The 57,671-nt window shown below is 29.4% G+C and carries 59 protein-coding genes (1 of these 59 running past the window's edge); 34 read left to right on the top strand and 25 right to left on the bottom strand.

The window, feature by feature from the left end:
- The 6 genes from Q0T35_RS06750 to Q0T35_RS06725 form a co-directional block, all read left to right on the top strand.
- On the top strand, positions 1 to 726 hold the 3' portion of the coding sequence (locus Q0T35_RS06750) for a diacylglycerol kinase family protein (RefSeq protein ID WP_293919333.1). 153 nt of this gene lie to the left of the window's left edge; the window shows 726 of its 879 coding nt (coding positions 154–879); its start codon lies off the left edge, out of view; its stop codon occupies positions 724 to 726.
- A 398-nt stretch (positions 727 to 1,124) separates the two neighbouring features.
- Entirely contained in the window at positions 1,125 to 3,887 is a 2,763-nt protein-coding gene (locus tag Q0T35_RS06745) for a 2-oxoglutarate dehydrogenase E1 component (protein WP_295841462.1), read from the top strand.
- Between the two features lie 29 nt (positions 3,888 to 3,916).
- Positions 3,917 to 5,134 carry a 2-oxoglutarate dehydrogenase complex dihydrolipoyllysine-residue succinyltransferase gene (gene odhB / locus Q0T35_RS06740; protein WP_295841461.1) on the top strand — a complete coding sequence of 406 codons (1,218 nt, stop codon included), beginning with the start codon at positions 3,917 to 3,919 and terminating at the stop codon, positions 5,132 to 5,134.
- 106 nt (positions 5,135 to 5,240) lie between these two features.
- The gene (locus Q0T35_RS06735; RefSeq protein ID WP_295841459.1) at positions 5,241 to 6,554 is read left to right on the top strand and encodes a S28 family serine protease; all 1,314 of its coding nucleotides are present in this window, start codon (positions 5,241 to 5,243) and stop codon (positions 6,552 to 6,554) included.
- A 393-nt stretch (positions 6,555 to 6,947) separates the two neighbouring features.
- Positions 6,948 to 7,775, top strand: a complete 828-nt coding sequence (locus Q0T35_RS06730) for a 1-acyl-sn-glycerol-3-phosphate acyltransferase (protein ID WP_293917627.1) — start codon at positions 6,948 to 6,950, stop codon at positions 7,773 to 7,775.
- Between the two features lie 82 nt (positions 7,776 to 7,857).
- On the top strand, positions 7,858 to 9,210 hold the full coding sequence (locus Q0T35_RS06725; RefSeq protein ID WP_293917629.1) for a Mur ligase family protein: 1,353 nt from the start codon (positions 7,858 to 7,860) through the stop codon (positions 9,208 to 9,210).
- Positions 9,211 to 9,292: 82 nt separating this feature from the next.
- Here Q0T35_RS06725 and Q0T35_RS06720 read toward each other — a convergent pair whose 3' ends face one another.
- Entirely contained in the window at positions 9,293 to 9,811 is a 519-nt protein-coding gene (locus Q0T35_RS06720) for an NAD(P)H-dependent oxidoreductase (protein WP_293917631.1), read from the bottom strand.
- Between the two features lie 285 nt (positions 9,812 to 10,096).
- Here Q0T35_RS06720 and Q0T35_RS06715 point away from each other — a divergent pair, with 285 nt between their 5' ends.
- Positions 10,097 to 10,468, top strand: a complete 372-nt coding sequence (locus tag Q0T35_RS06715; protein ID WP_293917633.1) for a helix-turn-helix domain-containing protein — start codon at positions 10,097 to 10,099, stop codon at positions 10,466 to 10,468.
- A gap of 175 nt (positions 10,469 to 10,643) precedes the next feature.
- Here the strand turns inward: Q0T35_RS06715 and rarD are convergent, their stop codons facing one another.
- Positions 10,644 to 11,567, bottom strand: a complete 924-nt coding sequence (rarD, locus tag Q0T35_RS06710; protein WP_293917635.1) for an EamA family transporter RarD — start codon at positions 11,565 to 11,567, stop codon at positions 10,644 to 10,646.
- Positions 11,568 to 11,657: 90 nt separating this feature from the next.
- Here rarD and Q0T35_RS06705 point away from each other — a divergent pair, with 90 nt between their 5' ends.
- On the top strand, positions 11,658 to 12,737 hold the full coding sequence (locus Q0T35_RS06705; RefSeq protein WP_293917637.1) for a WG repeat-containing protein: 1,080 nt from the start codon (positions 11,658 to 11,660) through the stop codon (positions 12,735 to 12,737).
- 186 nt (positions 12,738 to 12,923) lie between these two features.
- Here the strand turns inward: Q0T35_RS06705 and recN are convergent, their stop codons facing one another.
- The 7 genes from recN to Q0T35_RS06670 all read right to left on the bottom strand — a co-directional run bounded on the left by recN (position 12,924) and on the right by Q0T35_RS06670 (position 20,094).
- Positions 12,924 to 14,576 carry a DNA repair protein RecN gene (gene recN / locus Q0T35_RS06700; RefSeq protein WP_295841456.1) on the bottom strand — a complete coding sequence of 551 codons (1,653 nt, stop codon included), beginning with the start codon at positions 14,574 to 14,576 and terminating at the stop codon, positions 12,924 to 12,926.
- Positions 14,577 to 14,583: 7 nt separating this feature from the next.
- The gene (locus tag Q0T35_RS06695; RefSeq protein WP_293917642.1) at positions 14,584 to 15,492 is read right to left on the bottom strand and encodes a DUF4835 family protein; all 909 of its coding nucleotides are present in this window, start codon (positions 15,490 to 15,492) and stop codon (positions 14,584 to 14,586) included.
- Between the two features lie 3 nt (positions 15,493 to 15,495).
- Positions 15,496 to 16,704, bottom strand: coding sequence for a bifunctional phosphopantothenoylcysteine decarboxylase/phosphopantothenate--cysteine ligase CoaBC (coaBC, locus tag Q0T35_RS06690; protein WP_295841454.1), 1,209 nt, complete (start codon positions 16,702 to 16,704; stop codon positions 15,496 to 15,498).
- A gap of 10 nt (positions 16,705 to 16,714) precedes the next feature.
- Positions 16,715 to 17,035, bottom strand: a complete 321-nt coding sequence (locus Q0T35_RS06685) for a DNA-directed RNA polymerase subunit omega (protein WP_293917646.1) — start codon at positions 17,033 to 17,035, stop codon at positions 16,715 to 16,717.
- Positions 17,036 to 17,059: 24 nt separating this feature from the next.
- A complete protein-coding gene (gene bamD / locus Q0T35_RS06680) occupies positions 17,060 to 17,938 on the bottom strand; it encodes an outer membrane protein assembly factor BamD (RefSeq protein ID WP_293917648.1) in 879 nt (292 codons plus the stop codon).
- Positions 17,939 to 18,058: 120 nt separating this feature from the next.
- Positions 18,059 to 18,946 (bottom strand): 4-hydroxy-tetrahydrodipicolinate synthase, encoded by an 888-nt coding sequence (gene dapA / locus Q0T35_RS06675; RefSeq protein WP_295841451.1) that lies wholly within the window; start codon positions 18,944 to 18,946, stop codon positions 18,059 to 18,061.
- Between the two features lie 113 nt (positions 18,947 to 19,059).
- Positions 19,060 to 20,094, bottom strand: a complete 1,035-nt coding sequence (locus Q0T35_RS06670; RefSeq protein ID WP_295841450.1) for an acyl-CoA reductase — start codon at positions 20,092 to 20,094, stop codon at positions 19,060 to 19,062.
- 64 nt (positions 20,095 to 20,158) lie between these two features.
- Between Q0T35_RS06670 and Q0T35_RS06665 the strand changes: the two genes are divergently transcribed.
- From Q0T35_RS06665 to Q0T35_RS06650, 4 genes are read left to right on the top strand one after another with little or no spacing between them, the layout of a single operon-like run.
- Complete coding sequence (locus Q0T35_RS06665) at positions 20,159 to 20,509, top strand: 4Fe-4S dicluster domain-containing protein (protein WP_293917652.1); 351 nt, start codon at positions 20,159 to 20,161, stop codon at positions 20,507 to 20,509.
- Between the two features lie 60 nt (positions 20,510 to 20,569).
- Positions 20,570 to 21,634 carry a 3-phosphoserine/phosphohydroxythreonine transaminase gene (gene serC, locus Q0T35_RS06660; protein WP_295841449.1) on the top strand — a complete coding sequence of 355 codons (1,065 nt, stop codon included), beginning with the start codon at positions 20,570 to 20,572 and terminating at the stop codon, positions 21,632 to 21,634.
- 27 nt (positions 21,635 to 21,661) lie between these two features.
- On the top strand, positions 21,662 to 22,615 hold the full coding sequence (locus tag Q0T35_RS06655) for a D-2-hydroxyacid dehydrogenase (RefSeq protein WP_295841448.1): 954 nt from the start codon (positions 21,662 to 21,664) through the stop codon (positions 22,613 to 22,615).
- 60 nt (positions 22,616 to 22,675) lie between these two features.
- Complete coding sequence (locus Q0T35_RS06650) at positions 22,676 to 23,926, top strand: DUF1015 domain-containing protein (protein WP_295841447.1); 1,251 nt, start codon at positions 22,676 to 22,678, stop codon at positions 23,924 to 23,926.
- Between the two features lie 168 nt (positions 23,927 to 24,094).
- Here the strand turns inward: Q0T35_RS06650 and Q0T35_RS06645 are convergent, their stop codons facing one another.
- The 3 genes from Q0T35_RS06645 to Q0T35_RS06635 all read right to left on the bottom strand — a co-directional run bounded on the left by Q0T35_RS06645 (position 24,095) and on the right by Q0T35_RS06635 (position 27,163).
- On the bottom strand, positions 24,095 to 24,715 hold the full coding sequence (locus Q0T35_RS06645) for a DUF4230 domain-containing protein (RefSeq protein WP_293917660.1): 621 nt from the start codon (positions 24,713 to 24,715) through the stop codon (positions 24,095 to 24,097).
- Between the two features lie 78 nt (positions 24,716 to 24,793).
- Positions 24,794 to 25,348, bottom strand: coding sequence for a hypothetical protein (locus Q0T35_RS06640; RefSeq protein ID WP_293917662.1), 555 nt, complete (start codon positions 25,346 to 25,348; stop codon positions 24,794 to 24,796).
- Positions 25,349 to 25,618: 270 nt separating this feature from the next.
- A complete protein-coding gene (locus Q0T35_RS06635) occupies positions 25,619 to 27,163 on the bottom strand; it encodes a bifunctional response regulator/alkaline phosphatase family protein (RefSeq protein WP_293917664.1) in 1,545 nt (514 codons plus the stop codon).
- 58 nt (positions 27,164 to 27,221) lie between these two features.
- Here Q0T35_RS06635 and Q0T35_RS06630 point away from each other — a divergent pair, with 58 nt between their 5' ends.
- The 11 genes from Q0T35_RS06630 to prmC all read left to right on the top strand — a co-directional run bounded on the left by Q0T35_RS06630 (position 27,222) and on the right by prmC (position 39,953).
- The gene (locus Q0T35_RS06630) at positions 27,222 to 28,451 is read left to right on the top strand and encodes an HD domain-containing protein (protein WP_295841445.1); all 1,230 of its coding nucleotides are present in this window, start codon (positions 27,222 to 27,224) and stop codon (positions 28,449 to 28,451) included.
- A 41-nt stretch (positions 28,452 to 28,492) separates the two neighbouring features.
- Complete coding sequence (gene lpxD / locus Q0T35_RS06625) at positions 28,493 to 29,512, top strand: UDP-3-O-(3-hydroxymyristoyl)glucosamine N-acyltransferase (protein WP_295841444.1); 1,020 nt, start codon at positions 28,493 to 28,495, stop codon at positions 29,510 to 29,512.
- 26 nt (positions 29,513 to 29,538) lie between these two features.
- A complete protein-coding gene (locus Q0T35_RS06620) occupies positions 29,539 to 30,933 on the top strand; it encodes a bifunctional UDP-3-O-[3-hydroxymyristoyl] N-acetylglucosamine deacetylase/3-hydroxyacyl-ACP dehydratase (protein WP_293917668.1) in 1,395 nt (464 codons plus the stop codon).
- 3 nt (positions 30,934 to 30,936) lie between these two features.
- A complete protein-coding gene (lpxA, locus tag Q0T35_RS06615) occupies positions 30,937 to 31,725 on the top strand; it encodes an acyl-ACP--UDP-N-acetylglucosamine O-acyltransferase (RefSeq protein ID WP_295841443.1) in 789 nt (262 codons plus the stop codon).
- Positions 31,726 to 31,761: 36 nt separating this feature from the next.
- The gene (gene efp / locus Q0T35_RS06610; RefSeq protein ID WP_293919197.1) at positions 31,762 to 32,328 is read left to right on the top strand and encodes an elongation factor P; all 567 of its coding nucleotides are present in this window, start codon (positions 31,762 to 31,764) and stop codon (positions 32,326 to 32,328) included.
- 23 nt (positions 32,329 to 32,351) lie between these two features.
- Positions 32,352 to 33,263 carry a UDP-3-O-(3-hydroxymyristoyl)glucosamine N-acyltransferase gene (locus Q0T35_RS06605; protein WP_293919198.1) on the top strand — a complete coding sequence of 304 codons (912 nt, stop codon included), beginning with the start codon at positions 32,352 to 32,354 and terminating at the stop codon, positions 33,261 to 33,263.
- A gap of 41 nt (positions 33,264 to 33,304) precedes the next feature.
- Positions 33,305 to 34,177 (top strand): succinate--CoA ligase subunit alpha, encoded by an 873-nt coding sequence (sucD, locus tag Q0T35_RS06600; RefSeq protein WP_293919199.1) that lies wholly within the window; start codon positions 33,305 to 33,307, stop codon positions 34,175 to 34,177.
- Positions 34,178 to 34,204: 27 nt separating this feature from the next.
- Positions 34,205 to 34,789, top strand: a complete 585-nt coding sequence (locus tag Q0T35_RS06595; RefSeq protein ID WP_295841442.1) for a porin family protein — start codon at positions 34,205 to 34,207, stop codon at positions 34,787 to 34,789.
- Positions 34,790 to 35,326: 537 nt separating this feature from the next.
- Complete coding sequence (locus Q0T35_RS06590; RefSeq protein WP_055424695.1) at positions 35,327 to 35,548, top strand: DUF2795 domain-containing protein; 222 nt, start codon at positions 35,327 to 35,329, stop codon at positions 35,546 to 35,548.
- 94 nt (positions 35,549 to 35,642) lie between these two features.
- On the top strand, positions 35,643 to 38,978 hold the full coding sequence (secA, locus tag Q0T35_RS06585) for a preprotein translocase subunit SecA (protein WP_295841441.1): 3,336 nt from the start codon (positions 35,643 to 35,645) through the stop codon (positions 38,976 to 38,978).
- Positions 38,979 to 39,077: 99 nt separating this feature from the next.
- Positions 39,078 to 39,953 (top strand): peptide chain release factor N(5)-glutamine methyltransferase, encoded by an 876-nt coding sequence (prmC, locus tag Q0T35_RS06580; protein ID WP_293919341.1) that lies wholly within the window; start codon positions 39,078 to 39,080, stop codon positions 39,951 to 39,953.
- Positions 39,954 to 40,735: 782 nt separating this feature from the next.
- On the opposite strand, the gene Q0T35_RS06575 is transcribed toward prmC, so the two are convergent.
- The 6 genes from Q0T35_RS06575 to Q0T35_RS06550 all read right to left on the bottom strand — a co-directional run bounded on the left by Q0T35_RS06575 (position 40,736) and on the right by Q0T35_RS06550 (position 44,243).
- On the bottom strand, positions 40,736 to 41,122 hold the full coding sequence (locus Q0T35_RS06575; protein ID WP_295841440.1) for a hypothetical protein: 387 nt from the start codon (positions 41,120 to 41,122) through the stop codon (positions 40,736 to 40,738).
- A 22-nt stretch (positions 41,123 to 41,144) separates the two neighbouring features.
- On the bottom strand, positions 41,145 to 41,531 hold the full coding sequence (locus Q0T35_RS06570) for a hypothetical protein (RefSeq protein ID WP_295841438.1): 387 nt from the start codon (positions 41,529 to 41,531) through the stop codon (positions 41,145 to 41,147).
- A gap of 259 nt (positions 41,532 to 41,790) precedes the next feature.
- The gene (locus Q0T35_RS06565) at positions 41,791 to 42,165 is read right to left on the bottom strand and encodes a hypothetical protein (RefSeq protein WP_295841436.1); all 375 of its coding nucleotides are present in this window, start codon (positions 42,163 to 42,165) and stop codon (positions 41,791 to 41,793) included.
- A complete protein-coding gene (locus tag Q0T35_RS06560; RefSeq protein ID WP_295841434.1) occupies positions 42,158 to 43,372 on the bottom strand; it encodes a T6SS immunity protein Tli4 family protein in 1,215 nt (404 codons plus the stop codon). Before Q0T35_RS06560 ends, Q0T35_RS06565 begins: the two co-directional genes overlap by 8 nt.
- Positions 43,373 to 43,585: 213 nt before the next feature.
- Positions 43,586 to 43,927, bottom strand: a complete 342-nt coding sequence (locus Q0T35_RS06555; RefSeq protein WP_295841432.1) for a hypothetical protein — start codon at positions 43,925 to 43,927, stop codon at positions 43,586 to 43,588.
- A gap of 52 nt (positions 43,928 to 43,979) precedes the next feature.
- Positions 43,980 to 44,243 (bottom strand): hypothetical protein, encoded by a 264-nt coding sequence (locus Q0T35_RS06550; RefSeq protein WP_295841430.1) that lies wholly within the window; start codon positions 44,241 to 44,243, stop codon positions 43,980 to 43,982.
- On the opposite strand from Q0T35_RS06550, the gene Q0T35_RS06545 reads away from it, so the two are divergent.
- The gene (locus Q0T35_RS06545; RefSeq protein WP_295841428.1) at positions 44,234 to 44,374 is read left to right on the top strand and encodes a hypothetical protein; all 141 of its coding nucleotides are present in this window, start codon (positions 44,234 to 44,236) and stop codon (positions 44,372 to 44,374) included. The genes Q0T35_RS06550 and Q0T35_RS06545 overlap by 10 nt on opposite strands.
- A gap of 309 nt (positions 44,375 to 44,683) precedes the next feature.
- Here Q0T35_RS06545 and Q0T35_RS06540 read toward each other — a convergent pair whose 3' ends face one another.
- The 5 genes from Q0T35_RS06540 to Q0T35_RS11135 form a co-directional block, all read right to left on the bottom strand.
- Positions 44,684 to 45,364: a pentapeptide repeat-containing protein gene (locus tag Q0T35_RS06540; RefSeq protein WP_366937729.1), complete on the bottom strand. Its 681-nt coding sequence runs from the start codon at positions 45,362 to 45,364 to the stop codon at positions 44,684 to 44,686.
- 3 nt (positions 45,365 to 45,367) lie between these two features.
- Entirely contained in the window at positions 45,368 to 45,775 is a 408-nt protein-coding gene (locus Q0T35_RS06535; protein ID WP_295841427.1) for a hypothetical protein, read from the bottom strand.
- A gap of 57 nt (positions 45,776 to 45,832) precedes the next feature.
- Positions 45,833 to 45,991 carry a hypothetical protein gene (locus tag Q0T35_RS06530; RefSeq protein WP_295811632.1) on the bottom strand — a complete coding sequence of 53 codons (159 nt, stop codon included), beginning with the start codon at positions 45,989 to 45,991 and terminating at the stop codon, positions 45,833 to 45,835.
- A gap of 122 nt (positions 45,992 to 46,113) precedes the next feature.
- Positions 46,114 to 46,332 (bottom strand): hypothetical protein, encoded by a 219-nt coding sequence (locus Q0T35_RS06525; protein ID WP_295811635.1) that lies wholly within the window; start codon positions 46,330 to 46,332, stop codon positions 46,114 to 46,116.
- 111 nt (positions 46,333 to 46,443) lie between these two features.
- Entirely contained in the window at positions 46,444 to 46,548 is a 105-nt protein-coding gene (locus tag Q0T35_RS11135; RefSeq protein ID WP_366800151.1) for a copper resistance protein NlpE N-terminal domain-containing protein, read from the bottom strand.
- Positions 46,549 to 47,179: 631 nt separating this feature from the next.
- Between Q0T35_RS11135 and Q0T35_RS06520 the strand changes: the two genes are divergently transcribed.
- The 5 genes from Q0T35_RS06520 (at position 47,180) to Q0T35_RS06500 (ending at position 50,190) form a co-directional block, all read left to right on the top strand.
- Complete coding sequence (locus Q0T35_RS06520) at positions 47,180 to 47,443, top strand: hypothetical protein (protein WP_295841426.1); 264 nt, start codon at positions 47,180 to 47,182, stop codon at positions 47,441 to 47,443.
- Positions 47,444 to 48,728: 1,285 nt separating this feature from the next.
- Entirely contained in the window at positions 48,729 to 48,914 is a 186-nt protein-coding gene (locus Q0T35_RS06515; RefSeq protein WP_295811638.1) for a hypothetical protein, read from the top strand.
- A 149-nt stretch (positions 48,915 to 49,063) separates the two neighbouring features.
- Complete coding sequence (locus Q0T35_RS06510; protein ID WP_295841424.1) at positions 49,064 to 49,213, top strand: hypothetical protein; 150 nt, start codon at positions 49,064 to 49,066, stop codon at positions 49,211 to 49,213.
- A gap of 29 nt (positions 49,214 to 49,242) precedes the next feature.
- Entirely contained in the window at positions 49,243 to 49,806 is a 564-nt protein-coding gene (locus Q0T35_RS06505) for a YARHG domain-containing protein (protein WP_295841423.1), read from the top strand.
- Between the two features lie 87 nt (positions 49,807 to 49,893).
- Positions 49,894 to 50,190 (top strand): hypothetical protein, encoded by a 297-nt coding sequence (locus Q0T35_RS06500; RefSeq protein ID WP_295811647.1) that lies wholly within the window; start codon positions 49,894 to 49,896, stop codon positions 50,188 to 50,190.
- Here Q0T35_RS06500 and Q0T35_RS06495 read toward each other — a convergent pair.
- Positions 50,177 to 50,932, bottom strand: coding sequence for a LytTR family DNA-binding domain-containing protein (locus tag Q0T35_RS06495; RefSeq protein WP_295841422.1), 756 nt, complete (start codon positions 50,930 to 50,932; stop codon positions 50,177 to 50,179). The two genes, Q0T35_RS06500 and Q0T35_RS06495, sit on opposite strands and share 14 nt — an antisense overlap.
- 406 nt (positions 50,933 to 51,338) lie before the next feature.
- Positions 51,339 to 53,162 (bottom strand): histidine kinase, encoded by a 1,824-nt coding sequence (locus Q0T35_RS06490; protein WP_293919070.1) that lies wholly within the window; start codon positions 53,160 to 53,162, stop codon positions 51,339 to 51,341.
- 165 nt (positions 53,163 to 53,327) lie between these two features.
- On the opposite strand from Q0T35_RS06490, the gene Q0T35_RS06485 reads away from it, so the two are divergent.
- From Q0T35_RS06485 to Q0T35_RS06465, 5 genes are all read left to right on the top strand, one after another.
- Positions 53,328 to 54,500, top strand: coding sequence for a VWA domain-containing protein (locus tag Q0T35_RS06485; RefSeq protein WP_295841419.1), 1,173 nt, complete (start codon positions 53,328 to 53,330; stop codon positions 54,498 to 54,500).
- Positions 54,501 to 54,522: 22 nt separating this feature from the next.
- A complete protein-coding gene (locus Q0T35_RS06480) occupies positions 54,523 to 55,287 on the top strand; it encodes a hypothetical protein (protein ID WP_295841418.1) in 765 nt (254 codons plus the stop codon).
- Between the two features lie 11 nt (positions 55,288 to 55,298).
- Positions 55,299 to 55,568, top strand: a complete 270-nt coding sequence (locus tag Q0T35_RS06475) for a hypothetical protein (protein ID WP_295841416.1) — start codon at positions 55,299 to 55,301, stop codon at positions 55,566 to 55,568.
- A 62-nt stretch (positions 55,569 to 55,630) separates the two neighbouring features.
- Positions 55,631 to 57,268, top strand: a complete 1,638-nt coding sequence (locus tag Q0T35_RS06470; protein WP_295841414.1) for a DUF4139 domain-containing protein — start codon at positions 55,631 to 55,633, stop codon at positions 57,266 to 57,268.
- A gap of 65 nt (positions 57,269 to 57,333) precedes the next feature.
- Positions 57,334 to 57,489 (top strand): DUF4291 family protein, encoded by a 156-nt coding sequence (locus Q0T35_RS06465; protein WP_293919076.1) that lies wholly within the window; start codon positions 57,334 to 57,336, stop codon positions 57,487 to 57,489.
- The last annotated feature ends 182 nt before the right edge of the window (positions 57,490 to 57,671 follow it).

The raw sequence follows: 57,671 nt of genomic DNA, 5'->3' as shown, positions 1-57,671 counted from the left end.
GAATCCATAGAAGCAGGAGCAGATATCATTGTAAGTTGCGGTGGAGACGGTACACTCAATGAAGTAGCCTCTGCCTTAGTAAATAAACAAGTCATATTAGCTATTGTGCCTATAGGATCCGGAAATGGTTTGGCTCGACATTTGAAAATTCCGCTCACTTATGATGTCGCTTTACAATTTATTAAAAATTCACAAAAAAATATAAAAAAAATTGATTGTGGTAAGATAAATCAACAGTATTTTTTTAGCAATGCTGGAATTGGGTTTGATGCAGAAACTGTGAAAATTTATGCACATCAGAAACAAAGACAATTGATAGGATATGTGAAAAGCTTATTAATAAGCGTTTTTAAATTTAAGCCGATTGATTTATCTGTTCTTTCCAAATCTAAAAAATTTACAGGAAAAGCAATGATGCTTAATATTTCAAATAGTAACTGTTTAGGTTATGGTTTTTCCATTTCTCCTGATGCTTCTTTACAAGATGGGCAATTTGATATAAATTTAATTACCCAATGTTCTTGGATTACATTTTGCCTAATCGGCTTACAATTTTTGTTAAATACAAATATTGGAAGTAAGAAAAATATATTTTTTAAAACGAATCAATTAGACATTCAGCTTGATACTGATTATTTGCAGATAGATGGTGAATTTACTCCCATACATGCGAGGAACTTATCTATTACATTGGAGCCTAAAGCACTTAAGGTATTAGTTGGATAATCAATTTTTTAATAATTCGAATCATTAAAACAGTTCTTTATAGCCATTTTAAAAGTATTTTTAATGATAATAAAGAATTTCAATGAAATATCAAAATAACTAAGAGGTAGTTAAATTCATTCTTACTCAAATACCTTCCACCTTAAAAATCGATATTTTTATAAGTAAATCAGTATAAATATAAGAGTATTATTGATTATAAAATCAATATACATTATTGATTAAATACTTAATGGTGATGCTCTTGGTAAATAGTTTTTTTGTAAAAAAAATATAATTTTAAAATGTCCATAGATAATTTGTATTATATAAAATATTTACTTTGAAGATATCGTCAAAATCAGTAGATTTGAACCTATACAGTAAATAAAGAATACCAGTTTAAAGCAAAAAATAAAATGGACCAATTTTCATTTTTAAATGCAATAGATTCAGAACATATAGATGAGTTGTACCAGAAATATTTAAAATTTCCGGATAGTATTGAACCTAGTTGGAGAATTTTTTTTCAAGGTTTCGATTTTGCTAGCAAATCTTATAATCAAGTTTCAGCAAACGAGCCAAATACAATAAATACCACTTCTAGTAATAAGTTTGAAATTTCGGAAGATATAATACGTGAATTCAAAATAGTAAATCTCATAAATGGTTATAGGACAAGAGGACATTTATTTACTAAAACAAATCCGGTAAGACAAAGAAGAAAATATACACCTGATTTGAACATAGAAAATTTTGGACTTAGCCAATCAGATTTATCAGTTCGCGTAAACGGCAAAATAATAGGCTTGGAAGGTGACTATACCTTAAGAGAAATAATTGAGATTCTTAATAAAGAATATTGCAGTTCAATTGGTATAGAATATATGTACATTCGAAAACCGGAAGAAATTCTTTGGATTCAAAATTGGTTAAAAAAAGATTTTAATCAGCCCGTACTCGACGTTGAAGAAAAGAAAAGAATACTAAAAAAATTGTCCCAAGCAGTAGCATTTGAAAATTTTTTACACACAAAATTTGTTGGACAGAAACGTTTTTCATTAGAAGGGGGAGAAACCTTGATTCCCGCATTGGATGAAATTATTAATCATTCTTCAGAGTTAGGGGTTGAAGAAATTGTTATAGGTATGGCTCATAGAGGGCGATTAAATGTGTTAGCCAATATCTTTAATAAGTCATATTCACAAATATTTAATGAATTTGAGGGAAAAGATTATATAGAAACCTTATTTTCTGGTGATGTAAAATATCATTTAGGCTCATGTAATAATTATAAAACAAAAAAAGGTAAAACAGTTAAAATAAGTTTAGCTCCTAATCCTTCACATCTAGAAACCGTTGATGCAATTGTTGAAGGTATAGTGAGAGCTAAGACCGATCATGATTATCAGGAAGATTATGGAAAAGTTATGCCGATACTCATACATGGAGATGCAGCAATTGCTGCACAAGGAATTGTGTATGAAGTAATTCAAATGATGAATTTGGATGGATATAAAACTGGAGGTACCATACACATAATAATTAACAATCAGGTAGGATTTACAACGAATTATTTAGACGCCCGTTCCAGTACGTATTGTACAGATATTGCTAAAACGGTATTATCTCCCGTATTACATGTAAATGCGGATGATGCAGAAGCAGTTATTCATGCCGTACGATTTGCATCCGATTATAGAAATACATTTAACAAAGACGTATTTATCGACCTTTTAGGATATAGAAAATATGGACACAATGAGGGGGATGAACCTCGGTTTACCCAACCTCAGCTTTATAAAATAATTGAAAACCATCCGAATCCCAGGGAAATTTATCGAGCCAAGCTTGAAAAAGAAGATATTATCACAAAAAAAATGGTTGCTGACAGTGATGAAGAATATAGAAAGCTGTTGGATAAAAATTTAGAGGATTCTAAAGAAATGAATCAAGCAACCGTAGAATTATTTATGCAACAAGAATGGAAAGATTTTGATAGAGTAGGAGTTTCCGAATTGCTTACCTCTATAGATACAACTTTTCCATTGGAAAAACTGTGCATGATAGCGTATACTATTACGCAAGTTCCTGAAGATAAAAAGCTATTTAATAAAATCAAACGTTTATTAAATCAAAGGAGAGAAATGATAGAAGTAACTCGGGCAGTTGACTGGGGAATGGCAGAATTATTGGCTTATGGAACTTTATTAACTGAAGGACATTATGTTAGATTATCAGGGGAAGATGTGGAAAGAGGAACGTTTTCACATCGTCATGCAGTAATAAAAACAGAAGATACAGAAGAAGAAATTATTCTTTTAAACAATTTAAATTCCAATGCAAAATTTTATGTCTATAATTCCCTCCTTTCCGAATATGGGGTATTAGGATTCGAATATGGTTATGCAATGAGTTCTCCTTATTCCTTAACTATATGGGAAGCTCAATTCGGTGACTTTGCAAACGGAGCACAAATAGTGATAGATCAATATGTATCTGCGGCAGAAGATAAATGGAAAATGCAAAATGGTTTAGTTATGCTTTTACCACATGGTTTTGAAGGACAAGGGGCAGAACATTCATCCGCTAGAATTGAAAGATTTTTATCTCTTTGTGCAAATGGTAATATGTATGTCGTAAATGCTACTACACCAGCAAATTTCTTTCATGCATTGAGAAGACAGTTAAAACCCAATTATAGAAAACCGCTAATTGTTTTTTCACCCAAAAGCCTATTGAGACATCCTAAAGTTGTTTCAACTCTTGAGGAATTAGCAGAAGGTTCGTTTCAAGAAGTAATTGACGATTCAAATGCAATGGAGGAAAAAATAACCAGATTAGTTTTATGCTCAGGTAAATTATATTATGAGTTGGATAAGAAAAGAGAAGAATTAAACGAAGATAGAATAGCCTTTGTTAGAATAGAACAATTATATCCGCTTCATTGGGAGAAAATTAATCAAATATTGGCAAAATACATTAATAAAAAAGAATTAATTTGGGTACAAGAGGAACCGGAAAATATGGGAGCTTGGGGATATATTCTTAAAGAATTCCAAAACTTAAATATTCAAGGAATATATACTTCGGAGAGTGGGTCTCCATCACCGGGATCACATAAAAGATATGAAAAAATACAAAAAAAGTTAATCGATTCCGTATTCCAAAACATTAAATAAACAAAAAATATAACATAACATTTACATTTATGATACTTGAAATGAAAGTTCCCTCTCCTGGGGAATCAATAACAGAAGTAGAAATTTCAACTTGGTTAGTAAAAGACGGAGATTATGTAGAAAAGGATCAGGCTATTGCTGAAATAGATTCCGACAAAGCAACATTGGATCTTCCAGCGGAAGCAAGTGGGACGATAACTTTAAAAGTTCAAGAGGGAGATACAGTTCAGGTTGGTCATATAATTTGCTTGCTAGATACAGATGCAGAAAATCCTAATATAAGAAAAGAAGATTTTGAACAAAATGAAAAGGAGGCAGTAAGTACGGTTACTTCCCAAACATCCCAAGAATCGCAAACAGACTCTTATGCAAAAGGAACTTGCTCGCCGGCTGCAAAAAAAATAATAAAAGAAAAAAATATTTCATTGTCCGAAATTCAAGGAACCGGTAAAAACGGAAGAATTACTAAAAACGATGCTCTTCAAGCAGTACCTTCTTTAGGAAATCAGCCCATCAATGGAATTCGATCATATAAATCCGTTAAGTTATCGGCTTTAAGAAGAAAACTATCCGAGAGATTGGTATCAGTAAAAAATCAAACGGCCATGTTAACCACTTTTAATGAGGTTGATATGAGTGAGATATTTAGTATACGCAATGAATATAAGGAAGAATTCAAAAATAAACATAATGTATCATTAGGATTTATGTCTTTTTTCACTCTAGCAGTAGTCAGAGCTTTAAAGATGTTTCCGGATGTTAATTCAATGATAGATAAAGAAAACAAAATAACCTATGATTTTCAAGACATAAGCATTGCTGTTTCCGGCCCTAAAGGTTTAATGGTACCAGTACTTAGAAATGCGGAAACAATGTCATTTAGAGGAGTGGAACAAACGATAAAAAATCTGGCAGATAAAGTTCGTGAGGGCAAAATTACTGTGGATGAAATGACAGGAGGCACCTTTACCATAACCAACGGTGGAGTTTTTGGTTCTATGCTATCAACTCCGCTTATAAATCCTCCTCAGAGCGCCATATTGGGAATGCATAATATAATAGAAAGACCTGTAGTTAAAAATAAGCAAATCGTGATCGCACCTATGATGTATCTTGCACTATCTTATGATCATAGAATTATTGATGGAAAAGAATCGGTAAGTTTCTTAGTGGCTGTAAAAGAAGCTATTGAAAATCCTATTGATATTTTAATGAATAATGGAATACGTATGGCATTAGAATTATAAAATTTTAAATGTTCTAAAGTTTTGCAATATTTTCAAAATAAGAAATTTAATTAAAATTAATAGTAATAAATTAATGATTCGAGATTGTATATCAAACTGGTTAAAAATGAAAAGAATATTAATATTCTTTACTGCTTTATTCTCTTTTACTACTTTATTAGCTCAGCGATCAGATAGAAAAATATTGGAAGATTTTCTATCAAAACAAAAAGATATTGCCTACGAAAGAATTGAAACTTTAAAAGGAGAGCCTTTAAAATATAAAATTAAGATTAAACAGCCCTTAGATTGGTCAGATAATAATAAAGGCTATTTTAACCAGCAAGTTATTTTAACTCATACCGGATTTGATAATCCTATGCTAATGGAAACACAAGGATATCAGATAAATAATGCTAGGAATAATGAATTGCAACAAATACTAAATTCTAATGATCTTAATATAGAGCATCGATATTTTGGAGAATCAATACCCGATTCAACTATTTTTAATTGGAAATACCTTACCTTATACAATGCTACTCATGATTTACATCACATCAACGAAATATTTAAAAAATTATATAAAAATAAATGGATAAGCACCGGAATAAGTAAAGGGGGGCAAACTACTATTTATTACCGATATTTTTTTCCTAATGATGTAGAGGTTTCCATTCCTTATGTTGCACCAATAAATTATACTTTGGAAGATCGCAGAATTTATAAATTTCTGGATAAAGTAGGAACGCATTCTTGCAGGAAGAAAATACAAGATTTTCAGATCTATATGCTCAAAAATGAAAATAAGGCTTTAAAATATGTAAAAGCGTATTCTGATATAAAAGGACTCACTTATAACTATGTAGGATCTGTAGGAAGTGCATTTGAATATAGCATTTTAGAATATCCGTTTTCATTTTGGCAGTGGGGATATTCTTGCGATTCGATACCTTCACTAACCGATATAGCTCAGGGAGTAGATTATCTTATTAATTCAGTTGATATAAGTTTTTTCAGTGATCAGGAAATAAAACAGTACGCCCCACATTATTATCAGGCAGCTTTGGAAATGGGTTATTATGGATATAATATTCAACCATTTAAAAAATATTTAAATTATTTTACTGAAAATCCATCGGCTACCTTTACTCCTAAAGAAGCTGGAACTGTTATTTATTCGCAGGAGCTTAATAATCATTTAAAAAATTGGCTCGATAATCATGCAAACAATTTCATCTATATTTATGGCGAATTGGATACATGGAGTGCTACTAAAGTAGAACCAACTTTAAAAACAAATTCTATTATATTAGAGTTACCTGGAGCTAATCATGCAAGCGCTAGAGTTACGAATATGAATTCAATGATGAAAGATAAATTTAGTGAAACCCTTTTTAAATGGATAGGAATTAAGACAAATTTTAATTTATTACCATAAAATAATACATAAGCTATATTAGAAATCATACTATTAAATTTATAATTATATTTTTTATTTCTATCGAAAAAAAATTCTGTTTTATATCATATCACATTTACGATACATTTATATAATTAATTTTTAATTTTATAATCTATATGTATCTAAGCTAGTATATATTAATATTATTAGTGACTTAAAAACAATGCATTAATAAAATTATATTTTTTTATGCAAAAGTATATTACTTTATTTAAGGTATGCTTATATAACAATTAATATTTAATTAACAATAATTCTATATATATATTATAATTTTGCTTGTTAATTATTTATCAATGATGGAACTGATAAAAATAGTTATATTTTTTAAAAGTAATATATTTACAATTTTTAAAACTTAGGTGTAAAATGGAAAAAGGAAAGAAAAAGAAGAAAAGATTTTTTACAGATGCATTTGGTCATTGGTTTATTTTAAAAAGATTTCTCATATTCACCTTTGGAGTAATATCTTATAACAGATTTAACGGATTTAATAAATTAAAAATTAAAGGAACTGAAAACCTTTTAAAACTTCCTGATACAAACGTATTATTTGTATCCAATCATCAAACATATTTTGCAGATGTATTCGCTATGTACCATGTTTTTGGTGCAGTAAAGCACGGCTATATAGACACCATAAAAAATCCGGTGTATCTTTTAGATCCCAGAATAGATCTATATTACGTGGCGGCGAAAGAAACTATGAACAAAGGCTTGTTAGCAAAATTATTTTCATTGGCCGGTGCGATTACGGTAAAACGTACCTGGAGAAGTGCCGGAAAAGATGTGAATCGAATGGTTGATATGAATGAAATTGATAATATTTTAAAAGCCTTACAAAGCGGTTGGGTTGTAACTTTCCCTCAGGGAACGGTTACTCCATGGTCGCCGGGTAGGAAAGGATCGGCAAAAATTATCAAAAAAAGTAAGCCTATCGTTGTTCCTGTTGTTATTGACGGATTTAGAAGAGCATTTGATAAAAAAGGATTATTGATAAAGAAAAGAGGTGTAGAACCTAAAATGACGTTCAAGGCTCCTTTAGATATTGACTATGAAAATGAAGATCCGAAAGAAATATTAGCAAAAATTATGGTAGCTATAGAGCAAGATCCAAGTTTTTTGAAAGTGAAAACAGTTGAAGAATTAGAAGCGGAAAAAGAAGAAGAAAAAACACGATCGTTTTTTGAATTATAAAAGTAAATCAAAATATAAAGACAGCAACATTTGCTGTCTTTTTAGTTTAAAAAAGTATCTTTGTTCTGAAAAATATCGGTAAATGAAAATACATTTTATTGCCATAGGCGGAAGTGCCATGCATAATTTAGCCCTAGCCTTAGCACAAAAAGGATACGAAGTTACAGGCTCAGATGATGCTATCTTTGAGCCCTCTCTTTCAAAGTTAAAAAAACAAGGAATACTTCCGGAAGAATTGGGATGGTTTCCCAATAAAATTACTTCTGACCTTGATGCTGTAATTTTAGGTATGCATGCACATTCGGATAATCCTGAATTGATAAGAGCAAAAGAATTGAATATAAAGATTTATTCATATCCCGAATTTTTATATGAGCAATCTAAAAATAAAACTCGGGTAGTTATTGCAGGTTCTCACGGTAAAACCACCATAACCTCTATGATTCTTCATGTATTAAACTATCATCATAAACAAGTAGATTACATGGTGGGCGCACAACTTGAAGGGTTTGATACGATGGTAAAACTTACGGACCAGAATGAATTTATAGTTTTAGAAGGAGATGAGTACCTATCTTCACCTATTGATTTACGTTCAAAATTTCTTCTATATCAGCCGAATATAGCTTTGATCAGTGGTATAGCTTGGGATCATATAAATGTGTTTCCTACATTTGAATCTTACAAACAACCATTTATTTCATTTATTAACAGTATAAGTCCGGGAGGTGCTTTATTATACAACGAAGAAGATAAAGAAGTGGTTGAAATTGTCGAAAATACCTCGAATTATTTAAAAAAGTTTCCCTATCGTACACCAAAATATATAATTAAAGAAGAAAAAGTTTATCTTCCGACTCATGAAGGAGAGGTACAATTATCTATGTTCGGAAGGCATAATTTATTAAACTTAGAAGGTGCTCGTTTAGTATGTAATCAAATCGGAATTCAGAATGATGAATTTTATGAAGCAATTATATCTTTTAAAGGAGCATCTAAAAGATTAGAAAAAATCTATGGAAATAATGAATATATCGTATATAAAGACTTTGCTCATGCGCCCTCTAAAGTATTGGCAACTGTTAAGGCGGTTAAAGAAAATTTTACTAATAAACGATTAATAGCTTGTCTTGAATTGCATACATATAGTTCATTGAATCCGGAATTTTTAACACAATATGCTTATACATTAGAAGCAGCTGATCAAGCCATAGTTTTTTATAGTGAAGAAGCTTTGAAAATAAAAAGAATGCAACCTATCTCAGAAGAAGTAATTGCTAATGCATTCCAAAAAAAAGATATCAAAGTTTTTAATGATCCGAAATTATTAGAAAGCTATTTAAGAAAAATAGAAAAAAATAACTCTGTTTTTCTACTAATGAGTTCGGGAAATTATGGAGGTATTTCTATAAATACCATATTTGAAAATAAGTAAACAATACAGATATAATTCAATAAAAAAACAGATAAAAAATCTTTCTTAATTCTAAGAAAGATTTTTTATATAAATGAAAATTTTAGATATTTTTAATAAATGATAGGTAAGGATCAATACTTTTATCAAGCTCACCATTATTTACTGCTTCATGAGAATTATAAAGAGCATAGAATCCCCTAAAGTTAGATTTTGTATAAGAAAAGGTTATTTTAAAAGGCAATATAAGATCATCAACAGAAAAATTATATTTAGTTAATTTTTCTTCTTTAAGTCCCATAGATATCCCTAAACCAATTTTCTTTTCTTTTAATATAGTACCTCCTTCTCCATATGCCCAACCTTCTGTAAATACTTCATCGATCCACTGTTTAACTAAGGCGGGACAATTAAACCAATACATAGGGAATTGAATAATTAGATTTCCATGCTCTTCAATTAGTTTTTGTTCTTTTTTTAAATCAAATCTATGGTCTGTATTTTCATGACGAAGATGATGTACTGTAAAATTTTCAGGATATTTTTTTAATTCATCCATCCATCTTTTATTTATTAATGAAGTTTCCAAATCCGGATGTCCAATTACTACTAGTGTTTTCATATTATAATTATTTAATTTTCTATTAGAATTAAATTGTTCTCATGTTTTAAATTATATCATGAGGATAAAATTTATAAAGTATACAAGAAATAAATTAAAGTGATCACTTATTTTTTTAAATTTATCATCTATAAATGGTTGTTATTTATTTAATAATTTTAATAAATTTATATCAATTTTATTTAATTATATTCGTTTTTAAATTTTTTTTTGTAAATATAAGGTAGAAATAATAACTTTAGTATATTAACTACCCATTGTATGGTACTAACAAAAATGTAAGTAATGAGTAAAATAAAAAAAGCTTCAACAAATTTTGTCAATAAAAATATTATGATAAATGAATGTCCGGAAATATATGCAATTAACTTAATAGAAGGTAGATGGATACTAATAATATGCTGTTTACTTAATCAAGGAAAACAGAGATTTAGTGAATTAAAAAGAAAAATCCCGAATATTACGGAGAGAATGTTAACCTTACAATTACGCAAGATGGAGGAAAACCAACTTATTACACGTACCGTTTATCCAGAAGTTCCCCCTAGAGTAGAATATGAGTTAACTGAAAGTGGAAAAAAATTAAAGCCTATTATAAAAAAACTGGAAGAGTGGGGTGTACAGCATAGAGAAATGATATCAAAAAAAGCTTTCTAGTTATATCCTAGAAAGCTTTTATAGTTTTCAAACAATAGGTTTTTAAAAATTTAAATTTTTCTTAGATTAATCTCTTTGGATTATTTACATATAAATATCAATTATTATACCTAAGTATTAACCAATTAGAAAAATATTTATTTATGCTTTTATGAATTTTATAAACAATTGTAACTTACCCCTTAGTATTCACTTTGATGGCAGTCTTTCTTTTAAAAGAAGAATTTTGGATAATATTTACAGTAAAAAAAGCTAACCCTATCCAAATAAATAAAAAACAAATAGCATGGGCAGAAGTAAAACCTTCATGAAAAACAAATATTCCGATGATCAGTTGTAGAGTAGGGCTAATGTATTGTATAAATCCTATAGTGGAATAAGGTAAATATTTGATTGCTTTAGCAAACAAAAGTAAAGGCACTGCCGTTACTATACCACCAAATACCAATAAAATTACTGATTTTGTAGCAATTTCCGAAAAAGATAATTCTCCGCTATATATAGAATGTAATAAATAAAGTATAGCCATAGGTGTAATCAATAAGGTTTCCAAAGTAAGCGCTTGTACGGCAGGAAGATTTGCTTTCTTCTTTACTATACCATAAATACTCATACTTAAAGCTAAAATAAAGGAAATATATGGAAAAGAACCATAACTAATGGTAAAATAGGAAACCCCAATAAAAGCAAATAAAGTAGCTATCTTTTCCAGACGATTTAATTTCTCTTTTAGAAAAACTACCCCTAGCAACACATTAATTAAAGGGTTTATATAATATCCTAAGCTTGATTCTACAACATATTGATGCGTAACTGCGTAAATGTATATTCCCCAATTAATAGTAACAAGTATACCTGCAATTCCCATGTAATAAACATTTCGTTTATTTTTTATAACTGATATTAATGCCCTGCGATTTTGAAATAAACAAAACACGGTAAGAAAAATGGAAGACCACAGCATTCGATTCGCTAAAATAACCAGTGAAGGAATTTCAATGAGCATATGCCAATACAGAGGAAGTATTCCCCAAAAAAGGTAGCATAACAAAGCATAAATAAAACCTTTAGAATTAGTAGTATTATTACTTTCAGGCATGAACTAAATATTTAAAAAATCTAAATTATTAAATCTAAATTATAGTTATATAAATTAATTTATATATTATTGCAAGACAAAACTAATTATATGAAAATTTCTATTACTTTAATCATAACTTCATGCATATCTCTTTTATTGTTAGGGCAGAATAATGAAAATATAATAAATTCAAACTCTAAACATGGAAAAAAATATAAAACCAAAGTGGTAAGAGGTTTTGATGAATATAAAGATTTTGATTTCAAATGGATTAAAGTAAAAAAAAATAACAAATATGGATTGATTGACAGTATAGGAAAAGAAATTCTTCCTGTACAATACGATTATATAAGTGGCGTTTTCAACGGTATGTTTTTAGTTCAAAAATATGAAGAAAATAACACAAGACGAATTAAGGAATGTAGCCTTATAAATTCTTCTGGAAATATATTATTACATTCTGATGAAAATAATGGATATAATAATAACTCAATCTTGGGATTTTATATTAATGGTTTAGTCACTGTAAAGATTAATGATAGCGTTGCCTTATATTCTTCCGCAGGACAACTACTCCCTCCAATCTATAAAAGTATAATAGTTTATTATGATAAATGGGTAGTAGCCATAAATAAGGAAGACAAATATGAATTATATACTGTTGAAGGTAATAAAATAGATTCTTATGATTATTTACAATTTATTGAACAAGATACGGCAAGGATATTATCAGGTAAAAAGATAGGCTACATGAATTTTGAAACAGGAGATTTTATTCAGGAGGATAAAATCCAAGATGAAATGAACAAATTGAAAATTATTTATAAAAAAAGACCAATTGAAATATTAAATGGCAATTCTTACGATATAAAAATCCCAAATTTTCCTCTAGGTTTTACATCAGCTATGACAAAAAAATTAGAGTTTCCTTATAAATTAATTGAGGACAATATTAATGACGTTAGAGTTATTTTAAAATTTATAGTAAATAGTAAGGGAGAAATCAGTTCGGTTTTTGTAAAAAGTAATTTAATTTTAATTGGAGATGGAATGGAAGAAAATGCAATTAAAGCCATATATGGAACAAGATCCCTAAAATGGGATCTAGCTACCATTGATGGATTACCTGTTGATTTATATTTTAGATCCCCAATTATTTTTAGATTACCTGTTGAAAAAAATGAATGAAATCCGAAAACTTTTTTAAGATTAAAAAGGATATATAACTATATTCGAAAGTTTAAAAATTTATTCAATAAACAATTACAAGATTTAATGAAGGCTGTTATTAAATTATTGATAGGATCTTACATGTTTTCCTAATGTAAAATATTAATAAGAAGATTTTAAATTATAATTTAAAAAATACCTTTTTTATTTTAGTAACTCCAAGGCTTGCTTCCGTGCAGTTTCGGTTATATTAGATCCACTTATCAGTTGAGCAATTTCTTCAATTCTTTCATGGTGGGAAAGTAAACGAATTTGAGTTTGAGTTTCCCCTTTGATTTCAGTTTTTTCAACCTTAACCTGTATATTTCCTTTAGCAGCAACTTGCGGCAAATGTGTGATAACTAATAATTGCATAGTTTTCGCCATATTCTGCATTAAAATTCCCATTTCGTTAGCGATACGTCCAGAAACACCGGTATCAATTTCATCAAGAATCAGGGTAGGAAGAGCTTCTTTTTCCGACATAATTTTTTTAATGGCTAACATAAAACGTGAACGTTCCCCTCCAGATATAGCTTTTGCTATAGGCTGTAAACGCATGCCCGCATTGGCTGAGAAATTAATAGTAACTATATCCGTCCCCGATTGTGTATAATCATTTGTGTTTTGCATGGAAATTTCAATTTGCGATTTTTCCATACCTAGAAGAGAAAGAATATTCAGTATTTTATTTTCTAATTCAGGAATATGTTTTAATCTCTTTCGGTGCAAAGATTCAGCTAAATTATTTAGATTTGATTCAAGTTTTTGTATTTTATCTTCACAATCTAGAATTTGATTTTCCAAATTGACTAAATCAAAAGTATCTTTAGATAATGTATTACGTACATCAATTAAATCTTCAATGGTGCTAACCTTATGCTTAAGATATAGCGAATTTATTAAATCAATTTTTTGAGAAAGTTCTTCAAATCGCAACGGATTAAAATCTAGCTTTTCCAAAAAGAATTCAGATTCGGAATAAATATCTTGTAATTCCAGCTTTATACTGCTGAGACGTTCTGAAAGTTTCAAAAGATTGGGTGAAAATTGTGAACCTTTATCCATGCGAGAATAAACTTCTCGTATTTGATTCAGCACTCCCATCTCATCATTATCAAAAAGTTGTTTGATTTCGGATAATATTTGTGCTAAGTATTCCGAATTTTTAAGTAAATTAAGTTCATTTTCTAATTCGGTATAATTTAGAGAGTCTAAATTAGCACTGTTCAGTTCATCCAACAAGTAATTTTTGTAATCCAGTTCTTCATTATCCGAGAGTAATTTGTCTTTTAAAGATTGCAACTTATTTTTTTCAAATAAGTATTGATGATATACTTGCTGATATTCTTTTACCTCTACAATAGTATTGGAATAATTATCCAAAAGATGTAGCTGAAACTTCTCATTCATCAGCTCTGCTGAATCAAATTGAGAATGAATATCAATAAGTTTTTTAGTTAAAGTTTGTAATAAATGTAAAGTAACTGGTGTATCATTGATAAATGCTCTTGATTTGCCTGATGGTAGTATTTCCCTTCTTATAATTGTACTAGAATCATAGTCTAATTCGTTATCAGTAAAAAAATCGGAAAATAATTCATGATCAAGAATAAATTCAGCTTCTACAAAACATTTTTCATCCACATTTTTTAAAGACTTGTAATCTGCCCGCTCACCCAAAACTAATTTCAATGCTCCTAAAATAATGGATTTACCTGCACCGGTTTCTCCTGTAACGGTTATCATTCCAGATGGAAAATCAATATCCAGGATATCTATCAATGCATAATTACGAATTGATAAATGACTTAACATAAGTTTTTTAATTTTTAATTTTATTCCAATAATCGTTACTATTGATTGGATTAATTTTTTGTAATAAAGTTTTTAAATCAGAAATATTAAGGGTTGTAACAGAGGTACCACCTGAAAAAATATTTACTATTTCTTCTCGTTTTGCTGTTAAAAAAAGATCCAATGGATAAAATTGATAATTGGAAGAATATTCATTCAACTTCATTAAATTGATAGCGATATTTGTTTTAGCTTGTAATTCATTAGAAGACATCATATCCAATCCATTACGATGATAATTATACGAAATATTTCTTAAGGTATTGGACTTATCATTTATAATATCAGCAATAAGAGAACCTCGGGTTCTCGGCCCATCAAAAGTGTTCCAACCGTTATATCCTTGATTTATGGAATTATCAGAAATTTTTTGAGCTTTGGTAAAATAATCGGTTCCTCCATTTAACGAAAAAGTATCAGCATCATATCCTAAAATCATATAGATATAAAACGCAAGGACATCAGTTAAATTTTTGCCGCTAAAACGAGTTTCATTAAATACAAGATTTTCAGATTCGATATAATTAAATGTAAAATTGGTGTCTTGATAATTTAATACTGGTGTCGTATAACTTGAGTTATATACAGGTCTACTGGATTGAACTAATAAAGTTGCTTTAAATTTATCTGTAGCAATTCTTTCTTCAATAATAATCCCGAAAGAGCATTTGATACGCTCTTGCATTGATAGCTTATTTCCAGGTATCCAATCCGTATTACTGATAAAATCTTTTAAATCCTTTTTTAAGGTATTAAATACTTGATTATTTGATCCTTGAACTTTGCTATAATCAATTTTTACCTCAGCCGATAATTGTTGACAAGTAACCACTATGGGTATAATCAATAACAGAAAAATTAATGGTATATGTTTCATAAATCAGGTTTTTATTCTTACATGAATAGAATTTAATATATTCACAGCGACTTTTTCTTTAGTCTGAAGATCAAAATACTCAATATTTCCCTGCTTATCTAAAATAGTTATTTTATTTGTATCGTAAGAAAATCCAGCGCCATCATCTCGCAAAGAATTTAAAACGATCATATCTAAATTCTTTTTTTGTAATTTTTTAAGAGCATTATTTTCTTCATCATTAGTCTCTAAGGCAAATCCAACTAAAAACTGATTATCTTTAGTATTACCTAAGTGTAAAAGTATGTCTTTATTTTTAATTAACGACAAAGAAAAAGAATCTTCCTCTTTTTTTATTTTAATTTTAGAAACTGTCTTAGGTCTATAATCAGCTACCGCTGCAGCCATAATAACAATATCAGCCCATTGATAATGGGCATCCACAGCCTTATACATTTCTTCAGACGATATAACATCAATTCTTAGTATGGAAGAATAATTAGATAGCTTTTGATTACAAGGACCAGATATTAAGGTAACTTCAGCACCTAATTTTTCTGCAACTTTGGCTATTTCAAAACCCATTTTTCCGGAAGAATGATTTCCTATGAATCGAACCGGATCAATAGGTTCATAAGTAGGACCGGCAGTAATTAAAATTTTCTTTTTATAAAAAAGTAACTCTTTTCGTATGAAATTTTCAATAAAATTTACAATTTCCTCAGGCTCGGCCATTCGGCCTTCTCCCTCTAAACCACTGGCAAGTTCCCCTTTATTAGGAGGTATACATATATCTCCTTTTTGAATAAGCTTTTCTATGTTTTCTTTATTATAAGGATTTTTGTACATATCCAAATCCATAGCAGGAGCAAAGAAAACAATATTTTTAGCAGATAAGTACGTTGCTAAAGCTAAATTATCAGCTTCTGCACTGGCCATTTTAGACAGCGTATTGGAAGTAGCAGGGGCTAACACAATATAATCTGCTTGTAAAGCTAAATCTACATGGCTAGTCCATTCTCCCGTTTTTCCATCAAAAAATTGTGTATATACAGGATTATTTGACAGGGTAGATAAGGTTAGAGGCGTTATAAAATTAACTGCCTCCGGTGTCATAATAACCTGTACCTTACATCCCCGTTTGATCAAAAGTCTTATAAGGGAAGCGGTTTTATAGGCAGCAATTCCACCCGTTACTATTAATACTATCTTTTTCCCTTCTAAAACCGACATGGTAAAATGGTTACTGAGCGTCTGTTTTTCTAAAATAAACTTCGTTATCTAACCATTCTTGTATGGCAATTAATGTTGGTTTAGGCAATCTTTCATAGTATTTAGAAACTTCAATTTGTTCTCTATTTTCAAATATTTCATCAAGAGAATCGCTATTTGAAGCAAATTCATCCAATTTTTGGTTCAAATCATTTTTAATAATAGTATTAATCTGTTCAGCTCTTTTACCTATTATTACTATAGCTTCATAAATGTTACCTACTTTACTCTCAATTTGTTGTCTATTGAAAGTAATTGTTGTGTTTGGCGCATTTAATTCTTTTAAATTCATATTTTGATTGGTGTATAATTTTAGTTAACTTATTTTATTTCTTTCTTTTTCTGCGGATTTTAATTTATCTTCAGATTGCTCTTTGGCTTCATTGATGTTTTTTTCTTTAATTTGATACGTAATCTTGGCATTTTCCAATCTAGAATTTAAACGTTTTGCTTCATCTAAATAGGTTGAGTTTGGAAATAGATTGCAGAATTTATTGTATGAATTAACCGCATCATTAATTCGTTCATTTTGTAATTTATGTATAGAATTAACGGCAAGTTCTGTTTTGGCACGAAGTGAATAAATTAAAATATCTTCGCGTAATTTTGTATCTGGAAAATCGCTCAAAACATTATCAAAAGATATGATAGCTGCTTTATATTCCGTAACTTTATAAAGGGTTTTAGCATTTTCAAAAGCTTTCTTTTCCAGCTTTCTAGTCAAGTCATCTATCATTCGGTTACATTCAGGAATTTTTTCCGAATTAGGGTAAGTGTCAATATATAATTGCAATTCCTTTAATGCATCTCGTGTATTTGTTTGATCAAGATTATAATCAGGCGAATCGACATAGTAACAATAAGCTACCATATATGCCGATTCATCGGCTCTTGAGTCTTTCGGATACGACATTACAAAATTTTTAAACTGATGCGCTGCTAGCCTATAGTTTTTATCTAAATAATTGAGGTATGCAGTCCTATAAGAAACTTCCGGTGCTTCATCGGTTCCTACAACGAATTTAGTTGCATATTCATATAAACTGATGGCTTGACTATATTTCTTTCGTTGTTCATATTCTTCAGCAACCTTTAATATCAAATCTTTATCAGTACTTTTTAAAGCTTGATTTAATCTTCTCTCACAACTAATAAAAAGGAGAAATGATAAACCTAATAGAAGTATTTTTTTCATCTAATTACAAAATTACATTTTTTTATAATTTTAAACAAATAAATAACTTTAATTGATATAAAGATATTTATAGATAATTTATTAATAAAATTAGTAGATATATTACTAAATAGTAAAAACTTAAACAACTATGCTTAGAGTTTCTAGCTCTTTTTCAATTTTACTAATAAGATTTGTAGAGGCAGGTGTTAAAGGTAAACGAGTATAAGGTTTACAAATACCTTTTACGGATAATAAAGCTTTAATACCGGAAGGATTTCCTTCTGCAAATATTAATTCAAAAAGAGTTTTTAGCTTATAATGAATTGTATAGGCTTCTTCTACTTTTTTATCTAACCCTAATTTAATCATCTGAGAAACCTCATGAGGAAGAGCTTGGCCCAAAACCGATATAACTCCGTATCCCCCGGCCAATACTATAGGCAAAGCCAATTCATCGTCTCCCGATATGACCCTAAATTCAGAAGGTTTATCTTTGATAATATTAGTTGATTGTAAAAAATTTGGACTTGCTTCTTTGATCCCGATGATGTTTTTACAATCATTTGACAATCTTAATGTTGTCGCAGCTTCAATATTTGAACCTGTTCTTCCGGGCACATTATATATAATTATAGGCTTATTGCTATTTTCAGCAATTTTTTTATAATGTTGATATATTCCTTCTTGAGAAGGTTTATTATAGTATGGCGATACGGATAAGATTGCGGAAAAATCTTCAAGGTTTGTAGTTTGTAACTGATGTACAATATCAGCTGTATTATTTCCACCAATGCCTAAAACTAAAGGTAATCGCTTGTTGTTACTCTTTAGGATACAATCAATTACCTGTTTTTTTTCTTCTGAATTTAAGGTAGCATTTTCAGCAGTTGTGCCTAAAATAACTAAGTATTCAGTTCCGCCTTCAATATTATAATTTACTAATTTTTCTAACGATGGGAAATCAATCGTTCCATCCTTGCAAAAGGGTGTTATTAAAGCTACACCTAATCCTTGTAATGATTTCATATGAGTAACAATTTTGTCTTTTTACTATAAAAAGTAAAAATACTATTAATTATTTAATTATCTAAAAAAATGAATATTCGATCCTTTTTTTAATTTCTTATTATTTAAATTGATTATAAATGAGTGAGAAACTCTATGGTATCAATCCCATCGGCATAATCATAAATTTTAGGATTTTGTGCCTGGCCGGGAGCTATAGTTTTATAAATATCCAACGGTTGAGCACATACCACACATTGTATATTTTCAGTATTTTTAGAGATAAAATTTTCTATCTCGGTTTTATCGGAATAGGTGCTAAAATATAATGTACCGATAGGACTAAATAAATTTTGAGATTCTTTAAGTATAATAAAATTATTATCCCAAAATTTTTCTTGATTCATCAAATATATAGCTTTGTTATAATCATAATTATTTGCATATTTAGTATGATTAATAACATTCTTAAAAGAAATAAAAATATTAAAAAGTAAATTTAAATCGTAATCTTTCGGAATAAATATTTGAGTTACACTTCTACAACCTAATCCAAAATATGAGAATACATCATTAGCTAGTCCATATAATTGTTCTTCAGTTTCTTTACCCGTTAGTATAGCTATGGAAGTTCTATTTTTTCTGATTATATGCGGAATGTTTTTAAAATAATACTCAAAATATCTGGCAGTATTTGTACTACCGGTAGTTATAACTGCATCACAATTAGAGAGTGTTTCTACAAATTCAAAATCAAGCTCATTATAAAACTCTTTCCATAAATTTAAAAAAAATGGAATGAGAATAGAGTCTTTGGAAGATAATTTTATTACAGCCCGATTCCCTGTCAGGAGAGTACTCAGACAATCATGAAATCCAACCATAGGTATGTTTCCCGCCAATACCAATCCAACATTTTTTTTCTCGGTAGAATCAATCGTGTATTTAGCTAACCACTTAGTGACCGTATCTTCAGATAAAACATTATTCCAATACTTTAAAACTGAAAATATGCTATCTTCAGTAAACCATGAATTTTTAGTTTCAGCAAGCGAGATAGTCTTTTTAAATTTGGAATAATTATGCGTATCAACCTCATTCTTATTAACAAATTGATCTAAAATATTTCTAACGGCATTCAGCGACTTTATTCTTTGTTCTAAACTCATTTTACTTATGATATATATAAAAAAAATTGTATAATTTTGCACAAAAGTAAATTAATTTTAAGTAATGGCTATAAAAATTACGGATGAATGTATAAATTGTGGAGCGTGTGAGCCTGAATGTCCCAATAATGCAATATATGAAGGAGCGGTGGATTGGAAATTGTCAGAAGGTACTGGGTTAACAGGAATGGTTGTAACTAAGAGCGGTCTTTCTATTGATGCTGATACTCCACAAAAACCCATATCTGATGATATTTACTATATAGTTGCGGATAAATGTACGGAATGTAAAGGTTTTCACGAAGAACCGCAATGTGCAGCCGTATGTCCGGTGGATTGTTGTGTTCCTGATGATGCTCATGTGGAAACTGATGAAGAATTGATCGCTAAGAAGGATTTTTTACATCCTTCTTGAGAATAATAAACGTGTTTACTTTATTTCCTAACAAGATAAAAACATTATATTTATTAATTAATGAAAAAATATAACTTTAGTGCAGGACCTTCTACATTACCGGAAGAAGTAATTCAACAAGCCGCACAGGCAGTGTTGGATTTTAATAATAATGGGACCTCTTTAATTGAAATATCACACAGAAGTAAAGATTTTATTGCTATAATGGATGAAGCTAGAAGTTTAGCAAAGAAATTAATGAAGTTAGACGATCATCATGAAGTATTGTATTTACAAGGTGGTGCTAGCTTACAATTTACTATGATTCCATATAATCTTCTTAAATCAAAAGCTGCTTATATAGACAGCGGAAATTTTGCCTCTGTAGCTATTAAAGAAGCTGAAAAAATCGGAAAGATAGAAGTTTTAGCTTCCTCAAAACAGGACAAATACACCTATATACCTAAAGGCTATACGATTCCTTCTGATGTTGATTATTTACATATTACCTCCAATAATACCGTTTATGGCACAGAAATCAAAACATTTCCAGAAACTGATGTTCCTATTGTATGTGATATGTCCTCTGATATTTTAAGTAGATCCATTGATTATAATAAATTTGCTATATCTTATGCAGGAGCACAAAAAAATTTAGGTCCGGCCGGAGTAACAATGGTGGTAGTAGATAAAAGATATTTAGGAAAAACAGGACGAAATTTGCCTTCTTATTTAGATTATGAAGTACATATTGCAAAAGAAAGTATGGCTAATACTCCGCCTGTATTTGCAGTATATACAACCTTATTGAATTTACGATGGCTAGAAAAACAAGGAGGAACGGAAGGAATTGAGAAAAAAAATAAGGTAAAGGCAGAATTGTTATATAATGAGATTGATAGAAACCCTCTGTTTAGAGGAGTATGCGAAAAAGAAGACAGATCTATTATGAATGTGTGTTTCTTTTTAAATGACGAAGAAAAATATAAAGCCAAATTTGATCAAATGTGGAAGGATGCTAATATTGTAGGAGTAGGAGGATATAGAACCGTAGGAGGGTATCGAGCAAGTATTTATAATGCTATGCCTTTAGAAGGAGTGCAAGCCCTAGTTAATGTTATGAAAGAACTTGAAAAAACTGCCTAATTTTTAATTTAATTAAATAAATATACAATGAAAATATTACCGAACGATGGTATTTCTATATCTGCAATAGAATTTTTAGAAAAAGAAGGTCATGAAGTTTTATCACATAAAGTTGCTCAAGAACAGTTAGCCAATTTTATAAATGAAAACAATATTGATGTTTTATTGGTAAGAAGTGCTACACAAGTTAGAAAAGATTTGATAGACCAATGTCCTTCTATTAAAATTATAGGTAGAGGAGGTGTTGGGATGGATAACATTGATGTTGAATATGCTAAAGATAAAGGTATACATGTTATAAATACTCCTGCAGCTTCTTCAAGATCAGTTGCCGAACTGGTATTTGCACATATGTTTACTTTATACAGATATCTTCAAGACTCCAATCGCAATATGCCTTTGGAAGGAGACACAAATTTTGCAGCCTTAAAAAAATCTTATTCAAGAGCCATGGAACTTGGAGGGAAAACTTTAGGAGTAATTGGATTTGGAAGGATAGGAGTGGAAGTGGTAAAAATAGGATTAAGTTTGGGAATGAAGGTATTAGTTTCTGATATAAACGATATCACAAGAACAATTTCAATAGATTTTTTTGACGGACAACAGGTACATTTTGAAATTTCAACTGTTCCCATGGAACAAGTTATTAAAAATTCAGATGTAATATCCGTTCACATTCCTAAACAAAATAAGTATGTAATAGGAGAAGAACAGCTAAACAAAATGAAAAATAATGCTATAATAGTAAATGCTTCAAGGGGAGGAATTATAGATGAGGTGGCTTTACTAAATGCTTTAAATGAAGATAAAATATTTGGTGCGGCTTTAGATGTTTTTGAAAAAGAACCTAAACCGGAAATAACATTGCTTATGAATCCTAAATTATCTTTATCACCTCATATTGGAGGTAATACAAAAGAAGCCCAAGAAAGGGTGGGAATGGAATTGGCAGAACAAATAGTTGCTATTGCAAAAAAATAGTATAGAATATACTATCAAAAATAGTATATTAGTTTTAACTTATTCGTAAATGATCTTTATATGTTAAGTTTTAAACCTTTTAAAGGAATACATCCTAAAGAGGAGGATGGGAAAGATTTTCCCATGTATTCTCCCGATATATATACAGATGAGCAAATAAGAATAAAACTCAGAGGCAAAACACCATCTTATATAGATATTATTAAACCGATGTTCTTTAAAGGTGAAAGTCCTTTGGAAAATCGTTTAAAAAAAATAAGAAAAAGGTATGAGGATTATGTTAAAGAAAATTTACTTGAACATGATCCTGCCTCATTTTATGTCTATGAACAAAAAAAATCAACAGGAGAGTTCTTTAGAGGAATTGTAGGATTAGTTTCAGTGGATGATTTCAAAGATCATACAATAAAATTCTCGTCGACCGGAAAAAAAGAAAAAATTATAGATTTTACTCAATTTTTGGATATTACTTATCTACAGACTGATCCTGTATTACTTTGTTATGAATCGAATTCAAAAATAGAGATCTTAATGGATATTGAAATTAAGAGTAAACCATTTATACAATTTGATGATGAATTAGAAATTACACATAAGTTGTGGCGAATAGATAATAGATTGAAATTAGCGCAATTTAAAGATACGGTATCTAATTTACCCTCTCTCTATTTAGCAGATGGTTATTATCGAATGGAGGGAGCTATAATACATTCGGATAAAATAAAAGAAAAAGGGAAGTTTAAGGATTTTCTATTAGATCAGAATCATCAAATCTTATCTTTACTTGTTTCCGGACAAAATTTAAAAATTGTTGAATTTAATAGGCTCTTAAAGTCATTAAACGGTATATCTAAAAATGAATTATTCACAAGATTAGAGGAGCATTTTACTATAAATCGAAAAGGAAATGCGCCTTATTTTCCTTCTCATAAACATCATATAAGCATGTATATTGAGGGAGAATTTTATGGTTTATATATAAAACATGAATATAGGGGTATGCCCATTGGATTGGGAAATATAGATGTATATCTATTCAATAAATTTATATTGGATAAAATTTTTAATTTATCAGATTGCGAAGAAAATAGAAATTTAATAGCCTATATCAAAGGAACTAATACTATAGAAGGAATTAATACTATTAAACAAATGGTGGATACCGGTGGTTTTAAAATAGGTTTTGGATTTTATCCTCCTTCATTTTCAGATTTACAAAGAGTATTAGATTTAGATGAACAGTTGCCGGATAAAATAATTTATGTTGAGCCAAAGTTTCCTTTAGGAATGATCATGTTGAATATGAAATAAGTACGTTTGAAAGCTCAAATAAACAATTTTATTTTTAATAGATATTTTCGAGATATTTTCGGATACTAATTCACAATAATAAATATATATATAGCAATATTATTACAATTTAAAAGATAATCTTAATATTTTAAAATGAGAATAAGAATTTTTGAAAAAAATTAACTGCTAATCTTTAATGGTGTTTAACTGATTAGCATAAGGAGTATCATCAATTATTTTCCAATTATTAAGTTTAACGACTTTATATAATTCTTTTAGATTTGATATTAATTGAGTTTTAGCTAAAGCTTTAATATTAGATTTTTCGACCTCATTAGTTATATCTTTTTTACTCTCTTCCATAACCTCATTTAGCTCAGATTTTGAAAAATTATTCAAAAATCCTGTTTCCATACTATAAATTTCAACGTCAGGATAAACTTTTAATTCTGGTTCGGGTATAAAAATAATATGTACAGTTTTACTTGTCGAATCAACATCTATTTTTATTTTCTTCATGTCATAAGTGACCTGAGCCATTGCAGTAATATATAAAACAATATTTTTATTTAAAAAATCAAAATATTTCGGATTAAAGTTATTATATTTTTTTGTTTTGAATGAGGAAAAATTTTGTTCAATTACAATCATTTTATTAAGACGTTGAATTTCATGATTGATAATTTTAGTTTCCGATCTAACATTTTCTTTGCCTGATTTTTTTAAGATAAAAATAAAAGCAAGTAAACCTAAGATTAAAAATAATATGGATAAAAAATATTTTTTTAAAAAATTAAATATTACCATTTTACATGTTTTTTATATTAACAAAGAACATTACATAAATCATGCAAAAAAAGTAGGTAAAGAATAGAAACCAATCAGTTATTTTTTTAATTCTCTGCCGGTAACAATTTTATATAAATCTAATTCAAGTGATTTTGTTGGCGATTCAACAATTCTACCTATTTCTATATTTCTTCTTTTAGGGTTATGATGAGCTTTATATAGAATAAAAGTGGGAATATTTGAAATGCCTTTTTGATTTTGCTCTCCATAAAAACTTTCTTTTTTACGGTTTAGTGCAATTAATTTCAATTTTCTTTGAGGATATTTAACTTTATCAAGAATTTTTAAAAATCTTGGTAATTGCTCCTGAGTATCACTACACCAAGTCCCAAAATAAATTTCTATATGATAGAGTTTAATTTTATTCTTTAACTTTTTAGTGACATTTTGATCTGGAACATATGAATTATACTCATCCGAAAACCATGAATTAAATTCAGGTTGTTTAAGCGCCTCACGCGTAACCTGGCCTATTAATATAGTTTCTCCTTCATGATCTTTTAGTTTTTTATTAACTATATAATCTTGCGTTCTACAACTTATGAATAAGATAAAAATAAAAAATAGAATAACGTGACGTTTAAATTTCATATAAAATAAAAATAATTTTTGTAAATATACAAATATATCGATATTATTTCTGAGGTGAAGTATTAATTTATTTAAGCTTAAGGAAATAATAGAAATATATCAACTATCCATAAAAAATTGATGCATATAGAATAGTTTAATTGTATATTATTTGTTTAGACAAATATATAAGCTATATGAATAGGTAGCTTATAAAATATAACTTATCGTAACTTAAAATAGATAAATTAATTATTTTTTGTTTTAAAAAGTTTGATAAAAATTAATTATCTATTCCAGTATAGCTATAGGAATAATCATTTCTTCCATTGAAACTCCACCATGTTGATAGGTATCCTTATAATAATTTACATAATGGTTATAATTTTTAGGATAAGCAAAAAATTTGTTTTCCTTAGCAAAAATATATTTTGAGTTTAAATTAACTTTAGGTAGAAAATAATTTTCCGGATCACTAACTGCGAATACATCTTTCTCATCATATTGAAGATTTTTTCCTAGTTTATATCTTAAATTAGTAGAAGATTCTTTATCACCGATTACTTTGCTAGGTTTTTTTACATAAATAGTACCATGATCGGTTGTGATAACAACTTTGTATCCGTCTTCTGCAGCTGATTGAATGATTTTTAAAATACTTGAATTTTCAAACCAAGTATAAGTTAAAGATCGGAATGTTTTGTCATCTCTAATTAATTCATTAACAATATTATTATTAGTTTTAGCGTGAGAAAGAATATCTATAAAATTGTATACTATAGTAATAAAATCAGCGTTACTGCTATGATACTTAAATTCATCATAAATTTTTTTCTCAAATTCGGCATTTAAAATTTTAAAGTATTTATTTCTTACTCCCTTCAAACCTAAACGTTGGAGTTGAGCAGATAATAATTCACTTTCATATTGATTTTTATGCTCATCATCATTCTCACTTACCCAATATTGAGGATATTTTTTTTCAATTTCCAATGGTAATAACCCGGCAAAAAAAGAATTTCTGGCATATTGAGTAGCGGAAGGAAGAATGCTGAAATATGATTTTTCTGTAATGGTATTAAAGTTTTTAGCGAATAAAGGTTTAATTATTTTCCACTGATCGTAGCGAAGATTGTCAATCATAAGTAGTATAACCTTTTTATGAGTATTAATAACCGGTCTAACTACTTCATTAAATGCTGTATGAGACATTACAGGTTTTTGTTCAGAATGTAACCAGGAATGATAATTGTTTTCAATAAATTTAGAAAATAAATTATTAGCTTCTTCTTTTTGATTGTTCAATATTGAGCTCATTTCAACATCGGAAAGTTTATCAAAGCTAATATCCCATTGAATGAGCTTCAAATATATTTGAATCCAATCCTCAAAGCTTTGAGCATACATCAAATCCATTGAAATTTTTCGAAATTCTTGCTGATAATTTTGAACGGTTTTTTTTTCAATAATTTCATCACTTTTAAGGAGCTTTTTTAGACTAATTAAAACTTGATTAGGATTAACAGGCTTTAAAATATAATCTGTAATTTTTTCTCCTATAGCCTCTTCCATTATATCTTCAGCCTCATTTTTTGTTACCATAATAACAGGTAAATCGGATTTTATTTCTTTGATCTTTTGCAAAGCTTCTAAACCGCCGATTCCAGGCATATTTTCGTCAAGTAGAACTGCATCGAAATTATTTATGGGAATTAGTTCTAAGGCTTCTGCTGCATTGTTGATATCAATAACATCATATCCTTTATTTTTTAAGAAGATTATATGAGGTTCTAATAATTCAATTTCATCATCTATCCATAATATTTTTTTACCCATACTTATATAGTTATTTTATTTACATTAATTTTGCATTAATGTACAAAAAATATGCCTTTTGGAAAAAATAAATAAAAGGAAAATATTTAACGATCCGGTTTTAGGATTTGTTTCAATATCAGATGATTTATTATTCGATATAATAGAACATCCCTATTTTCAAAGATTAAGAAGGATTTCACAAACAGGTTTAAGCTATTATGTATATCCAGGAGCTACACATTCAAGATTCTTACATGCATTAGGGGGAATTCAATTAATGCAAATTACCCATAAAATTTTAAGAGATAAAGGTGTAGAAATATCGAAAGAAGAAGAAAGAGCTTCATTAATAGCTATATTATTGCATGATATTGGTCATGGACCTTTTTCCCATGCATTAGAATCAACTTTATTGGATGGAATTCATCATGAAAACCTTTCTATAACTTTTATGAATTTGTTGAATGAAGAATTCAATAATGAATTGTCGTTAGCAATTGATATATTTTTAAATAAATATCCAAGGAAATTTTTTCATCAGTTGATTTCAAGTCAGATTGATTTGGATAGATTGGATTATTTAAAAAGAGATAGTTTTTTTACTGGAGTTTCAGAAGGGAATGTAAATTCTGAACGTATCATAACTATGATGAATGTCATAAATGATGAGTTGGTTATTGATAGTAAAGGCATCTATTCAATTGAAAAATACTTAACATCGCGAATGTTTATGTATTGGCAAGTCTACTTTCATAAAACATCAGTAACAGCGGAAATCTATTTAATAGAAGCTTTAAAAAGAGCCAAGCAATTAACTAAAGAAGGTAAAGAAGTTCCAGCTTCCGATATATTAAATTACTTTTTGAAGAAATCCGATTTTATTAAATTAACAAAAGTAGATTTAGAAAAATTTGCTCAATTGGATGATTCTGATATAATTTCAGCCCTAAAATTATGGCAGGCTGATGAAGATAAAATATTAAGTTTATTAAGTCAGTTTATCATTCAAAGGAAATTACCATTTTCGTGTATAATTTCTGAACCGATTTCAAAGGATAAGTTATTAAAATTGGAAAATGCAACAAAGGAATTATTTGATATAGAAGATGGTAAAAATTTTGTACATCAAAAAGATTTGAGTGTATTGGCATATAATGATAAAAAAGACCCTATAAAATTATTACTAAAAAACGGAGAGATAATAGAATTGCAAAAAGCTGATAATCAAGTTTTGGTTAAAGATTTGAGAAAAAAAATTACTCGTTATCATTTATGCATGCCTAGAGAGATATACGGTGTTAAATAAAGATTTTTATAATACTTAGAAAATGTTTACATTTGCCCATCATGGATTTTAGTGCTGAACAAGTAGCAAATTTAATTAATGGGGATATAAAAGGAAATCCCCAAGAAAAAGTATCTTATATTTCAAAAATAGAAGATGGAAAGCCTGGTACCATAACATTTTTAGGTGGTGAAAGGTATCAAGAATATTTAAAGGATACAAAAGCATCAATTGTTATAATTTCAAAAGATCTAGTACCTAAAGATCTTTCCAATTTACCAACAATTATAGTTGTTGACAATGCATACGCGGCTTTTAATAAACTTTTAAACATTTATAATGAAATGAAGGTTAAAAAACAAGGAATTGAGAATCCTGTTTTTATAGCCGAATCAGCAGTTTTATTGGAAAATGTATATGTAGCGGCTTTTGCTTATATATCAAATAATGCAAAAATAGGAAAGAATACAAAAATTTATCCTCATGTTTTTATTGGGGATAATGTTACTATTGGAGATAATTGTTATATAGGTCCAGGTGTAAAAATTTATGAAGATTGTGTATTAGGAAATAATTGTTCTATACATGCAGGAACTATAATAGGAGGAGATGGATTCGGATTTCAGCCTACAAATGAAGGATATGAAAAAGTTCCACAACTTGGAAATGTACTAATAGAAGATAATGTCGAAATTGGTTCGAATTGCACCATTGATCGTGCTACAATAGGTTCAACAATCATAAAAAAAGGTGTTAAGCTGGATAATCTTATTCAGATAGCTCATAATGTAGAAATTGGTGAACATACAGCAATGGCAGCACAATCAGGGATAGCAGGTTCCTCTAAATTAGGAAAATGGAGTATGATAGGTGGTCAGGTAGGAATTACAGGACATTTAAAAGTAGGAAATAATGTAATTGTACAGGCGCAAAGCGGAATCTCCAATGATGTGCAAGATAATCAAAGATTATTTGGTTCTCCTGCAATCAATTATCTTAATTATCAAAAAAGCTTTATATACTTTAAAAAGCTTCCGGAAATTGTTAAAAGATTAGAAAAATTAGAAAAAGGTAAAAAGTAAATCTTTAACTAATAATTTATAAAAAAATGTCAGATAAACAAAAGACACTTAAGCAAGAGTTTACGTTAAAAGGTAAAGGTTTGCATACAGGTAAAGAAGTTGTTATGACAATCAAGCCTGCACCTGTAAATACAGGTTTCGTTTTTGTTAGGGTGGATTTGGAAGGACAACCTACTATTGAAGCTGATGCAACCTATGTAACTTCTACTGAAAGAGGAACAGTTTTAGAAAAAAAAGGAGTTAAAATACATACTTGTGAACATGTATTAGCAGCATTAACAGGAATGGATTTAGATAATGCCTATATTGAATTGAACAGTTCAGAACCACCCATAATGGATGGCTCATCGAAATATTTTGTTCAAGCAATTGAAGATGTTGGAATAATTGAGCAAGATGCGAATAGGGAATACTTTATCATAAAAGAAATAATTTCTTATACAGATCCGGAAACAGGTTCAGAAATTACGGCACTCCCTTCAGATCACTTTGAAGTAACAACTATGGTAGATTTTGGTACAAAGGTATTAGGAACACAAAATGCTACCATGAAGAGTATTGAGGAATTTAAAACTGATTTTGCGAACGCAAGAACATTTAGTTTCCTTCATGAATTGGAAAATCTTTTAGATTCCGGATTAATTAAAGGAGGAGATATAAATAATGCCATTGTTTACGTAGATAAAGAACTTTCTCCTAAGACATTAGATAAGCTAAAACAAGTATTCAATCAGCCTGAAGTCAGTGTTCGTCCCAATGGAATTCTGGATAATGTGACTTTGTATTATCCGAATGAAGCGGCTAGACATAAACTATTGGATGTTATAGGGGATTTAACATTGGTTGGAGTTAGACTAAAAGCAAAAATAATAGCTACTAAGCCTGGACATCATTGTAATACACAATTTGCAAAAAAACTTAATAAACTATATAAATTATTTAAAAGAAAAAATATTCCGGAAATCGATTTATACAAAGAACCGGTATACGATATAAAAGACATTATGAGAATGCTTCCTCACCGTCCACCTTTTTTATTAGTAGATAAAATTATGGAAGTGGATGAAAAACATATAATTGGAGTAAAAAATGTTACGATTAATGAACCGTTTTTTGTTGGACATTTTCCAAATGAACCGGTTATGCCAGGTGTATTGCAAATTGAAGCCATGGCACAAACGGGAGGAATATTTGTACTTGAAAATGTAGATGATCCTCAAAATTATTCTACCTACTTAATTAAATTAGATAATGTTAAACATAAAAGAAAAGTTATACCAGGAGATACATTAATTTTTAAAATAGATTTATTAGAACCAATACGAAGAGGGATTGTACATATGCAGGGATACGGATATTGCAACGGACAAATGGTTGTAGAAGCAGAAATGATGGCTCAAGTAGTAAAAACTAAAGAATAGAAGATGATTCAACCATTAGCATTTGTGCATTCTGATGCAAAAATTGCAAAGAATGTTGTAATCGAACCTTTTTCATCAATTTATAAAGATGTTGAAATTGGAGAGGGTACATGGATCGGCTCTAATGTAATTATTATGGAGGGAGCGCGGATTGGAAAAAACTGCAAAATATTTCCGGGAGCAGTGATTTCGGCAGAACCTCAAGATTTAAAATATAAAGGAGAAAAAGCACTCACGTTTATAGGAGATAATACAGTAATAAGGGAATGCGTTACCGTGAGTAGAGGAACTTCAGATAAAATGCAAACCGTAATTGGAAATAATTGTCTGATTATGGCTTATTCTCATGTTGCTCATGATTGTGAAGTAGGTAATCACTGTATTTTTTCCAATAATACAACCTTAGCCGGACATATCACAGTGGGTGATTATGTGGTTATGGCAGGTATGACAGCAGTTCACCAGTTTTGCTCTATAGGAAATCATGCTTTTGTAACAGGAGGCTCCTTAGTCAGAAAAGATATTCCTCCTTATGTAAAAGTAGCTAGAGATCCATTATCTTATGTGGGCATAAATTCTGTAGGATTGAGAAGAAGAGGATTTAGTTCCGATAAAATTGCCGAAATACAAAATATATATAGAGTTATTTTTCAAAATAAACTAAATATTACTCAAGCTCTATCAGTAGTAGAAGCAGAATTTGAGGCAACACCAGAAAGAGATGAAATTATCCAATTTATACAATCAAGCATGAGAGGTGTAATGAGAGGGTTTAATGCACAAGGATTATAAAAATTAATAATATAAAAAAAATTAAATTATACACATATGGCTGGAATGGGAGATATTAAAAAGGGACTTTGTATCAATTTTAACGATGATATTTATAAAGTGATTGAATTTTTACATGTTAAACCCGGAAAAGGTCCGGCTTTTGTAAGAACTAAATTAAAATCTTTAACATCAGGTAAAGTTGTTGATAATACTTTTTCAGCAGGAAGTAAAATAGAAGATGTAAGAGTTATAACTCGTAAATATCAATATTTATACGATGATGATCATGGATTCCATTTTATGAATAATGATGATTTCTCTCAAATTTATATTGATAAAAACTTGATTGAAAATTCACAATTTATGAAAGCCGGAGAAGAAGTGATGATTATCTTAAAAGAAGAAGATGAAACTCCTTTATCTGCTGAATTACCTGCAAGTGTAATTATGGAAGTAATAGAAGCAGAACCGGGTGTAAAAGGAAATACAGCTACGAATGCGCTTAAAAATGCCGTTATTGAAACTGGAGCTAAAGTCTTAGTACCTTTATTTATCGAAGTAGGTGAAAAAATTAAAATTAATACAGACGATGGCTCTTATATAGAAAGAGTAAAAGAATAAAATATTCGTATAATTATTAAAAAATGAAATTTCCACATTCATACACACTAAAAAACATTGCATCAATTATAGGATGTCGTTATATCGGAAAAGAAGATTTTCCAATATATGGAACTAACGAAATTCACCGAGTAAAAGAAGGAGAGATAGTTTTTGTAGACCATCCGAAATATTATGATAAAGCTTTACAAAGTAAAGCAAGTGTAATATTAATTAATAAAAAAGTAGAATGTCCGGAAAATAAGGCACTTCTTTTATCTGAAGATCCTTTTAGAGATTTTAATAAAATTAATGACTATTTTGTGAAATTTATACCGCAAAATAAGTTACTTTCTGACGATGCTAAAATTGGAAAAAATACAATTATACAACCTGGTGTTTACATAGGTAAAAATGTTAAAATAGGTGACAACTGTATTATTTTCCCAAATGTAACTATACATGATAATACAATCATAGGTAATAACGTTATCATACAATCAGGCACTATAATCGGAGGAGATGGTTTTTATTATAAAAACAGAGTAGATTATTATGATCGTTTAAAATCTGTTGGAAATGTAATTATAGAAGATTATGTAGAAATAGGATCTAATTGTACTATTGATAAAGGAGTGACTGATTCAACAATTATTGGAGAAGGGTCAAAATTGGACAATCTTATCCAAATAGGCCATGATACAGTTGTAGGAAAAAAATGTTTGATAGCATCACAAGTGGGTATAGCCGGTTGCTGCAACATAGGAGATGAAGTAACCATTTGGGGACAAGCAGGCTTTGCTTCATCGCTTACTATTGGAAGGAAAGCAGTCATACTTGCTCAATCTGGAGTATCAAAAAATTTAGAAGCAGGTAAAACATATTTTGGTTATCCAGCAGAAGAAGCTAAAAAGAAATTAAAAGAATTGGCTACTCTTAAAAGATTAGTTAAATAAGATTAATTAGAAATTTTTCAAACCCATAATTTATAAAAACTATGTCAGTCTTAGTTGATAAAAATTCTCGAGTAATTGTTCAAGGATTTACTGGAAAAGAAGGTACTTTTCATGCTGAACAAATGATTAATTATGGTACGAATGTAGTTGGAGGGGTGACACCTGGAAAAGGAGGAACTATTCATTTAGATAAACCCGTTTTCAATACAGTTAAAGATGCAATTGATCGCACAGGGGCCAATACCTCTATAATTTTTGTTCCCCCTGCCTTTGCAGCCGACTCCATAATGGAGGCTGCCCAAGCTGGAATAAAAGTTATCATATGTATTACGGAAGGCATTCCTGTTAAAGATATGGTTGAAGTAAAGAATTATCTTAATTCATATGATTGTGTATTAATTGGTCCTAATTGCCCAGGTATAATATCTGCTGAAGAAGCAAAAGTCGGTATCATGCCAGGTTTTATATTTAAAAAAGGAAAGGTTGGGATTATTTCCAAATCAGGAACATTAACATACGAAGCTGCAGACCAAGTTGTTAAAGCCGGATTTGGTATTTCTACAGCTATCGGAATAGGTGGAGATCCTTTGCTTGGGACAACAATTAAAGATGCTTTGGAATGGTTTATAGAGGATAAAGATACGGATTGTATTGTGATGATTGGAGAAATAGGAGGCCAACTGGAAGTCGATGCAGCCTATTGGTATAGGTCTCTCCATACATCAAAACCTATTATAGGATTTATTGCAGGTATAACTGCACCTAAAGGCAGAACTATGGGACATGCCGGAGCTATTGTTGGTGGAGAAAATGATACGGCACAATCAAAAATGAAAATTATGAAAGAGTGTGGTATTCATGTAGTTAATTCGCCGGCAGAAATTGGAAAAACTGTATATAGCGTTCTTAATTAAATTTATATTTACAATAAAATACTAATTATGAAAAAAAGTGTTCTTTTATTTTTAGTAGCACCCGTTTTATCTTGTTCTCAGATGAGATTAGGTGTTAGGGGTACTATACATAGTTCAAATATATCAAAGGTTCATGAAGAATCCAGTAACAGAATTGCTGGATCAGTAGGTGTTTTAGCTCAAATAAAATTAGACTATTACAATCAATTTTTTATTCAACCTGAAATTTCTTATTCTCTTCAAGGTGAAAAAGATAAAATTAAAACTTCTGATAATCAGAAAATTGATTCTAAATTTTATCAAAATTATATAAATATACCTATATATTTTAGAGCATATTTTTCAGGTGATGATAGCGATTTTTTTGGAGAAATAGGCCCACAAATCGGAGTACTTATTTATCAAAAAGATAAAGAGAAAGAAAAAATGCAATATGGATCTAATCCTAAAAATTTGGATTTTTCTATTGGAGCTGGAGTAGGGTATAGCATAAATAGAAAATCTGAATTTTTCTTACGTTATAATTATGGATTAGTGGATATTTATAATAAATATTGTAACAAACAAGATACTTCTGTTATTGCACTTGGATTTGCATATATTTTTGATTAGTAAATGATTTTTTTAGATTAGTCAAAATGTACTTTGTTTTTTAGCTATAATATTGATAAAATTAGCTAATAAAATAAAATGAATTCAATAATTTGAATAAAAATATTATTTTTAATTGAAATCATACTATGTAAACTTGACAATTAATGAAAATTTGTCATGTACATTAGATGTCATTTTTGGCATATAAATTATTATATTTTCTAATTCTTTTTTCATTTAAATAAATATTTAAATAATATGATTCTATTCATATTTTTATATATAAATATGAATAATTTTATATTTAAAATTATACATTTATTTATTTTATTATCTTATTATATTGTTTTTTACTTTGATTAGATTATTAATTTATAATTTGTTAACTTATAAATTTATTTGAATTTTCTAATGAAATTATTAAAAGCACTATAATAATTAGGTCGGAAATTATTACATTTTTTATGAAATAGAAATAAAAAATATAAATAACTAATTTGGCTTGAAGTTTGATGTGTGGAACAAAAAAATTAATCATAATATAAATTTTACCTTATGTATTGGACCTTAGAATTAGCATCTTATCTAAGTGATGCACCGTGGCCCGCCACAAAAGATGAATTAATTGATTATGCTATAAGAACGGGAGCCCCTTTGGAAGTAGTAGAAAATCTACAAGCAATTGAAGATGAGGGAGAAATATATGATAGCATTGAAGAAATATGGGCGGATTATCCAACTGATGATGATTTTCTCTGGAACGAAGATGAATATTAATTGAAAAGCCCTAGCTCGTTTAGGGCTTTACTTTTCATATTTCATACTAAAAGCTTTTTTTAGTACATTTGTAAGTATAAATTAATTACACATAATGAATATATTAAATTCAGTTCTCAAATTATTTATTGGGGATAAACATAAAAAAGATCTTGCACAATTAAATAAATTTCTAGATAAAATAAAAAAAGAAGAAGAAAGTATTTCATCTTTATCATTCGATGATCTAAGGTATAAAACCGTTGAGTTTAAAGAAAAAATTACTCAAGCAACTTTAGAGCTTAAGAATAAAATTGCAGAATTGAAGGAGCAAACTCAAAAAGTTGATAATATAGATGAAAAAGAAAGATTATATAGTGAGATTGAAAAATATGAGAAAGAATCATATCAAATAGAAGAAAAAATATTAGAAGAAATTCTTCCTCAAGCCTATGCTTTAATTAAAGAAACAGCCAGAAGGTTTGCTGAAAATGAGTTAATTACAGTTACTGCAACTGATTTTGATAAAACTTTATCTTTATCCAAAGATTATGTTACCATTGATGGAGATAAAGCTCTATGGAAAAATTATTGGAATGCTGCTGGTAAAGATGTTAAATGGGATATGATCCATTATGATGTACAGTATATAGGTGGAACAGTTTTGCATCAAGGAAAAATTGCCGAAATGGCAACCGGTGAAGGTAAAACTTTAGTAGGAACTCTTCCTATGTATTTAAATGCTTTACCCGGACGTGGTGTTCATGTAGTAACCGTAAATGACTATTTGGCAAAACGAGACTCTGCCTGGATGGGGCCTATATTTGAATTCCACGGGCTGAGAGTTGATTGTATCGACAATCATCAACCGAATTCAGAATCAAGAAGACAAGCCTATTTGGCAGATATTACTTACGGAACCAATAATGAATTTGGTTTCGATTATTTGCGTGATAATATGGCTAATTCTCCCACAGATCTGGTACAGCGAGAACTTAATTATGCCATAGTGGATGAGGTGGATTCCGTACTCATTGATGATGCCCGAACACCATTAATTATATCAGGGCCGGTTCCTCAAGGAGATAAACAAGAATATCAAGAATTAAAGCCTATTGTTGAAACCATTTTTTCAGCTCAAAAAAATGAAATTTCAAAGTTATTTCAAGAGGCTAAACAATTAATTGCCTCAGGAGATAAAAAAGAAGGAGGATATAAATTATATCAAGTATATAGAGGACTGCCGAAACATAAACCTTTAATAAAATACTTATCGGAAGAAGGAAATAAAGCAATTTTGTTAAAAGCTGAAGCCTACTTTATATCGGATAATAATCGAATGATGCCTGAAGCCGATAAAGATTTATTTTTCTCAATCGATGAAAAAAACAATCAAGTTGAACTTACAGATAAAGGAATAGAATTTTTATCAAAAGGAAACTCAGATCCAAACTTTTTTGTATTAGAAGATTTAGGAACTATATTTGCTGACATTGAAAATAAAAATCTCTCAAAAGAAGAAGAACACAAAGAAAAAGAAGAATTTTTGAGATATTTTGCCATTAAATCTGAAAGAATTCATTCCCTGAATCAATTATTGAAAGCCTACACTTTATTTGAAAAAGATGTAGAATATGTAGTAATTGATGGTCAAGTTAAAATCGTTGATGAACAGACCGGGCGTATTATGGAAGGTCGACGTTATTCTGATGGATTACACCAAGCTCTGGAAGCGAAAGAAAATGTAAAAGTAGAAGCAGCAACACAAACCTTTGCAACCATTACTTTACAAAATTATTTCAGAATGTATAATAAGTTGGCGGGTATGACTGGTACTGCCGAAACGGAAGCAGGTGAGTTCTGGGAAATCTACAAATTGGATGTGGTAGTTATTCCAACCAATAAACCGGTAATAAGGAATGACCAACAAGATTTAGTGTATAAAACTAATCGTGAAAAGTTTAATGCTGTATTAAATGAAGTTATTCGATTGTCACAAGAAGATAAAAGGCCGGTATTAGTAGGAACAACATCAGTTGAAATTTCTGAATTACTAAGTAAAGCATTAAAATTAAGAAAGATTCCTCATAACGTATTAAATGCAAAATTACACAAAAAAGAAGCTGATATAGTAGCAGAAGCCGGAAATCCGGGTGTAGTAACCATTGCTACCAATATGGCAGGACGGGGTACGGATATTAAGTTGACAGATGAAGTAAAACAAGCAGGTGGTTTAGCAATTATCGGTACGGAACGACATGATTCTAGACGAGTGGACAGACAGTTAAGAGGTCGTGCAGGTCGACAAGGAGATCCCGGATCCTCCCAGTTTTATGTTTCATTGGAAGATAATTTGATGCGATTATTCGGTTCAGATAGAATCGCTAAAATGATGGACAGATTAGGGCATAAGGAAGGAGATGTCATCCAACATTCTATGATCACTAATTCAATCGAAAGAGCTCAGAAAAAAGTAGAAGAAAATAACTTCGGTATTCGTAAACGTTTGTTAGAATATGATGATGTTATGAATAAACAAAGAGAAGTTATTTATAGCAGACGTAAAAATGCTCTTTTCGGTGAAAAGTTGAGCATTGATATTGCGAATATGATTTACGATACGGCCGCTTTAATCGTTAGAGACAACAAACAAGATAAAAACTTTAAAAGTTTTGAGTTTGAATTAGCAACTGTATTTGCTATGGATACACCTGTAGATGAATCGGAATTTAATCGAATATCTGAAAAAGAGCTTGTAGATAAGCTTTTTGAACAAGCAGAGGCTTATTACAAAGAAAAATTAGAAAATACGGCACAACAGTTGTATCCAATTATATCTAATGTATTTTTAGCAAGAGGAAACACCTTTAAAAATATTTCGGTTCCATTTACTGATGGATCTAAAGTATTGAACGTAACAACTAATTTGGAAGAAGCATATCAATCTGAAGGAAAAGCCTTATTAAAAGATTTCGAAAAAGGGATCACCTTGGCTCTTATAGATGAGAATTGGAAAGAACATTTAAGAGAAATGGATGAACTTAGAAAGTCGGTACAATCAGCTGTTTATGAGCAAAAAGATCCGTTAGTAATCTATAAGCAAGAATCCTTTGCATTATTTAGGGATATGTTGGATAAAACAAACAAAGAAATTATTTCCTTCTTATTTAAAGGAGGTCTGCCTACAGAACCTGAAGAATCAAAAATAGAACAAGCGCGCGAGGTAAAGCAAAAAGTAGTAGAAAGTAGAGAGTTTACAGAAAATGAAGAAAAACAGGTTCAAGAAAAACCTGCATCTGAGCCATTACGAGTAAATAAAATAGGAAGAAATGAACAAGTTAATCTACGAAATTTGAGAACTGGAGAACTTAAATCTATGAAATTCAAACAGGCTCAGAATCTTATAGAGGAAGGAAGTTGGATATTAGTTGATCAGGAAGATGATGAATAAACTCAAAGATATATAGAAAAAATATTATACCGGAATAGTATGTATTTATTATTCCGGTTTTTTTATAAAATTAAATTTAACCGAAATGCATTTTTTATCATGAAATCATTAGCAGAGATCAGAAACGATTTTATTAAAAATCTTTCTTCTCAATACTCTAGTAAAGAAATTGATATTATATTTTATGCCTTGGCAGAAAACTTTTTACACAAAGACAAAATTACTTTAAAGCTAGGGTTAGATGAAATGCATGAAGATTCTCAAATAAAGTCGACACTTTTTCAAGTAGCTTTATTTCATTTAATTAATGGTATGCCATATCAATATGTAATAGGGTATACAGAATTTTACGGTTGTAAAATCATGGTAAATCCCAATGTACTAATACCCAGACCTGAGACAGAAGAACTCGTAGATTGGATTTCTAATGATTTTGAGAATAGAAATAAAGAATTGAACATAATAGATTTATGTTCCGGAAGCGGCTGTATTGCAATCGCTCTAGCAAAAAAAATGAAAGCAAAGGTTTCGGCACTTGAAATAGATGAAAAAGCTGTTGAAACGGCGAAAAAAAATGCAGATATCAATAAGGTTAATGTCAATTTTGTACAAGCCGATATATTCGATAGTACAGGTAATAACGAAATAATAGTTATGGATGATTTTGACATACTTGTTTCTAATCCCCCATATATCAGAGAATATGAAAAAGAAGCGATGGATGCAAGAGTTGTTGAACATGAACCTTCTAAAGCACTGTTTGTACCTGATAATGATCCGTTTATTTTTTATAGAGGTATCATACATTTCGCCCAAAAAAAATTAAAGCCTAATGGGAGAGTATATGTGGAAATTAATCAAGATTTAGGAGAAAAAACCAGAGAACTATTTTTAGATTATTTTAACTATGTAGAATTAAAGCAGGATTTGTCTGGTAATTTTAGGATGATTAAGGCTAAGGGAATATCGCTGTAACTATATTTTTAAAATTCATTTGATAAATTTAGCTTTCTTTAGATATAAGAACATTTTTAAGCCATTATTGAAAATTTTTGCAGACATTTTCAATGTTACTGGTTTTGAGAAAATTATATTTTTATCTCCATTTTAAAATAGCAAGAATTAACTTTAATATAGCTAAGAATTAACTTTAAGCCAATAATCTCTACCAGAATTGTAATAAAAAAAACATTTATCAAGGACTAAATATTGTGATCGATTATCAATGTTAACATTACTTGATTTAAAACGGATCTGGGAATAAATAATCTGAACCAATTTAACTTGATACGCACTAATACAAAATTGATAATTATAATTTAAGATTTGAGCTAATAAAGATAAGATACTATTCTTCAACTTTAATTGTATAAATTTTCTCAAAGTCATGTCCCGAATACATTGCTCCGTAAGTGGCTCCAGAGAGTTTTATGGTAATTGTTCCTAAAACTTTAGGTATTCCTTTCAGTATAAGATCATTGTAAGGTGCAATCGATTCTTAATTTAAAGGTATTACTAGTTGGAGTCCAGAGTTTTCATGTTCAATTTGATAGGAAAAATGGTGTTCAATAACACGAAAGTTATTATTAATTTCAGCATAATAGGGGTAACCTAATGTGGCATTAGATAACAGCTTCGGTAGGACTTTAACTTTTTGCGAACAAAATCAACCAGTAAGGAAAATAGCTAAAAAAAGTCCACTGATTAACATTAAGTGATATCGTGATTTTTTCATAAAATTTATATTGATTCTGATACTATTCTTCAACTTTAATTGTATAAGTTTTGTTAAGTTCTCTTCCCGGACACATGGTAGGGTAAGTGCTTCCAGAGAGTATTATTGTGATTGGTCCTGCAACTCTAGGTGTTCCCTTTACTTTAAGATCATTAAAGGAAATTTGTTTTCCAAAATCAGTAGGAGATATTTCAAGTCCAGAGTTTTCAGGTTCAATTTTATAGAAAAAGGATTCATTTCTAACGACGCCACCAAAAACTTTGATCTCTTCATAATAGGGGATACCTAATGTGGCAGTGGGTAACGACTTCGGTAGGACTTTAATTTTTTGTGTACAAAAACAACTTGTAAGGAAAATAGCTAAAAAAAGTCCACTGATTAACATTAAGTGATATCGTGATTTTTTCATAAAATTTATATTGATTCTGATACTATTCTTCAACTTTAATTGTATAAGTTTTGTTAAGTTTTCCTCCCGGACACATGGTACCGTAAGTTCTTCCAAAGAGTATTATTGTGATTGGTCCTGTAACTTTAGGTGTTCCTTCTACTATGAGGTGATTATATAAATTATTAGGTTGAGCATGAGTAGATGATAATTCAAGTCCAGAGTTTTCAGGTTCAATTTTATAGCGAAAGGATTCATTTATAACGCGGCCGCCAAAAACTTGGATCTCTTCATAATAGGGGGTACCTAATGTGGCAGTAGGTAACGACTTCGGTAGGACTTTAATTTTTTGTGTACAAAAACAACTTGTAAGAGTAAAAATTAAAAAAAATTTAATAATTAGTGCAAAGTGATATCGTAATTTTTTCATATAATTTATTTAGTTTAACTAAATTTATTGCTAATAAGTGTTTTTATTTATTCTATGCCATTTAACATTCACTTTATATATTTTGCTTATCATTAAGGTGGAAAAGGAATAAATGACATAAATCTTTTAAAGTTAAATGTAGGTCATTAAATGTTTTGCAATATTTCTGATTTTACAAAAAGCTTTAGATCTAGCTTTTTCAAAACCATATTTTAAGATTTCCTACCGTTGTAAACCTGAAACTTTATCATCAGGAAAATCATGCAACAGATTGACAGTTTTTAAAAAAATGACCATCAATTGGATTTATCGATTGAATATTTTTTAACTCTTGTTCACGGTGGGCAAGCATTTGTTTAAAAAGAGGTAAAGATTGCTGATCTGTTGAGATATAAATGCTTTGATAATAATCATATTCAAACCAATTAGCTTTTGAAGCTTTAAATTGTTTTGGTAAATCAATTAAATAGGTACCCAAGCAGCGGGTAGCTGAGTTATTGAGTAGTTCATCGGCTTGTGGTTGTTGTTCCTTTGATAATATTATCTTGTTGATATTTAGACTAAGGCGGTTGAAAGCTGCTAACAAAGGTATTATTAAAATTGTGACAGCAATTATATATTTCTTTTTATTCATTTGCAAACGAATTTTCTCTAATTCTGATACTATTGGTTATTTCACGCCATATGACCATTAACTGATCTAAGCTATAAGCTTTACGACTATCAGGAGGGATAATATAGTACATTCGAATCTCTAAGTTAGGATTTTTATTATCAGGCTCTTCCATATTAATGCCTAAATTAAAAATATATCTCTCTTTTTTTAATCCATTGTCGTTACTATCCAAAAAGTCGTTATTTTTAACAATAATTTCTTCTAAATGAAGATTATTACTTTCTCGTGTTCCTTGATAAATTTTTTGCCCTTCACCCTGAATAATAAAATTGTCTGGAATATCAAACAATGACTCGCTTCCGGCATAATTAGTAAATTTGATCCTAAAATAAAAATCCTCTCTATCTTCATAGCGATAGGTAAACTGAATTTCTTTTAGTTTATCATCATCGCCTTGCATAAAGCCATTTATAAAACAAAAACCAGGTTCTTCTGGAATAGTAAAATCATCACGAACACGCATACGTTTAAACAATGTTCGCATTTGCGCTATTTTTTCAGGTACATCGTTATTGTAGATCTCTGGATATTTTTTTCTGTCCTCATCATACCGACTTGCAGAACCATTGGTAGCATCCATCTCAATTTTGAATGTTACTTCATCTTGCCAGTGATAACTTTCTAAAATTCGAGCAAAATCAGGAATTCCTTCACTCTCCATCCTTTCAAAAATAACACCTTGTATTTCATTACTATTTGAAACTGACAAAGGATAGATTGCTTTTAAAAAATTACCATCAATTGGATCTACTGGTTGAGTATTTTTTAACTCTTGTTCACGGCGGGCAAGCATTTGTTTAAAAAGAGGTAAAGATTGCTGATCTGTTGAGATATAAATGCTTTGATAATAATCATATTCAAACCAATTAGCTTTTGAAGCTTTAAATTGTTTTGGTAAATCAATTAAATAGGTACCCAAGCAGCGGGTAGCTGAGTTATTGAGTAGTTCATCGACTTGTGGTTGTTGTTCCTTTGATAATATTATCTTGTTGATATTTAAATTAAGGCGGTTGAAAGCTACTAACAAAGGTATTATTAAAATTGTGACAACAATTACATATTTCTTTTTATTTATTTGCAAACAATTCCCCGAATAACAGCGAACACTGTTGGAATCTTCCAATACCTGCATTGATAGTTTTTTTTCCTCGTGAAATGGACGCATGCAATGTTTTTTTTGACTTGAATATGATAATACTCCAAGGCTTCTTTAATAATTAGTTTTTTTGATCTATTACACTCATAACCCTTGTTTTTTTAGAGTTAAATTGTTTATTGTTTTAGATCACAACAAAGATATAAAAATGTTGATATGGAGAACTATTAATATTGTTAAGGTAAAATAATTTTATTTATGGTTTATTATGTGAGTTTTAAATTAATTACCTATTTTTGATATTATATCACTTACTTTAAAATATATTTCGCATATTTTGTCTTTTAGGGTTTTAGAATAATTTTTAATTTTATATATATCATTAGGAGAATGATGACAAGAAAATAAAAAAAACATATGTAAAAATATTTTAAATAACCCTTTAACTATAAAAATATATTGTTCACTTATTTGAGTTGAAGAATTAAAATATTCATATGATTTACTAATAAGATTATTAAACATTTTTTCATCAAAAACATCTAATTCATGAAGTTGATAAATAAATGTACTTTCTTTCTTACCTTCAATCTCTTCGATTAAAAATAATTCTAAGTTTTTCATAATATTTATTTATATGTTCCGACCTAAACAGGATCTTTATCATATTTCCATCTCAAACTAAGGATCCTTTATGTTTGCCGAATTTATTATATATTTCTACACCATCATGAAAAGTATCTATATGGAATAAATATCCTTTCTTACCATTTGGCACAACAATAATTTTTATTACTCCATATATTTTAGCGATTTTTATTTTGTATTTTGCCCAGTTAACAGAATTCTTAATAGCTTTCCAAAATGATGATTCAAATAATTTCGAATTCGACCTCAACGGGGCAGCCCATGAATTACTATCATGTGTATATGCGTACAATTTCGGGTTATAACTTTCGAGACCAATGGGGGATTGATTTATATAAGTTCCTGAATTACTATCGTAACACAAGAAATGATTATAATAGAGTTCTCCAAATTCCTCATCCTCATCCTGACCCAGCTGCCTAAAAGGTAAGAAATGCTTATTTTTAAAGCTATCTTTATATATATTTTTTAATATTTAAATGTTTTCATATTCATCTTTTTGAGAGTATTTTGCGATATTCCCATTAAAAACAAAAAATGTAATTATCGTTTTTTCGACAGTTAATATAAATAGGGAACGGTTCGTGTGGCTTAAATATTAGTTGTCATATTATCTTATTTCAATACTATCCCTGCATTACACATGATTAGAACACTTTTGGTCAATTTTCGTACTCGATAAGCCAATTTGCTTGTTATAAACGTTCTATAACTGCTTTACTATCCATAGGTTCATTTCTTTAACCATTTAGGACGATCTCCTCGTCCGCAATAAAAATCAATAATATCCAGTAGACGAGGATAAAATTTAAGAAAGTTTATATTGTATATTTTTTCAATGTCTTGTTGGCTAAATTGACGCCATTCACTGACTGAATGCCATTTATAGCCTACACAGATATAATCTCTACATATTGAAATAAAATATTTTTCATCTGATATTATAAATGTTGACTCAGGTAAATCAGTATCTCTCATGTCGGCCCTCTCCAGCTCGGCCCATCTTAGATCGGCCCCCCTCAGGTCGGCCCCTCTTAGATCGGCTTCAATCAGGACGGCATGCTTCAAGTCGGTATCTCTCAAGCTGGCATCTCTCAGGTAGGCAAATCTCAGGTCAACCCCCTTCATATAGGCACCTCTCAGGTTGGCATTACTAAGGCTGGCACCTCTCAGATTGGTACATTCCAGATCGGCATTACTGAGGGAGGCACCTCTCATGTCAGCACCTCTCATGTCAGCAACACTCATATCGGCATTTTTCAGTTTGGCATCTCTTAGGTCAGAATAACTCATGTCAGCGCAACTCAGATTGGTATAACTTAGGTTGGCACCTCTCAGGTTAGCTCTCTCTCCATCTTCGCCACAAGAGTAGATCCAAATTTCATGCTGTTCCAATATTTTATTAAGATCCATTACTTACTCCTCAAATTTTGTAAAAAAGCCTGGTGTTCGCCAAAATATTAGACTATGCTCACCTCTATAATTAAATATAAAAGGTTCTTTTAAATTATTTTCTTTTATATAACTATCATACCTATCAAAATAATCACCCGGCTTTTGCGGGTAAACTACTTCATTTTTAGGGAGATAATGCGTTTCTCCGCAAGCATCTAACATTGCCCAATGATATTCTTCATGTACCATACACAAAGTTTGATTATAATTATTAGCTTCCTTATAATATGCCTTTATCAGTATTTCTTCTTCTTTATCTGTTTTATAAGCATATTTTATTAAAAAACCTTTAACAATTGAACGCCATGAATTATAGTTCTTAATAATCACATTCCCATTTTTATCTGTAAATTTCAATTTTTTTTCCATTATTTACAATCTATTTTTCGTAGCTTATTTATATTAAATATATCTGCTGTTTCATTACTAAATATTGCATATTGATGCCCCGCAGGCACAGGTGTTTTTCCTTTTCAACTTGTTAAGGTTTTTAACCATAGGTTCACTTACAATATCATAATTATGATTTAACTTATTCTGTCTACCTTTAGTAACAAAATCAGTCCATTCATATAGTGGCTTCATCAAAATTTTTAATATTCAATTTAGCTAATTCTGAATCAGGTACATCAAATTTTGTGATACTTGGTAAATCTTTTTTTACTCGCCTAATCAATAATTTGATCTAAATCAGTTGGTACGTAAAATTAACCTCGACCCGCAAGATTAAAATCTAAGCTTGAACACCCTATAGAAGGATCTATATCACCTATAATATCTTCTGCATGGTAAAAAACAGCCATTAATTCAAAAGGATCTATTCCGGTATTCGAATCAAAAGCATACGCATACAATTTCGGGTTATTACCTTCGACATCAATAGGGGATTGACTTATATAAGTTCCTGAATTACTATTGTAATACAAAAAATGATTATAATAGAGTCCTCAAAATTCCTCATCCTGACCTAGCTGTCTAAAAGGTAGGGAATGCTTATTTTTAAAGCTATTTTCTCATATTCTACCATAAATATCAGACTATACCTGCCAAATAAGCTTGCCTTTTTCATTGTAAGCCTGATTGGATTTTCCTAAATAATCGGATACGATAGAGTAGGTGTTATTATCAGATAATTTTAGCAGTCGGCACTAAACTTTCATCTTCATACAGCCAAGTAGTAACGTTACGGATCGTTTTAGGTTTATCCAAAATAAGCAATTCCCAATCATCAGATACAATATTAGGTCTTTTACCTAGCTCATAAGCTCCATTGATGCAATAGAAAATTACTCTTCCAAAAATAACGATAAATTTTTATATTGATGGAAAATAATCAGCAGAAAATTCCTAGTGATGTTTTGGTTTATATTTTTAAATATTTTGGTATTTCTGTGGATAATATTCTTTTTTATTATTATAAAAAAGAAATACCGGTTTAAGTTTCTATAGAAAATAAAGAAGCTTTAGAACAATTAAAGCCAATTAATAAATTAGATAATGAGAAAAAAATATACTTTTAAATTTAATTGAAACTTTTATTTAAAAAAAAAGAGGTATAAAGAACCTCTACAAAACAATTTTGCTTCGCTTTAATTTATTATAATTCATATAAAGTTTTAAGATTATTTTTATATTTTTGCGTCGTCAAACGTAAACAACATGGAATCAGTAAATTTATTATTAACAATATGGCGGTGTTCGGTAACGGTAACGCCCGAAAAACATACACTTGTTGTATACGTTTGACAGCACCGCCTTTTTATTTTTTACATTATGTCAAACGTAAATTTAAATCATGAAGAAATTCAAGATTTCTTAACTTCATTAAACCATTTTAAGCATTTAGAGAACTACGAACATTTAGGTTATACGCTGCATTCGATTTGTAATGTGATGCAAACGGCTTTACTTGCTGAAACGGAATGTAAACAGCTTACACTCTGCCATTCTGCTTTGGATATTTACAACCTGATCTCGCTTGTTAAGGCTTTAATCCCTACCAGCGAATGGGAACTCTTAGATAAGATAAATAGTTAAATGAAAAAGCCAACTTCTAAAGTTGGCTTTTTTCTTTAAAGTTTTAATCTTTGAGATATTAAATATAATAATGCTTCCACGTTTCCTTTTGCATTATCTACTGGATTATGTGTATGTTTGGTTTTACAGTGTTTCTTCCAATTGTATTTTTGGGCATTACAAAAGCCATGAAATATATCTCCAACTTGTTTACTTGAAAATCCAAATGAATTTTCTCCTAAAAAAGTGTGAAAATAATAATTTATCCATGCGCCATCAAATTGATTATTATCTGAAATTAGAATGGGTCTTTTTTTTGTTTCTTTAATCTATTGATTAAATTTTTGCATGACAAGCTTAGGTAATTCAGATTTTTCGTGTTCTTGTCTGGTAAATCCTGATATAGCTAAGGCTTTAAGAATATAATGTTCTGAAACGGGGGCATTTTATCATAAAAAGTATTATATAATCCCTTATCATTTAGAATAACAGCCCTAAAACAAACAATTGAATTTTCAACAATTATAGGTCCATCAGTTTCTACATCAACTATAATAATTATTATTCATATCTAAATTATTAATTATAATATATTATATACAAGTGTAGACAATATTTTAAAAAAGCAAACTTCTTTTATAACTAATAAAAATAATTTATTCTGGAAAAATTGTTCTAGGAATATGCATATTGATTTCTTAGTTCTCCAAACACCTTTGATCCATTTTATTTGATTATTCTTTAAATAAATAATTATTTAATTTTCGATTTTATCCCATTTGTAAATTTTTGATTGGATTGTTTCAATTCTTAAAATATAGTTTTCTTCACACAAAATATCCAATTACCTACATTTTTTTGGTCTACATCGCTGCTTCTCAAGCGTCATTAATGATGTTCCTTTAATTATTTCCTTTTATCCCGGGTGTGTTTCTATCCTTTATTAGAGTTTCTTACATTATAAGTATCAGATACTCCTAATTCACTTGCTCTATTATCGGATTATCTGTATTATCATCCCCCCCGCAATACCGTTCCTTCTGGTAAATTTACAATTTCTATTGGTTTAGTAAAATCAATCCCAGAAATATGATATCTTATATTATCAATAGACATTCAGGATAATATTTTTGATAAAAATATATGGTTTGTGTTATCTACGTTGTTCTAATAATTTATTATTTTCTGGTATATAAAAATGGATTTGAAATTATTCTTATTTACGTATTTTTGTGATAACAAACATGTTATTTATCAAAAATATATTTTTGTTTTGATAGTATTTATGCCAATTATCTTTCTGGCTATGGAAAAAACTATTTATACACGGAGAGGAGTAACTGTAGATCCATCTTTGGTTGATGAAAAAGTAGGAGATAGTGCAAGAAAAGTAAATACTATTTTTCATTTTAAGAATGATACGCGTAGTTTTTTCATCAAGGTATTAAATTTAGAAGGTAAGACATATGCACAAGGTATAAGTGATTTATAAATCTTTATTTTAATAGCAAGAAAGATGGTGATTTGCATCAAAAAGTTTAAAAGCTGACTAATGTAAAGATAGAAGATGAGAAATTCTTTTCAGATCAGGTAAAGGCTTCTTTTATATATCTGAAAGAAAAAGGAGCCTCTTATAGAGAAATGCCTCCGATAAAATTAATGGTATGTTCTAAAGATAAAAAAGGAAATACTAATTGTTGTATTAATGATGACGATGCAAAAGTAACTCCGGATGAGTTTTCAGGGAAATATTCCCAAACTTCATTTATTCGCTTAGGGGGGGTAATCTGAAAGGGAAGAAACCAAAAGAATTAAACCTGATGAAAAATGAAATATATGCTAGATATGGCTATCGTTTTTCAGATGAATCAGATACAAACTATTTTTTCAGTCAGAACTGGTATGAACCTATAGTAGATAATATGCTAATAGAATTAAATGATCTGAAGTTGGATAATATTGCGATAATGGAGTTATATAAACGAGTTATTATATATAAAGATTTAAATAAAAAATCATATAGTCATGTTCTCCCATTAGAAACTGCGAGTGATACACTATATGGCAAAAATGCGCTCAAAAGTATAAAGTATATAAAGCAATATACTTTAGGGGGTAGTAAATGTGGGTTTACAGAATACAATAAAAAAGGGATTGCTGTTTCGCAACAAAATTGTATGGTAAATGATATTAATTATGTGAATTATTTTAAGAAAGATATTCTAATTCAGCATATAGATCATCTTAATGATACCTATTTTTATTACAGTGAAAATGGATTGCTTTACAAATCTGTTAAATTAGACTATGGAACAGAAACTATAGAAGAAACGTTTTTTAATTATGATGAAGAAGGAAACATAGTAAAAAAAGATATTTATTAGAATAAGGATTATAATAGCATTGTTTGTTATGATTCAGAAGGTAACGTAGTAAAAGAATACTACAAGGATGATGATGGATCAGAACATATGGTTACAGAATATACTTATGACGAAGATAATATATTAACAGGATCTTTAAAAGATAAGGACGTTCAGTGTGATTATACCTATAACAATTATAAAATTGTAATACTTGAAACCAAATGCTATAAAACTATTAATGATAAAGAGTATATACAGTTAAAATGGAATAGGGAGGTATTGGAAACTAATAGGGCTAAACAGTACAAACTAATATCTGTAAAATTGATTGAAAGAGAAAATTATAAATATTCCGTATATTATAGAAGTAAAATACCAGTAAAATATCTTATTTATTTTTGAAAAGCTGTAAAAACTCTTGTTTATAACTGGATGAAATTTCTATTTCAGTAGAATCATCTAAAACGACATAACCACCGGAGCTTTTATGATATGATCTAATGAAATTTACATTAATAATATGGGACTTATGTACACGTATAAAAGGGTAGGAAAGAAGTTCAGAAAAATGTTTTAAAAAACGACAAACCATTTTTTTAGATCCATCAGCAAGGAAAATATCCGTAAAATTACCATTTCCCTGTAATCGCATAATAGTTCCGGCCTTAACTACCTCAAAACCTTCCAGAGTAGGAAGAATAATTTGCTGTTTTTCAGGATGAGATTCCTTAAAATTTTCAACAATAATTTTGTTCCGGTTAAAAATTTCCTTATTAAGAATATGTTGTTGAACTTTGTTCACTGCCAAAATCAGTTCCTCAATACTTACAGGTTTAAGAAGGTAATAAGCAGCACTTTGATTTAAAGCTTTTAAGGAATATTCAGAAAATGCGGTAACAAATATAGTCTCAAAATAAAGTTCCTTACAAGACTCCAAAACATCAAAGGCATTACCAAAAGGCATTTCTACATCAAGAAAGACCAATTGAGGTTCAAGATCATGAATAATATGTATAGCTTCCTTACAATTTTGGACAAACCCTATAACTTCTACCTGAGGACAGTATTTTGAAAGATAGCTGCTTAGCGCATTTCTGGCAGCAGATTCATCTTCTACAATAATACTTTTTATAGTTGAAAGCATAGATCAAAGATATAAAATTCCGATTAATTAATAATTGTACTGCTTCTGGCAATTATCTTCCATTCGTTAGTAAAGTTTTTCCAAATTCTTAAATAACGATTATGTTGATCAATTGGTGGTTTCATCATTTCTCCTTTAATATTAACAACTATAGTGTCTATAGCGATATCATTTCCGATAAAATTAATTTTCTGATTATTTGCTTTTCATTTATCAACTTTTATAATTCCTGTACGATGAGATTCAAGATCCATCTCTTTAGTTATCACCTGACCATTAGGAATAGTAAAAAGCAATTCATCATGTATTAAGACTATCAAGTACCTGAATATTACCTTCAGTCATTGCATGTAATAGTTAAATTTCTTTTTCTTCAATTTGTTGTAGAACAGATCTATTCATTTTATCAGTTGTTTTTAATTTTAATATTTTTTGGAAATATAAGTTTTACAATTACTCCCGTTTTAGGTTTTCTCTTTTCAAAAATTTTTAGCTCTATTGAAACAGAGTAAAGTTTATTAAGAAGTAGTATTCGATCTTTCGTATTGGTCATTCCTCGGGATTTATGCAGTTTCTGATTCTCGGTTTTACTATCAGTACTTTGCTTTAATCCTATACCATTATCTTCTATAGTAACTATAATTTTATCATTAAATTGCTTTACGGATAATCTTAAGAATCCTTTCTCCTCCTTGTATCGCAATCCGTGCCATATAGCATTTTCCAGATTAGGTTGTATCAACATATTAGGAATATAAGTAGCGTCTGTATCCAGATTTTCATCTACTTCAATAAAATATGAAAATTTATCCTGAAAACGAAGTTCCTCCAATCCCAGATACTCTTTAAGTTGCTCCAACTCCTGAGTCAGTTTTATAAAATCTTTATTAGAATTTTCCATAATATTTCTCATGAGCTTAGAATAGGAAGTTAGATACTTATTAGCTTCTAACTCATTATTCTGAGCAATGAACTGGTTAACACTATTCAGGCTGTTAAATATAAAATGTGGATTCATTTCTCTGCGTAAAGATTGTAAAGCGATTTTTTTATTTTTCTTTTTGATAGAATATAAAGTCTTTATAATAAAAATAGAAAATATTGCAATGATAATGAGTAAAGTAATCAAGAAATAAGTGATAGTATTTTTTTTGCTTAATAATTCGTCTTGGAGAATACGCTCTTTTTCCAATTGTACAATTTTACTTTCACTTATCTCAAAAAGTTTACTGTCTACCAGAGAACTGTCAGATTTAATTAGCTGTTCAAGATTAGATAAAAATGTTTGATATAATTCTATACTCTTAGTATATTCTTTTTTATTTTGGTAAATAGTAACAAGTTGTTCCAGAATTCTTTTAGCTTCATAGGTTTGACCTTTCTTTGTAGCCAAATTATATGCCTTTTTAAGTAAATCAATACTTTCGGATTCTTTATTATTATTGAGATAAATTGAAGATAAAATTTGAAGCTGTTCTATTTCCGTCTTTATATCATTATCTTTTTGAACATTTTTTATTAGTTCAGTATTAATTTTTATAGCTTTATCAATTTGATTATCTAATATATAAACTTGAGCCATTTGGCGTTTTATGGCTGTTTCCGTTGTCTTATCTTTGCTATTTTCCAAGGCTTTTTCCAGATTAGTTAAAGCCAAATCTTTTTGGTTATTTTGTAAATTTATCTCTGCTAGTTGTTTGTAAGATTCCGTTTTTTCATCAGATAAATTTTGTTGTTCTGCCAGTTGAATATTTTGTTGTATATAATTAGATTGAATAGAAGGATTAGAATTGTTCCTTAAACGATTAGCATCATTAGAATTAATTTGTTTAAAAGTAACATCAGTAGAATTTTTACTAGCTTCATCATAATTACTAATTGCTTCTGAAAAATTATTCTGAGATTCCTGTATTCGTGCAATTCCTCTGCTGAGAGTTGCTATTTCATTTTTCTTTTTTTTCTTTGAATATAAAGCTTTAGCTTTTTCCAGATATTCCTGAGCTTTTGTATATTCTTTATTCCGTATTAATTCTTTAGCAAGGTTTTCATATTCTTTAGCAACTTCTTCATCACTTTTATTTTGATTCAAAGATTTCGATAGTCGCATAGCAGCACTGTTAACGCCTATATCTTTAATGTTTATGCTTTTATTCCCCAGAGTATCCTGTGAATAGATTGATAAACACCAGAAAATTGAAAATAAAATGCTATATAAATATTTATAATACATCTAATAACAGTATTATCAGTTTAATAATGTAAAGTAAAACAATTTTAAACATTTTAACTATAGAATTTACCCATTCATATAGACCATTTACCCATTCTTAATCTAGAAAGATTTTTTTTACTTATAGCTTTGTTACTATAAATGTAAGTAGTAAAAATCAATAGTATGAAAAAATTGAGTTTAATTATTTTATTAAATATTTTTGCTTTAAATTATCAATTCTCAGGGAAAGAAAATAAATATTCTCTGGAAGATAAGACCATAAAAGTTAGAGATCAAAATACTGAAGAAACTAGAATTCAAGTAGCTTTATTATTAGATACATCCAGCAGCATGGATGGGCTGATAGAACAGGCTAAATCTTGTTTATGGAATATTATAAATACTCTTACAACACTTAAATATAATGGGAAAACACCGGTGATAGAAATTGCCTTATATGAATATGGAAATAGTAATCTCTCAGAAGCATCCAAATATATTCGTCAGATAACACCACTTACCACTGATCTGGATTTATTATCAGAAACTTTATTTGCCTTAAAGACCAATGGAGGTTATGAATACTGTGGAGCTGTAATAAATGAGGCCGTAAAAAAATTAGATTGGGGAAATAACCCTTCCGATATGAAATTAATTTATATAGCAGGTAATGAACCTTTCAACCAAGGAAATATTTCATATATAGAAGCCATTAGCGATGCCCTTAAAAAAGATATTTATGTAAACACTATTCATTGTGGAGGATATGAAGAAGGTATAAGAGGATTTTGGAAAGAAGGAGCAGATAAAGGAAAAGGCAAGTATTTTACAATAGATTACAATCAAAAAATAAAATATATAGAGACACCTTATGATTTTAGAATACAAGAATGTAATGAAAAATTGAATTCAACCTATATAGGATATGGAAAAGAGGGTGCTGCTAAACAAACTAATCAGATTATTCAAGATCGAAATGCCCTAAATATATCTTCTTCAAATTATGCAGATAGGATTGTAACTAAATCTAAAACTGTTTATAAAAATGATTCCTGGGATTTAGTAGACAGGGTGAAAGAAGATGAAAAAGCAATTTCCAAAATAAATAAAGAAGATTTGCCCAATGAACTTCAAAATAAAACACAACAGGAGTTAAAAGAATTAGTCAAAGAAAAAATAAAACAGAGAGAAGAAATACAAAAAGAGATTACAGAATTATCTCAAAAAAGAGAAGAATATATAGATCAGGAAATGAAAAAAACAGGAGAAGTTATACAAGAAGACTTGGCAAATGCAATTAATTCATCCATTATAGCTTTTGCTAAAGAAAAAGGGTACAGTTTGGAAAATAAGTAAGTAAATAATTAAAAATATACTTATGATAAAGTTTTTAGTTTTATGTTTGATTTTTTTATTTTTGCCTTTTCAGGCAGCAACACGTAAACAAATTCTAATAGGAGAAATTAATCACGAATTAAAAAATTTATCAGCACTGAAGATAGTAGTTTTTAAGCCTACAATATCCGAAGAAACAGAATATGCCTCAATGGTTATTCAGGCATTCAGGAACTATTTTGTTAAAAAACTCGCTTTTGATCTGAAGGATAGAGAAAATATTTCTATTGAAGTTATTTTAATTAAAGATAAAGAAGGAAAAGGACAAATAGTAGAGCAGAAAGAAGATCAAGGACAGGGTACTGTTTTCTTTGGCAAAAGTAAACAAGAAATAAACTCATTTTTTTTCAATACAGAAGGTATACAGATATATCCTACTAGAAGTAGTTCATTAAAAGAAAATCTGGAACTTCCATCCTTACTTGAAGCACAGTCAGATTCGGTTTTGTTTTTGCTGGATTTTGATAATACTATCGTTTTAAGAGATGATCAGTATAGAGGACAAGGAGAACATTTAAAACCTTTGGAATATAAAATTAAAGAATTATTGGGAATATCATATCCTAAAATCCTTCCGGAGGAAACATCTATAAATATAGGAGATAAAGCACCAAATATCTTACTTGAAGGAAGGGAACTTTCAGATTATCAGGGAATGGCCCTAATGTTAACTTTTTATCCGGAAGCATATAGTGGTATATTTGATACTTCTTTAATAACTAAAAGAATATCTATCATCTGTCTATGATGTCCTGTGTCATGCATATCACTTCCTTTGATAGTTTATCCTCAAAAATAGGAGGTTTGGGGGTAGGATATTTTGCTGTCTCAGAATCAACGCCTGAAATATTGGCTAATTGGAAAGAGGTATTAGAAACCTACCATATTCAATATATCAACAATCCCGATTATTCTCTTTTAAAGTCATTCGGATCTTATAATTCCAACGGATATAATAAACGTATTTCTGTAATCATAGATCAAAAAGGATATGATATATTGCCTATATCGATAATGATTAATGATTAATAAGCTAGGTAAAAAGAAAGAAATTCAGGAAATAGTAGAAAAACTAATGATTAATATATATTATGAAAAATTTTATTTTGATAAGTCTTTTTATAAGTACTTTGGGATACGGACAAAGTATTTTTACTACAGGAAAGGTAAAAGCAGCTACCGTTTATTTTAATGTAGCTGAAATCTCTCAGGAAGCAGGTGTTTCCCTTTCTTCAGGAACTACTGAAGTTGTTATTGACAATGTTGCCAATAGTATTTATGAAGAAACAGTTCAAATATCAGCACCTCCTTATGTAACAGTAGTTTCCGTGCAGTATACGACAGATTATGGAAAAGAGTATAATAAGGAAACTCCTGAAATCAGAAGAATTTCCGATAGTATTATACTTGTAAAAAAACAGATAGAAAAGTTAAATTTAGAGAAAAATTCTTATGTAAAAACTATCGAATTGCTTGATAAAAATAAAGCTACTTATGACAAGATGGATGGAGGGGAATCTAAAATGGATGTTAATGCTCTAATTAAGCTAGTAGAATATTACAATTCTAAGAGATTAGAAATTAATGACAAAATATTTACTATTGATAAGCAAAAAGAAAAACTGTCTGATTTATTAGGAGAGTTGGATAAAAAAAGCAAAATAAATCCGGATAAAAATGAAAATAAGAAATCTACGGGAAAATTAATTATTCAATTATTGTCCACTCAGGAAGTGAAAACAACATTAAAAATTAAATACTTAACAAATAATGCTTCCTGGTATCCAATTTATGATTTGAGAGCTTCTGATACTTCAAAACCTATAGACTTATACTATAAAGCAATGATTTCCCAAAATACAGGAATTGATTGGAATGGAGTAAAATTAACCTTATCAAGTGGTATTCCTAATCAAAATAATCAGGCACCTATACTTAAAACATGGAGATTGGATTATATAAATAATAGGTATGCCAACTCCGTACATAGTGGTTTTTCAAAGTCAATATCGCGGGAGTCAAGGTCAGCATCGCAGTCAATGAGCTCCATTCAATCAATATCAGCAGATTACGAAGACGCAAACTTTGAACAAAAAACAGTAGATGCTGTAATTAATGAAAATCAATTAAGTATCTCTTTTGAAGTAGATGCTTTATATACAATTTTATCTAATGGAAAGCAACATAGTGTAGTATTGACAGAAACTAAAATTCCTGCCTTTTATAAACATTATTCAGTTCCAAAATTAGATATGGATTCTTATCTGATTGCAGAAATTAAAGAGTATTCAAAATATAATTTTCTGACTGGAGAAGCTAACATAATTTTTGATGGAGTATATGTAGGAAAAACAATAATAGATCCTAACCAAACGTCAGAGATACTTAATCTGAGCATGGGAAAAGATAAAAGAGTATCTATAAAACGTGAGAAAGTAAGTGAACTATCAACAACTAAGTTTCTTTCTTCCTATAAAGAACAGATATTCACTTATGATATAACCATTAGAAATAATAAAAAAGAGGAAATTGATTTACAGTTAAAAGATCAGTATCCGGTTAGTTCCCATAAAGATATAACCGTGGAACTATTACAATCCGATAAAGCATCTAATAATGAAGAATTGGGAGTATTAACCTGGACATTAAAATTGAAACCTAACGAAACTAAAAAAATCAGAGTGAGCTATAAAGTAAAATATCCAAAAGATAAACAAATCAATTTATAAATCTAATTTTATAAATAAACAAAAGCCAACTTTTAAAAGTTGGCTTTTGTTTATATTTGTATTCTATGAAAGAAAAAGAAATAAGAGTTGTTTTTGATAAAGAAACAATAACGGTATATCAAGCATATAGAAAAGAAATTGCTTTACCTGCTGTAAAGGCTCAAACTTTTGTACCTCCCTTTAAAGTTGAAAGAATGACTTGGATTAAACCTTCTTTTTAAATAATGAACTAGAAAAAGCAAATGATTAAACTTCTTCTTTAGGAAGTTTATCATTTGCCTAATCTTATTAAATGTATTATTGGAGCTGATTAAATTCAGTTTTTTGTATTAACAATTTAAGCCGTTTTTCATGTTCTTGAAAATATTAATACCTTAAATTATTAATTAATTCTAAATCTCCT

The organism is uncultured Apibacter sp. (genome assembly GCF_946479295.1).
In the GTDB taxonomy this organism is placed as follows: Bacteria; Bacteroidota; Bacteroidia; order Flavobacteriales; family Weeksellaceae; genus Apibacter.
The sequence above is the reverse complement of the archived record's forward strand: the minus strand, read 5'-3'. Positions and strand labels throughout refer to the sequence as shown.

Bases quoted from the DNA above. Each gene is read 5' to 3' on its own strand.
- Q0T35_RS06620 (WP_293917668.1), top strand. From the start codon at position 29,539: ATGTCAGATAAACAAAAGACACTTAAGCAAGAGTTTACGTTAAAAGGT.
- Q0T35_RS06650 (WP_295841447.1), top strand. From the start codon at position 22,676: ATGTTAAGTTTTAAACCTTTTAAAGGAATACATCCTAAAGAGGAGGAT.
- Q0T35_RS06485 (WP_295841419.1), top strand. From the start codon at position 53,328: ATGAAAAAATTGAGTTTAATTATTTTATTAAATATTTTTGCTTTAAAT.
- Q0T35_RS06685 (WP_293917646.1), bottom strand. From the start codon at position 17,035: ATGAATTTAAAAGAATTAAATGCGCCAAACACAACAATTACTTTCAAT.
- sucD (WP_293919199.1), top strand. From the start codon at position 33,305: ATGTCAGTCTTAGTTGATAAAAATTCTCGAGTAATTGTTCAAGGATTT.
- recN (WP_295841456.1), bottom strand. From the start codon at position 14,576: ATGTTAAGTCATTTATCAATTCGTAATTATGCATTGATAGATATCCTG.
- Q0T35_RS06635 (WP_293917664.1), bottom strand. From the start codon at position 27,163: ATGGGTAAAAAAATATTATGGATAGATGATGAAATTGAATTATTAGAA.
- dapA (WP_295841451.1), bottom strand. From the start codon at position 18,946: ATGAAATCATTACAAGGATTAGGTGTAGCTTTAATAACACCCTTTTGC.
- prmC (WP_293919341.1), top strand. From the start codon at position 39,078: ATGAAATCATTAGCAGAGATCAGAAACGATTTTATTAAAAATCTTTCT.
- efp (WP_293919197.1), top strand. From the start codon at position 31,762: ATGGCTGGAATGGGAGATATTAAAAAGGGACTTTGTATCAATTTTAAC.
- lpxD (WP_295841444.1), top strand. From the start codon at position 28,493: ATGGATTTTAGTGCTGAACAAGTAGCAAATTTAATTAATGGGGATATA.
- Q0T35_RS06735 (WP_295841459.1), top strand. From the start codon at position 5,241: ATGAAAAGAATATTAATATTCTTTACTGCTTTATTCTCTTTTACTACT.
- Q0T35_RS06515 (WP_295811638.1), top strand. From the start codon at position 48,729: ATGGAAAAAACTATTTATACACGGAGAGGAGTAACTGTAGATCCATCT.
- Q0T35_RS06480 (WP_295841418.1), top strand. From the start codon at position 54,523: ATGATAAAGTTTTTAGTTTTATGTTTGATTTTTTTATTTTTGCCTTTT.
- Q0T35_RS06695 (WP_293917642.1), bottom strand. From the start codon at position 15,492: ATGAAACATATACCATTAATTTTTCTGTTATTGATTATACCCATAGTG.
- Q0T35_RS06745 (WP_295841462.1), top strand. From the start codon at position 1,125: ATGGACCAATTTTCATTTTTAAATGCAATAGATTCAGAACATATAGAT.
- bamD (WP_293917648.1), bottom strand. From the start codon at position 17,938: ATGAAAAAAATACTTCTATTAGGTTTATCATTTCTCCTTTTTATTAGT.
- Q0T35_RS06535 (WP_295841427.1), bottom strand. From the start codon at position 45,775: ATGGAAAAAAAATTGAAATTTACAGATAAAAATGGGAATGTGATTATT.
- Q0T35_RS06560 (WP_295841434.1), bottom strand. From the start codon at position 43,372: ATGCGTCCATTTCACGAGGAAAAAAAACTATCAATGCAGGTATTGGAA.
- Q0T35_RS06475 (WP_295841416.1), top strand. From the start codon at position 55,299: ATGCATATCACTTCCTTTGATAGTTTATCCTCAAAAATAGGAGGTTTG.
- Q0T35_RS06715 (WP_293917633.1), top strand. From the start codon at position 10,097: ATGAGTAAAATAAAAAAAGCTTCAACAAATTTTGTCAATAAAAATATT.
- Q0T35_RS06645 (WP_293917660.1), bottom strand. From the start codon at position 24,715: ATGGTAATATTTAATTTTTTAAAAAAATATTTTTTATCCATATTATTT.
- Q0T35_RS06595 (WP_295841442.1), top strand. From the start codon at position 34,205: ATGAAAAAAAGTGTTCTTTTATTTTTAGTAGCACCCGTTTTATCTTGT.
- Q0T35_RS06530 (WP_295811632.1), bottom strand. From the start codon at position 45,991: ATGAAGCCACTATATGAATGGACTGATTTTGTTACTAAAGGTAGACAG.
- Q0T35_RS06505 (WP_295841423.1), top strand. From the start codon at position 49,243: ATGAAAAATGAAATATATGCTAGATATGGCTATCGTTTTTCAGATGAA.
- Q0T35_RS06465 (WP_293919076.1), top strand. From the start codon at position 57,334: ATGAAAGAAAAAGAAATAAGAGTTGTTTTTGATAAAGAAACAATAACG.
- Q0T35_RS06640 (WP_293917662.1), bottom strand. From the start codon at position 25,348: ATGAAATTTAAACGTCACGTTATTCTATTTTTTATTTTTATCTTATTC.
- Q0T35_RS06555 (WP_295841432.1), bottom strand. From the start codon at position 43,927: ATGAAAAACTTAGAATTATTTTTAATCGAAGAGATTGAAGGTAAGAAA.
- Q0T35_RS06565 (WP_295841436.1), bottom strand. From the start codon at position 42,165: ATGAATAAAAAGAAATATATAATTGCTGTCACAATTTTAATAATACCT.
- Q0T35_RS06570 (WP_295841438.1), bottom strand. From the start codon at position 41,531: ATGAAAAAATTACGATATCACTTTGCACTAATTATTAAATTTTTTTTA.
- secA (WP_295841441.1), top strand. From the start codon at position 35,643: ATGAATATATTAAATTCAGTTCTCAAATTATTTATTGGGGATAAACAT.
- Q0T35_RS06490 (WP_293919070.1), bottom strand. From the start codon at position 53,162: ATGTATTATAAATATTTATATAGCATTTTATTTTCAATTTTCTGGTGT.
- Q0T35_RS06665 (WP_293917652.1), top strand. From the start codon at position 20,159: ATGGCTATAAAAATTACGGATGAATGTATAAATTGTGGAGCGTGTGAG.
- Q0T35_RS06705 (WP_293917637.1), top strand. From the start codon at position 11,658: ATGAAAATTTCTATTACTTTAATCATAACTTCATGCATATCTCTTTTA.
- coaBC (WP_295841454.1), bottom strand. From the start codon at position 16,704: ATGTCGGTTTTAGAAGGGAAAAAGATAGTATTAATAGTAACGGGTGGA.
- Q0T35_RS06470 (WP_295841414.1), top strand. From the start codon at position 55,631: ATGAAAAATTTTATTTTGATAAGTCTTTTTATAAGTACTTTGGGATAC.
- Q0T35_RS06500 (WP_295811647.1), top strand. From the start codon at position 49,894: ATGGTTACAGAATATACTTATGACGAAGATAATATATTAACAGGATCT.
- Q0T35_RS06520 (WP_295841426.1), top strand. From the start codon at position 47,180: ATGTCAAACGTAAATTTAAATCATGAAGAAATTCAAGATTTCTTAACT.
- Q0T35_RS06605 (WP_293919198.1), top strand. From the start codon at position 32,352: ATGAAATTTCCACATTCATACACACTAAAAAACATTGCATCAATTATA.
- Q0T35_RS06495 (WP_295841422.1), bottom strand. From the start codon at position 50,932: ATGCTTTCAACTATAAAAAGTATTATTGTAGAAGATGAATCTGCTGCC.
- Q0T35_RS06575 (WP_295841440.1), bottom strand. From the start codon at position 41,122: ATGAAAAAATCACGATATCACTTAATGTTAATCAGTGGACTTTTTTTA.
- Q0T35_RS06540 (WP_366937729.1), bottom strand. From the start codon at position 45,364: ATGGATCTTAATAAAATATTGGAACAGCATGAAATTTGGATCTACTCT.
- lpxA (WP_295841443.1), top strand. From the start codon at position 30,937: ATGATTCAACCATTAGCATTTGTGCATTCTGATGCAAAAATTGCAAAG.
- Q0T35_RS06510 (WP_295841424.1), top strand. From the start codon at position 49,064: ATGCCTCCGATAAAATTAATGGTATGTTCTAAAGATAAAAAAGGAAAT.
- Q0T35_RS06655 (WP_295841448.1), top strand. From the start codon at position 21,662: ATGAAAATATTACCGAACGATGGTATTTCTATATCTGCAATAGAATTT.
- Q0T35_RS06725 (WP_293917629.1), top strand. From the start codon at position 7,858: ATGAAAATACATTTTATTGCCATAGGCGGAAGTGCCATGCATAATTTA.
- Q0T35_RS06545 (WP_295841428.1), top strand. From the start codon at position 44,234: ATGCGTACAATTTCGGGTTATAACTTTCGAGACCAATGGGGGATTGAT.
- odhB (WP_295841461.1), top strand. From the start codon at position 3,917: ATGATACTTGAAATGAAAGTTCCCTCTCCTGGGGAATCAATAACAGAA.
- Q0T35_RS06720 (WP_293917631.1), bottom strand. From the start codon at position 9,811: ATGAAAACACTAGTAGTAATTGGACATCCGGATTTGGAAACTTCATTA.
- Q0T35_RS06590 (WP_055424695.1), top strand. From the start codon at position 35,327: ATGTATTGGACCTTAGAATTAGCATCTTATCTAAGTGATGCACCGTGG.
- serC (WP_295841449.1), top strand. From the start codon at position 20,570: ATGAAAAAATATAACTTTAGTGCAGGACCTTCTACATTACCGGAAGAA.
- Q0T35_RS06670 (WP_295841450.1), bottom strand. From the start codon at position 20,094: ATGAGTTTAGAACAAAGAATAAAGTCGCTGAATGCCGTTAGAAATATT.
- rarD (WP_293917635.1), bottom strand. From the start codon at position 11,567: ATGCCTGAAAGTAATAATACTACTAATTCTAAAGGTTTTATTTATGCT.
- Q0T35_RS06730 (WP_293917627.1), top strand. From the start codon at position 6,948: ATGGAAAAAGGAAAGAAAAAGAAGAAAAGATTTTTTACAGATGCATTT.